This is a genomic window from Bradyrhizobium tropiciagri (genome assembly GCF_001189845.1).
GTDB lineage: Bacteria > Pseudomonadota > Alphaproteobacteria > Rhizobiales > Xanthobacteraceae > Bradyrhizobium > Bradyrhizobium tropiciagri.
In genome coordinates, this window is record NZ_LFLZ01000017.1 from 1 (window position 1) to 57,671 (window position 57,671).

Annotated in this window: 49 protein-coding genes, 2 tRNA genes and 1 pseudogene (1 of these 52 running past the window's edge); 26 read left to right on the plus strand and 26 right to left on the minus strand. The window is 60.9% G+C overall.

Translation table 11 applies throughout. The features are described from left to right. From AKN84_RS15750 to AKN84_RS15760, 3 genes are all read left to right on the plus strand, one after another. Positions 1–881, plus strand: an 881-nt coding sequence (locus AKN84_RS15750) for a biotin/lipoyl-containing protein (RefSeq protein WP_128970865.1), incomplete at its 5' end; no start/stop codon positions are given. 103 nt (positions 882–984) lie between these two features. After that, entirely contained in the window at positions 985–1,851 is an 867-nt protein-coding gene (locus AKN84_RS15755) for an isocitrate lyase/PEP mutase family protein (protein ID WP_050421612.1), read from the plus strand. Next, positions 1,848–2,147, plus strand: coding sequence for an acylphosphatase (locus AKN84_RS15760; RefSeq protein WP_050421613.1), 300 nt, complete (start codon positions 1,848–1,850; stop codon positions 2,145–2,147). The genes AKN84_RS15755 and AKN84_RS15760 overlap by 4 nt, the downstream gene beginning before the upstream one ends. Here AKN84_RS15760 and AKN84_RS15765 read toward each other — a convergent pair. Beyond that, entirely contained in the window at positions 2,144–2,956 is an 813-nt protein-coding gene (locus AKN84_RS15765) for a class I SAM-dependent methyltransferase (RefSeq protein WP_050421708.1), read from the minus strand. The two genes, AKN84_RS15760 and AKN84_RS15765, sit on opposite strands and share 4 nt — an antisense overlap. A 176-nt stretch (positions 2,957–3,132) precedes the next feature. Between AKN84_RS15765 and AKN84_RS15770 the strand changes: the two genes are divergently transcribed. From AKN84_RS15770 to AKN84_RS15785, 4 genes are read left to right on the plus strand one after another with little or no spacing between them, the layout of a single operon-like run. Continuing rightward, a complete protein-coding gene (locus AKN84_RS15770) occupies positions 3,133–3,690 on the plus strand; it encodes a GbsR/MarR family transcriptional regulator (protein WP_050421614.1) in 558 nt (185 codons plus the stop codon). A 26-nt stretch (positions 3,691–3,716) separates the two neighbouring features. Further along, a complete protein-coding gene (locus tag AKN84_RS15775; protein WP_050421615.1) occupies positions 3,717–4,382 on the plus strand; it encodes a DUF4166 domain-containing protein in 666 nt (221 codons plus the stop codon). Then, the gene (locus AKN84_RS15780) at positions 4,379–5,815 is read left to right on the plus strand and encodes a TIGR01777 family oxidoreductase (RefSeq protein WP_050421616.1); all 1,437 of its coding nucleotides are present in this window, start codon (positions 4,379–4,381) and stop codon (positions 5,813–5,815) included. Before AKN84_RS15775 ends, AKN84_RS15780 begins: the two co-directional genes overlap by 4 nt. A gap of 11 nt (positions 5,816–5,826) precedes the next feature. Continuing rightward, positions 5,827–6,252 carry a hypothetical protein gene (locus AKN84_RS15785; RefSeq protein WP_050421617.1) on the plus strand — a complete coding sequence of 142 codons (426 nt, stop codon included), beginning with the start codon at positions 5,827–5,829 and terminating at the stop codon, positions 6,250–6,252. Here the strand turns inward: AKN84_RS15785 and AKN84_RS15790 are convergent. Continuing rightward, the gene (locus AKN84_RS15790) at positions 6,249–7,106 is read right to left on the minus strand and encodes a LysR family transcriptional regulator (protein ID WP_128970882.1); all 858 of its coding nucleotides are present in this window, start codon (positions 7,104–7,106) and stop codon (positions 6,249–6,251) included. The genes AKN84_RS15785 and AKN84_RS15790 overlap by 4 nt on opposite strands. A gap of 112 nt (positions 7,107–7,218) precedes the next feature. Between AKN84_RS15790 and AKN84_RS15795 the strand changes: the two genes are divergently transcribed. Continuing rightward, a complete protein-coding gene (locus AKN84_RS15795; protein WP_050421618.1) occupies positions 7,219–7,644 on the plus strand; it encodes a tautomerase family protein in 426 nt (141 codons plus the stop codon). A 3-nt stretch (positions 7,645–7,647) separates the two neighbouring features. On the opposite strand, the gene lipB is transcribed toward AKN84_RS15795, so the two are convergent. After that, the gene (lipB, locus tag AKN84_RS15800) at positions 7,648–8,376 is read right to left on the minus strand and encodes a lipoyl(octanoyl) transferase LipB (RefSeq protein WP_050421619.1); all 729 of its coding nucleotides are present in this window, start codon (positions 8,374–8,376) and stop codon (positions 7,648–7,650) included. A gap of 60 nt (positions 8,377–8,436) precedes the next feature. On the opposite strand from lipB, the gene AKN84_RS15805 reads away from it, so the two are divergent. Continuing rightward, positions 8,437–8,682 carry a FliM/FliN family flagellar motor switch protein gene (locus tag AKN84_RS15805; protein ID WP_021080574.1) on the plus strand — a complete coding sequence of 82 codons (246 nt, stop codon included), beginning with the start codon at positions 8,437–8,439 and terminating at the stop codon, positions 8,680–8,682. 92 nt (positions 8,683–8,774) lie between these two features. Continuing rightward, positions 8,775–8,859, plus strand: a tRNA-Leu gene (locus AKN84_RS15810). Between the two features lie 23 nt (positions 8,860–8,882). Here the strand turns inward: AKN84_RS15810 and AKN84_RS15815 are convergent. Together AKN84_RS15815 and AKN84_RS15820 are read right to left on the minus strand one after the other, a co-directional pair. Continuing rightward, positions 8,883–10,337: a tyrosine-type recombinase/integrase gene (locus AKN84_RS15815; RefSeq protein ID WP_050421620.1), complete on the minus strand. Its 1,455-nt coding sequence runs from the start codon at positions 10,335–10,337 to the stop codon at positions 8,883–8,885. A 119-nt stretch (positions 10,338–10,456) separates the two neighbouring features. Continuing rightward, positions 10,457–10,678, minus strand: coding sequence for a hypothetical protein (locus AKN84_RS15820; protein ID WP_128970867.1), 222 nt, complete (start codon positions 10,676–10,678; stop codon positions 10,457–10,459). Between the two features lie 292 nt (positions 10,679–10,970). Here AKN84_RS15820 and AKN84_RS47375 point away from each other — a divergent pair. Continuing rightward, positions 10,971–11,039, plus strand: a tRNA-Glu gene (locus AKN84_RS47375). A gap of 393 nt (positions 11,040–11,432) precedes the next feature. Beyond that, positions 11,433–11,615, plus strand: coding sequence for a helix-turn-helix domain-containing protein (locus AKN84_RS50700; protein WP_430649909.1), 183 nt, complete (start codon positions 11,433–11,435; stop codon positions 11,613–11,615). A gap of 839 nt (positions 11,616–12,454) precedes the next feature. Here the strand turns inward: AKN84_RS50700 and AKN84_RS15825 are convergent. From AKN84_RS15825 to AKN84_RS15870, 10 genes and pseudogenes are all read right to left on the minus strand, one after another. Then, entirely contained in the window at positions 12,455–12,712 is a 258-nt protein-coding gene (locus AKN84_RS15825; protein WP_244485166.1) for an FAD-dependent oxidoreductase, read from the minus strand. 294 nt (positions 12,713–13,006) lie between these two features. After that, complete coding sequence (locus tag AKN84_RS15830) at positions 13,007–14,539, minus strand: CoA transferase (RefSeq protein WP_050421623.1); 1,533 nt, start codon at positions 14,537–14,539, stop codon at positions 13,007–13,009. A 50-nt stretch (positions 14,540–14,589) separates the two neighbouring features. Next, positions 14,590–15,564: a 3-hydroxyacyl-CoA dehydrogenase NAD-binding domain-containing protein gene (locus AKN84_RS15835; RefSeq protein ID WP_050421624.1), complete on the minus strand. Its 975-nt coding sequence runs from the start codon at positions 15,562–15,564 to the stop codon at positions 14,590–14,592. Between the two features lie 23 nt (positions 15,565–15,587). Next, positions 15,588–16,502, minus strand: coding sequence for a 3-hydroxyacyl-CoA dehydrogenase (locus AKN84_RS15840; RefSeq protein WP_050421625.1), 915 nt, complete (start codon positions 16,500–16,502; stop codon positions 15,588–15,590). Positions 16,503–17,129: 627 nt separating this feature from the next. After that, positions 17,130–17,258, minus strand: a pseudogene (locus AKN84_RS45525) (5-aminolevulinate synthase); the annotation flags it as partial. Between the two features lie 299 nt (positions 17,259–17,557). After that, a complete protein-coding gene (locus AKN84_RS15850) occupies positions 17,558–18,601 on the minus strand; it encodes a tetratricopeptide repeat protein (RefSeq protein ID WP_050421627.1) in 1,044 nt (347 codons plus the stop codon). Further along, the gene (locus AKN84_RS15855) at positions 18,598–19,722 is read right to left on the minus strand and encodes a DUF4331 family protein (protein ID WP_050421628.1); all 1,125 of its coding nucleotides are present in this window, start codon (positions 19,720–19,722) and stop codon (positions 18,598–18,600) included. The genes AKN84_RS15850 and AKN84_RS15855 overlap by 4 nt, the downstream gene beginning before the upstream one ends. A 228-nt stretch (positions 19,723–19,950) precedes the next feature. Continuing rightward, positions 19,951–20,466 carry a hypothetical protein gene (locus tag AKN84_RS15860; RefSeq protein WP_050421629.1) on the minus strand — a complete coding sequence of 172 codons (516 nt, stop codon included), beginning with the start codon at positions 20,464–20,466 and terminating at the stop codon, positions 19,951–19,953. A 102-nt stretch (positions 20,467–20,568) separates the two neighbouring features. Beyond that, complete coding sequence (locus AKN84_RS15865) at positions 20,569–20,892, minus strand: NIPSNAP family protein (RefSeq protein ID WP_050421630.1); 324 nt, start codon at positions 20,890–20,892, stop codon at positions 20,569–20,571. Between the two features lie 86 nt (positions 20,893–20,978). Next, entirely contained in the window at positions 20,979–22,358 is a 1,380-nt protein-coding gene (locus AKN84_RS15870) for a Dyp-type peroxidase (RefSeq protein ID WP_050421631.1), read from the minus strand. Positions 22,359–22,894: 536 nt separating this feature from the next. Between AKN84_RS15870 and AKN84_RS15875 the strand changes: the two genes are divergently transcribed. From AKN84_RS15875 to AKN84_RS15885, 3 genes are read left to right on the plus strand one after another with little or no spacing between them, the layout of a single operon-like run. Next, the gene (locus AKN84_RS15875; RefSeq protein WP_244485189.1) at positions 22,895–24,109 is read left to right on the plus strand and encodes a cytochrome c; all 1,215 of its coding nucleotides are present in this window, start codon (positions 22,895–22,897) and stop codon (positions 24,107–24,109) included. A 17-nt stretch (positions 24,110–24,126) separates the two neighbouring features. After that, positions 24,127–24,594, plus strand: coding sequence for a (2Fe-2S)-binding protein (locus AKN84_RS15880; protein WP_050421633.1), 468 nt, complete (start codon positions 24,127–24,129; stop codon positions 24,592–24,594). Then, on the plus strand, positions 24,587–26,842 hold the full coding sequence (locus AKN84_RS15885) for a xanthine dehydrogenase family protein molybdopterin-binding subunit (RefSeq protein WP_050421634.1): 2,256 nt from the start codon (positions 24,587–24,589) through the stop codon (positions 26,840–26,842). The genes AKN84_RS15880 and AKN84_RS15885 overlap by 8 nt, the downstream gene beginning before the upstream one ends. Before the next feature lie 803 nt (positions 26,843–27,645). Here AKN84_RS15885 and AKN84_RS45530 read toward each other — a convergent pair. The 9 genes from AKN84_RS45530 to AKN84_RS15930 form a co-directional block, all read right to left on the minus strand. Beyond that, positions 27,646–27,987: a hypothetical protein gene (locus tag AKN84_RS45530; protein WP_128970869.1), complete on the minus strand. Its 342-nt coding sequence runs from the start codon at positions 27,985–27,987 to the stop codon at positions 27,646–27,648. Beyond that, on the minus strand, positions 27,977–29,773 hold the full coding sequence (locus AKN84_RS15890; RefSeq protein ID WP_244485168.1) for an adenylate/guanylate cyclase domain-containing protein: 1,797 nt from the start codon (positions 29,771–29,773) through the stop codon (positions 27,977–27,979). Before AKN84_RS15890 ends, AKN84_RS45530 begins: the two co-directional genes overlap by 11 nt. Positions 29,774–29,793: 20 nt before the next feature. After that, positions 29,794–30,618, minus strand: a complete 825-nt coding sequence (locus tag AKN84_RS15895; RefSeq protein WP_050421635.1) for an alpha/beta fold hydrolase — start codon at positions 30,616–30,618, stop codon at positions 29,794–29,796. Positions 30,619–31,201: 583 nt separating this feature from the next. Beyond that, positions 31,202–31,600 (minus strand): cytochrome o ubiquinol oxidase subunit IV, encoded by a 399-nt coding sequence (gene cyoD / locus AKN84_RS15900; protein WP_050421636.1) that lies wholly within the window; start codon positions 31,598–31,600, stop codon positions 31,202–31,204. Next, the gene (locus tag AKN84_RS15905) at positions 31,597–32,211 is read right to left on the minus strand and encodes a cytochrome (ubi)quinol oxidase subunit III (protein WP_430649910.1); all 615 of its coding nucleotides are present in this window, start codon (positions 32,209–32,211) and stop codon (positions 31,597–31,599) included. The genes cyoD and AKN84_RS15905 overlap by 4 nt, the downstream gene beginning before the upstream one ends. Before the next feature lie 14 nt (positions 32,212–32,225). Beyond that, the gene (cyoB, locus tag AKN84_RS15910) at positions 32,226–34,214 is read right to left on the minus strand and encodes a cytochrome o ubiquinol oxidase subunit I (protein ID WP_050421638.1); all 1,989 of its coding nucleotides are present in this window, start codon (positions 34,212–34,214) and stop codon (positions 32,226–32,228) included. Continuing rightward, a complete protein-coding gene (cyoA, locus tag AKN84_RS15915) occupies positions 34,211–35,089 on the minus strand; it encodes a ubiquinol oxidase subunit II (RefSeq protein WP_050421639.1) in 879 nt (292 codons plus the stop codon). The genes cyoB and cyoA overlap by 4 nt, the downstream gene beginning before the upstream one ends. Before the next feature lies 1 nt (position 35,090). Further along, positions 35,091–36,176, minus strand: a complete 1,086-nt coding sequence (locus AKN84_RS15920) for a heme o synthase (protein ID WP_244485170.1) — start codon at positions 36,174–36,176, stop codon at positions 35,091–35,093. 612 nt (positions 36,177–36,788) lie between these two features. Beyond that, positions 36,789–37,604 (minus strand): 3-hydroxyacyl-CoA dehydrogenase, encoded by an 816-nt coding sequence (locus tag AKN84_RS15930; RefSeq protein WP_347337344.1) that lies wholly within the window; start codon positions 37,602–37,604, stop codon positions 36,789–36,791. Between the two features lie 370 nt (positions 37,605–37,974). Between AKN84_RS15930 and AKN84_RS15935 the strand changes: the two genes are divergently transcribed. Genes AKN84_RS15935 through AKN84_RS15945 form a run of 3 tightly spaced genes read left to right on the plus strand, consistent with a single transcriptional unit; the run spans position 37,975 to position 50,153 of the window. Next, positions 37,975–43,554: an AAA family ATPase gene (locus tag AKN84_RS15935; protein ID WP_050421642.1), complete on the plus strand. Its 5,580-nt coding sequence runs from the start codon at positions 37,975–37,977 to the stop codon at positions 43,552–43,554. After that, on the plus strand, positions 43,551–44,267 hold the full coding sequence (locus AKN84_RS15940; RefSeq protein ID WP_244485172.1) for a sensor histidine kinase: 717 nt from the start codon (positions 43,551–43,553) through the stop codon (positions 44,265–44,267). The genes AKN84_RS15935 and AKN84_RS15940 overlap by 4 nt, the downstream gene beginning before the upstream one ends. 3 nt (positions 44,268–44,270) lie before the next feature. Further along, positions 44,271–50,153 carry an AAA family ATPase gene (locus AKN84_RS15945; protein ID WP_050421644.1) on the plus strand — a complete coding sequence of 1,961 codons (5,883 nt, stop codon included), beginning with the start codon at positions 44,271–44,273 and terminating at the stop codon, positions 50,151–50,153. On the opposite strand, the gene AKN84_RS15950 is transcribed toward AKN84_RS15945, so the two are convergent. Beyond that, positions 50,148–50,525 (minus strand): response regulator transcription factor, encoded by a 378-nt coding sequence (locus AKN84_RS15950; protein ID WP_244485174.1) that lies wholly within the window; start codon positions 50,523–50,525, stop codon positions 50,148–50,150. The two genes, AKN84_RS15945 and AKN84_RS15950, sit on opposite strands and share 6 nt — an antisense overlap. Positions 50,526–50,764: 239 nt before the next feature. On the opposite strand from AKN84_RS15950, the gene AKN84_RS15955 reads away from it, so the two are divergent. From AKN84_RS15955 to AKN84_RS15980, 6 genes are all read left to right on the plus strand, one after another. Beyond that, the gene (locus tag AKN84_RS15955) at positions 50,765–51,391 is read left to right on the plus strand and encodes a response regulator transcription factor (RefSeq protein ID WP_050421645.1); all 627 of its coding nucleotides are present in this window, start codon (positions 50,765–50,767) and stop codon (positions 51,389–51,391) included. Positions 51,392–51,687: 296 nt separating this feature from the next. After that, positions 51,688–52,137 carry a winged helix-turn-helix domain-containing protein gene (locus AKN84_RS15960; RefSeq protein ID WP_128970870.1) on the plus strand — a complete coding sequence of 150 codons (450 nt, stop codon included), beginning with the start codon at positions 51,688–51,690 and terminating at the stop codon, positions 52,135–52,137. 33 nt (positions 52,138–52,170) lie between these two features. Beyond that, positions 52,171–54,105, plus strand: coding sequence for an FUSC family protein (locus AKN84_RS15965; RefSeq protein WP_050421647.1), 1,935 nt, complete (start codon positions 52,171–52,173; stop codon positions 54,103–54,105). Continuing rightward, positions 54,105–54,308 carry a DUF1656 domain-containing protein gene (locus AKN84_RS15970; RefSeq protein ID WP_050421648.1) on the plus strand — a complete coding sequence of 68 codons (204 nt, stop codon included), beginning with the start codon at positions 54,105–54,107 and terminating at the stop codon, positions 54,306–54,308. Before AKN84_RS15965 ends, AKN84_RS15970 begins: the two co-directional genes overlap by 1 nt. An 11-nt stretch (positions 54,309–54,319) precedes the next feature. Then, positions 54,320–55,504, plus strand: coding sequence for an HlyD family secretion protein (locus tag AKN84_RS15975; protein WP_128970871.1), 1,185 nt, complete (start codon positions 54,320–54,322; stop codon positions 55,502–55,504). Positions 55,505–56,026: 522 nt separating this feature from the next. Beyond that, positions 56,027–56,260, plus strand: a complete 234-nt coding sequence (locus AKN84_RS15980) for a DUF6894 family protein (protein ID WP_050421650.1) — start codon at positions 56,027–56,029, stop codon at positions 56,258–56,260. An 81-nt stretch (positions 56,261–56,341) separates the two neighbouring features. Here AKN84_RS15980 and AKN84_RS45535 read toward each other — a convergent pair whose 3' ends face one another. Further along, positions 56,342–56,503 (minus strand): type 2 periplasmic-binding domain-containing protein, encoded by a 162-nt coding sequence (locus AKN84_RS45535; RefSeq protein WP_193399658.1) that lies wholly within the window; start codon positions 56,501–56,503, stop codon positions 56,342–56,344. A 109-nt stretch (positions 56,504–56,612) separates the two neighbouring features. Between AKN84_RS45535 and AKN84_RS15990 the strand changes: the two genes are divergently transcribed. Together AKN84_RS15990 and AKN84_RS15995 are read left to right on the plus strand one after the other, a co-directional pair. Beyond that, entirely contained in the window at positions 56,613–57,299 is a 687-nt protein-coding gene (locus AKN84_RS15990) for a histidine kinase dimerization/phosphoacceptor domain -containing protein (protein ID WP_050421652.1), read from the plus strand. Between the two features lie 47 nt (positions 57,300–57,346). Further along, on the plus strand, positions 57,347–57,671 hold the 5' portion of the coding sequence (locus tag AKN84_RS15995) for a hypothetical protein (RefSeq protein ID WP_050421653.1). It continues 110 nt past the right edge of the window; 325 of the gene's 435 nt are visible here — the first part of the coding sequence; it begins with the start codon at positions 57,347–57,349; the stop codon falls past the right edge of the window.

Genomic DNA, 57,671 nt, shown 5'->3' on the forward strand with positions numbered 1-57,671 from the left:
AGGGCGGCGAGATCTCGATCCATTACGATCCGATGATCGCCAAGCTCGTCACCCATGCCCCGTCGCGCGCCGCGGCGATCGAGGCGCAGGCGACCGCGCTCGACGCCTTCTATGTCGACGGCATCAGGCACAACATTCCGTTCCTGTCGGCGCTGATGAACCATCCGCGCTGGCGCGAGGGCCGGCTGTCGACCGGCTTCATCGCCGAAGAATTCCCCAAGGGATTTTCCGCACGCGCACCTGAAGGCGAGATCGCGCGGCGGCTGGCGGCAGTCGGCGCCGCCATCGACCACGTGCTGGGCGAGCGCAAGCGGCAGATCTCCGGCCAGATGGGCGGCCGCGTCGTGCTGCGCGAGCGCCGCCGCGCGGTGTGGCTCGATCGCGCCGAGATCGCGCTCGATGTCGCGCGCGAGGCCGACGCCATCGCGGTGCGCTTCGTCGGCGACGACGGATTGCCCGGCAATCCGCACAATCTGATGTCGAGCTGGGTGCCGGGCGAGCCGGTCTGGCAGGGCACCATCGACGGCAATTTTGTCGCCGTGCAGGTGCGGGCGATCAACAACGGCTTCCGCCTCGCGCATCAGGGCTTTGAGGTCCCGGTCTATGTTTTCACCGAGACCGAGGCGACCTCGGCGCAGCTGATGCCGGTGGTCTCGGCCGCCGACACCGGCAAGAAGTTGCTGTGCCCGATGCCCGGCCTCGTGGTGTCGATCGCGGTGACCGAGGGCCAGGAGGTCAAGGCCGGCGAGACCTTGGCGGTCGTGGAAGCCATGAAGATGCAGAACGTGCTGCGCGCCGAGCGTGACGGCACGGTCAAGAAGATCCACGCCGCCGCCGGCGCTACGCTCGCGGTCGATGCGTTGATCCTGGAGTTCGCATAAACTCGTCATTGCGAGCGCAGCGAAGCAATCCATCTTGCGGCTGAGAAGGCATGGATTGCTTCGTCGCTGCGCTCCTCGCAATGTCGAATGAGGAGTCTCTGCCATGGCCTTCCGCAAACGCCGCGAAGCCCTGCGATTCATTCTCGATGGATCAGGCTGCGTTCGTCCGGGCTCGGTCTATGACGCGACCTCGATCCGGATTGCGGAAGATCTCGGCTTCGAGCTCGGCATGTTCGGCGGCTCGGTGGCCTCGCTCGCCGTGCTCGGCGATCCCGACATTGCGCTGATCACGCTGACTGAATTCGCCGAGCAGATACGCCGCATGTCGCGGGCATCGCCTCTGCCGGTGCTTGTCGACGCTGACCACGGCTACGGCAACGCGCTCAATGTCCGCCGCACCGTCCAGGAAGTGGAGGCCGCAGGTGCCGCCGGCCTCACCATCGAGGACACGCTGCTGCCGCAGGCGTTCGGCCAGGCCAAGACACAGCTGATCTCGCTCGAGGAGGGCGTCGGCAAGATGAAGGCCGCGCTCGACGGTCGCAACGATCCGTCGCTCGTGATCCTCGGCCGCACCGGCGCCGTCTCGATCACTGATCTTGACGATGCGATCTTACGCGCGCGGGCCTATCAGGCGGTCGGCGTCGATGGCCTGTTCTTCACCGGCATCAAGTCGCGCGGTGAGCTCGAGGCGATTTCGGCCGCGACCTCGCTGCCGATCGTGCTCGGCGGCGCGCCGGAGGAGATGACCGCGCTGGACTATCTGGCAAGCCAACGCGTCAGGATCGCGTTGCAGGGCCACGCGCCATTCGCGGCCGCAACCCAGGCGGTCTACGAGACGCTGAAGGCGCTGCGCGATGGCGCCTCGCCGAAGAACCTCAAGGGTATCGCTTCTTCCGAACTCACCAGCCGCGTGATGCGCGAGGCCGAGACCAAGGCGCGCAGCGGCGAATTTCTCGGCTTGAAGAAGTGAGCGGCGTGATCCGCCACGTCACGATCACTGGACGCGTCCAGGGCGTCGGCTATCGCGCTTGGGTTCACGAAAACGCCAACGCGCGCGGCCTCGAAGGCTGGGTCCGCAACCGCCGTGATGGCAGCGTCGAGGCCGTGTTCGCCGGCTCCGAAGACATCGTTGCCGACATGATCAAAGCGTGCGGCCGCGGACCGATCTCGGCGCGCGTCGGCAGCGTACAGGCAGACGCCGGCACATCAGACCTTTTGAATCTGCGCGGGGCAGGCGAGCGGTTCGCGTTTCTGCCGACGGTCTAAGCGGCCGAGATCACCAGCGCCTGAATCTTGCCGTCGAGAGGACCGTTGCCGAAGCGTTGCGCCAGCGCCTCAGCCACGCGCTGCGTTGCAGCCTCGAGCGTCGGTTGGCCCTGCGCCTCGATCTCGCCGCGCATCGGTGTGCCCTGGCAATAGGCGATGGCGACATCCTCTGGCGACGCGGCGGGACTGCGAAGGGTGACCGACTCGACGGCAATGTCGCGAAAGCCTGCAGCGGTCAGGTCGGCGCGAATGCGCGCCGGATCATGGTAACCGTGCGGCGTCCGCACCATGAATTGCGGCGTGTTGGTTGGAAACGCCTGGAACATCGTTTGCTGCATGACGTCGGCGAAGTCGTTCTCCTCGATCCTGTCCCAGACGTTGAAGAAGTACCGTCCGCCGGGCCTGATCACACGCCGCGCTTCGGCGTAACCCTTGACGCGGTCGGGGAAGAACATGGCGCCGAACTGGCAGGCGACAATGTCGAAGCTCGCTTCGGCAAACGGCAGTGACAGCGCGTCGGCCTGCTGCCATCGAATGTTTGGCTTGCCTGCGAGGCGCGTCTTCGCTTGCGCCAGCATCGGCTCGTTGAGATCGGTCGCGGTGATGTTTGTATCGGGCAATTCCGCAGCCAGGACTGACGTGACGGCCCCGGTGCCGGCTGCGATTTCCAGCAGGTCACGCGGCCGATGGCCCTTGATGCGCTGCGCGAGGTCACGGGCGTACGGCGCAAAGATCATTGGCACCATCAGCCGGTCGTAGAGTTGCGGGACCGATCCCGCGAATACCTTGTCGGAAAGGGGAGCCGTCATCACGCGTTCCTTTGCAAAAAGCGGATGGCCGTCGTGCGCCATCGCGGGCAGAAGCCGCGTCCGAAGTATGGACCAGGGATCCGCTCCGGCCAACGCCGCGAATTGGGCCTGGCGCCAATTCCCCGGCACCGGACGCGGCCCTTGACTTCTGCTCCGAACAGTCTGATATTTCTGTCATGACAGAAATAACCGCCAAGAGAAAACTTCCGGCCGTCGTCGAGCGCTTCATCCTGCATTGGGGCGACATGGGCGACGAGTGGGGCGTCAACCGCTCGGTCAGCCAGATCCACGGGCTGCTCTACCTCGCCGAAGCGCCGATGACCGCGGAAGACATCGCCGACACGCTCGGCATGGCGCGCTCCAACGTCTCCAACTCGATCAAGGAGCTGTTGTCCTGGGGATTGATCCGACGGGTGCCGATCCTCGGCGACCGCCGTGACCACTTCGAGGCCGAGACCGACATCTGGGAGGTCGCCGCCAAGATCGCGGCCGGACGCAAGGAGCGCGAGATCGATCCCGCGCTCGCGGCGCTGCGCGCCTGCGTCTCCGACGCGGCCGACGATCCGGCCATCAGCCCGCTCGCCAGCAAGCGGCTGAAGGAGATGCTGACATTCACCGAGCTGGTCGACCGCTGGTACACGCAGATGCTGAACGTGCCGCGGCCGCGCCTGGTCGCGCTGATCAAGCTCGGCGAGAAGATCGTGAGTTTTCTGCCCACAGGCAGAGCCAAATAGGGGCCACGGCGTAACGGGAGTGTGCGATGGCGTCAGCAAGGATATCCACCTTTAAGACAGCACCGGCTTCCGATACCAAACTGCTCGACGATCATCGCTTCCGCGCATTGCTGTCCGACGAGGATTGGGGCCGCCTGCCGGTTGCGATCTGGCGGCGCTTCTCGAAGCGGTTCGAGGACGGCAACACCGTCGTCTATGTCGGCGAGGTCGAGGAGGCCGCGAGCAGCCGCGCCGGCTGGTGGCTGGCACAGGCCGCATGGCTGATCGGCGGGCCGCTTCCGACCGGCAGCGAGACCGGCGTGCCGATGATCGTCACGGTCACCGAGGACGCCGCGAGTGGCGGCCAGATCTGGACCCGGATTTGCTCGCGGCGCGACGGCTTTCCGCAGGTGATCCATTCCGCGAAGCGTTTTGCCGGGCCGACTGGGCTTGAGGAATATGTCGGCTTCGGCGTCAGCATGGCGCTCAAGATCGCGGTCGAGCACGAGGCGCTGGTGTTTCGCAGCGTCGACTATTCGCTGCGGCTTGGTCCGTTCCGCCTGTCGCTGCCCGAATGGCTCACGCCCGGCGACCTCACCGTGACCCATTCCGATCTCGGCTGCGGCGATTTCCGCTTCACGCTGGAGATCATCCACCCCCGTTTAGGTCGGCTGATCCGTCAGTCTGCCGTGTTCAGGGAGACCTCGTCATGACGCCGCTGCTGTGGACCCTGGTCGCCATCCAGATCGCGATGGGCGCATTCGACACCTTCTATCACCACGAATTCACCGAGCGGCTGGCCTGGCGTCCGTCGCAGCGCCATGAGCTTCAGCTGCACAGCGTGCGGAACATGCTCTATGCGCTGTTGTTCCTCGTGCTCGGCTGGCTGGAGGTCCACGGTATTCTTGCGATCGCCATCTTGGCCGTGTTGGTGGTTGAGGTCGTCATCACGCTGATGGATTTCGTCGAGGAGGATCTGAGCCGAAAGCTGCCGCCGAGCGAGCGGATCAACCATACGCTGCTGGCGATCAACTACGGCGCCATCCTTGTGCTGCTGGTGCCGGTCCTGATCGGCTGGGCGATGCTGCCGACCGCTATCGTGCCGGCTTATGCGGGCCTCCTCAGCCTGTTCGCAACGGCGGCGGCGTTCGGCGCCGCACTGTTCGGCGCGCGCGACTTTGCCGCGGCGAGCCGCCTCGGACGGATGGCAAGCCGGCCCGCTTCGACGCTGGTCGAGAAATTGCCGCCGCGGCAGACCGTGCTGGTCACCGGCGCGACCGGCTTCATCGGCAGCCGTCTGGTCGCAAGCCTCACAGCATCAGGTCACCAGGTGATTGCGCTGATCCGCAATCCGGCGAAGACCGAGATGCTGCCGCCGCCGGTGACGCTGATCACCAGCCTCGACCAGTTGCCCGCCGAGACCAGGATCGACGCCATTGTCAATCTCGCCGGCGAGCCGATCGGCAACGGTCTGTGGACCGAGGCCAAGCGCCGCAGGATCATCGCCTCGCGCGTCGACATGACAGCTGATGTCGTCAAGCTGATCGCGCACCTCGAGCGCAAGCCGTCGGTACTCGTGAGCGGCTCCGCAACCGGCTGGTACGGGCTCTGGCAGGATCAGGTGCTGACGGAGTCGGCGAAGTCCCATGCCTGCTTCAGCCACGAACTGTGCGAGGCCTGGGAGAATGCGGCCAAGCCCGCCGCCGAGCATGGCGTGCGCGTCGCGTATTTGCGGATCGGTCTCGTGGTCGGCACCGATGGTGGCTTCATCACGCGGATGCTGACGCCGTTCGAGTTCGGTCTCGGCGGGCCGCTCGGCTCGGGCAAGCAGTGGATGTCGTGGATCGAGCGCGACGATCTGGTGCGCCTGATCGCGCATGTGATCGCAAGGCCCGAACTGTCCGGCCCTGTCAACGCGACCGCGCCGATCCCGGTCACCAACACGAAATTCACCGAGGAACTTGGACGCCGCTTGCACCGGCCAGCGATCTTCCGCGTGCCGGCCGCGCTGCTCCGTGCCATCGGCGGCGATTTCGCCGAGGAGCTGCTGCTTGGCGGCCAGCGTGTGCTGCCGAACAAGGCGCTGAGCAACGGTTTTGTCTTTCGCCACGAAACCCTGCGCAGCGCGTTCGAGGCGATCCTGTAGAGGAGGCGTATATGTCCAGCTCTTGTTGTCGTGCATTCGGTGGCTGGCTCGCGGGCTGCGGCGCCGCGACTGCGGTTCTCGCGAGCGTTATCCAGACCTTCCTGATGATTGCATCCGGTGGCGACATCGCGCGGCTCGCAGGAACCACCGTCGCCCTTCTGCCGTTCTCGTTCCTGACCTTCGTCGCTGTCTGTTTTCTAACCGCAATTCCGGCCCTGATAGTCATTTGGCTCGCCGAACTGCTTCATGCACAATCCGTCGTGTTCTTCGGCTGTGCCGGCGCCGCGGTCGGCGCATTGTGCATCAGCCTGCTGGCGCCGTCTGGCGCGATCTGGATGGCCGGCTTGGGGGAGCTGTTCGTCGTCGCCGGGTTCGTCGCGGGCGTGACCTACTGGGCCATTACGAGAGAGGATTTCGGTTACTCACGCTCACGCTAAGCCGCCGCGGCCACGCTCCGAAACGTCGCTGCCAGCGCCCGCAACGCCGCGAGCTTGGTCGGATCGCCGACCTTGGAATGCAGCATCACCTTTGATGCGCCGAGCCGCGGCAGCTTGTGCGTGGGGCCGATATCGATCAGTCCAGGTGGCGCGATGCGGCGGGCGAGGGGCGCGACCGCAAGCCCTGCGAGCGCCGCTGCGACCACCGCGGTGACGCCGCCGCCGACGAAGCTTTCGGTCCAGGCGATGCCGGTCTTGTCGAGCGCGCGAACGGCCAGTGCTCGCACGCCGCACGGCGGCGCGAGCGTTGCCAGCGGCAAGGCGTCGCCGCGCGGCCAGACGAAGCGTTTGGCGGCGAACCAGCCGAATTCATCCTCGGTCAGTTTCTCACCGCCACGCCGGCTGCCTTCCTGGCGCACGATCACCGCGTCGAGCTCGCCGGCATCGTAGGCATCGAGCATCTCGCGCGAGAAGCCGATGGTCACCGAGAGCGCAAGTTGCGAGGCCATCGCGTGCAGCCGTTCCAGCAGCGGCACCAGCTCGGGACCGGCGGCGTGATCGCTGATCCCGAGCGTGAGCTGCTGCCGCGCCGGTCGCTCGGCAGACAGTGCGCGATCATGCACCTCGATCAGCGCACGGGCGTGATGCAGGAAGGCGGCGCCGTCGGCGGTCAGCCGCACCGCGCGCGGCGAGCGCTCGACCAGCCGCTTGCCGAGCACCGTTTCGAGCCGCTGCAATTTCATGCTGATCGCCGCCTGCGTGGTGCCGAGCGCCTCGGCGGCGCGGGTGAAGCCCCGCAGCTCGGCGACGAGGAGGAAGGCCTGCACGGTGTCAATGTCGAGTGTTGTCATGATCAACATTCGTTATCATTGCTATCCATATAGATAAGCTACCAAGATGATGCGAAAAGGTCTAGCCAGACGAGGCGCGATTGACCTGCGCCAACCGAATTCAAGGAGACCGATCATGCCGCTCATCACCGTCACCTACGCGACCTCGCGCCAGTCGCCGTCGCTGAAGTCCGAGATCGCCGCCGCGGTGTCGGAGTTGACCGCAGGGATTCTGCACAAGGACCCCAAGGTCACCGCCGTTATCGTCAAGTCCGCCGATGCCGCCGACTGGTTCGCCGGCGGCAAGTCGCTTGCCGAGCAGGGGCTCGCAAGTTACTGGCTCGACGTCCATGTCAGCGAAGGCACCAACACCAAGGACGAGAAGGCGGCCTATCTCGCGGCGCTGTTCAAGCGGATGGGCGAACTGCTCGGGCCGCTCCACACCGAGAGCTACGCCCATGTCGACGAGGTGAAGGGCGATGCCTACGGCTTCGGCGGCCTGACCCAGGAGCGCCGCTACATCGCCGGCAAGCTCGAGGTCGCGCCGCAGAAGGCGGCGTGACCGTTACAGGGTCGCTTCCGGCAGGCGTGCTGCGGTGTCGCCGAACACCTCGGAAAAGGCCTGCCGGAGCGCGATGTCGACATCGGCCATCGTGACCGGCAGTCCGAGATCGACCAGCGAGGTGACGCCGTAGCGCGGATCGACCACGCCGCAGGGCACGATCGCCTGGAAGTGGGAGAGGTCGGGCTCGACATTGATCGCGATGCCGTGAAACGAGACCCAGCGGCGCAGGCGCACGCCGATCGCGGCGATCTTGTCCTCAAAGCCGGGGCCCTTGTCGGGGCGTTTCACCCAGACCCCGACGCGATCCTCGCGACGCTCGCCGCGGACGTTGAAGGCCGCCAGCGTGCGGATGATCCATTCCTCCAGCGAGGCAACATAGGCGCGCACATCCGGCCGGCGCCGCTTCAGGTCGAGCATCACATAGGCCACCCGCTGGCCCGGCCCGTGATAGGTGACCTGGCCGCCGCGGCCGCTCTGGAAGGTCGGAAAGCGGGGGGCGAGCAGGTCGTCGGACTTGCCGCTGGTGCCGGAGGTGTAGAGCGGCGGGTGCTCCAGCAGCCAGACCAGCTCAGGCGCCGATCCGTCGGCGATCGCCGCCACGCGGGCGTCCATCGCGGTGAGGGAATCGGGGTAGGGCACGGGGCCGTCCGAGATCCGCCATTCGACCGCTGCGCCGCCCGAAGGGCGCGCAAAGGTCGTCAAATCGAGGCTTTGGCGGTCGTTAACCATTAGCTAACCCTAACGTGGTCAGGTGAACCCACAATTTAGTTCCCGTCCGGCGGTTCAGAAGTGCCCACGCTCGATAAAGTCAGCGTCGATCTCATGGTGGTTCTCGGTACCACCACCATGCCGATTCACCAGGTCATGCGGCTCTCCCGCGGCGCCATCATCGAACTGGATGCCACCGAGGCCGACGAGGTCAAGATCCTCGCCAACAACCTGCCGGTGGCCAGCGGCGTCGTCCTGGTCGACCGCAACCGGATTGCGGTCGAGGTCAAGCAGATGCTGCCGAAATCTCCCGGGGTTCGCAGTTAATTCGCGCATTAATCGCCTTGTCCCTGCATCCGTGATTTGTTACATGGCCCCCTCGATGCGGCGGCGCCTTAGGGTTCCATCCGACATCCTTAGCGCTCGTGGCGGAATTGGTAGACGCGCTGCCTTGAGGTGGCAGTGGGTAACACCGTGGGGGTTCGAGTCCCTCCGAGCGCACCATAAACCCACATTTCATATTGAAATTATTGAGCTTTTTTCCGGATGTTACCCGGGAAAGTTACCACTCCGTTCTTGCGTGTTGTTCGCGTACCGTTCGCGTCCAGGCGACCGTCGCCTGACTGGCTCTGATCGAACGTGACGATCTTCTCCATGCCGCTGATTCCGAGCCTCTCCCGATTCGCCTGAGCGATGTAGTGGGCGGGCATTTTGGGGTCGGTCCAGCCGAACATGGCCATCATCTGGCTCTCGGTGCAGTCCGCATAGGCCGCCACTTCGGCGCGGGCCTTGCGCACGCCATGGCAGCTCTTCTTCGGCTCATTGACACCGGCCAGGACGGCATATTTCTTGAATTTGCCAGCCCACGCCTTCTTGTTCATCGGAAGGACCCGGCCGCGCACGAGCTTGCCGGTGAAAACCTCGGCGCCGATGATGTTGGCCGCGCGAGCAGCCCTCAGGCTCTCTGCGAATTCCGGATGGACGGGTACCGTCACGGTCGTATTGCCCCGACTTTTCTCGGTGGCAATCTGGACAGCCATCCTCCGCACGATCTGCCGCAGGTGGGGCGGCCCGAAACGGTGGGCATCTCCAAGCCGCAGGAACGTGTAGTGGAGGATGTCGAACATCAGCCGTGCTTCGGTACCGAGCGGCCACTTCGCCCGATACTGGGCCATGTCATCCTCGGTCCAGGGCAAAAAGCCGCCAGTCTCGCGGCTCGCTTTTGCCTTGCCGGACTTTAGCCCGATGGTCGGATCGTCGTCCTCGTCGAGATGCTTCTCGTCGATCATCCAGCGGACCATGCCCCGAAGCGCCGACAGCAAATTGCCCGCCTGCGATGGGGTGCGCGCCTTCATCTCCGCTTTGATGACCTTGCGCGTGAGCACCGCAAACGGCTTCTCGCCATTTTCCGGCAGGATTGACTCGATCAGTCCGGTGCGCTGAAGCCGGGTCGATTCCGCCAGGCCCTCATGACCGACACTCAGATCGCCAAGCCAGTGATCACTTTGCTTGTAACCGTTCCAGTACCAGCGCAACGTTCCAGGGCGAGCTGGTGTGTTCGATAGAGCAGGGCGCTCTTCGTTGCGCTGCTTCTGTGCGTTGATGTAGTCGCCCTCGTTGCCGTACAGCGCGATCTGGCCGGCAACCGCCGCATCGACCTCGTCGTCGAACTCCGATGTGCCGTATTCAGCCTTGATCCGGATCTTCGGCAGCTTGTTAAGCAATTGCACGTAGTACCGGACTTGACCACGTTGGCTGACGTCGACGTACAGATAGCGGCGTTCCGGCTGGTCCGGTGTCGCAATCCTTTTGACGCGACGCATGCGCAAAACTCCCCCCAACGCTGCAACGCCTGCTTCATAGGCGGCGTCGAAGGCTGTCGTTCCGTATTCCTCGCAAATCCCGATCCTGCGACCTTTGCGACTGACCTTCACATACCAGCGCAGGGAGCCGGACTCGGAATAGTTGAAGTAGAGGTACATCCGTCGATCCCCGGGCGCGCGGGGGTCGCGTCTTTCCGTCCCAAGCATTGGCGTCTCCGTGGACCAATGCTTGGAGTCTAGCGATGCAGTGACTCCGCATCAATTCTATAAGGAGCGTTTCACCCGCTTTCGGAGCGTTTCAGGTAACGCTGCAATGCCTCCGATGGTGTCCATGCCTCGTCGCTGCCGCTTGTCGGATCGATCGGCGCAGGGCTTGCCGTTAGCGTGATCTGAATAGTGCCCTCGGCATCAACCGTGACTGCGCTCGCGCCGGCTTCCTTGGCAGCGCGGATCGCGCGAGCGAGGTCCGCTTGCGTAACCTTTGCCGGGCGCCGCGGCATGACCTTTCTCCTATGCTTGATATTCATCCCATTCCAGCTGCGCGCTTTCCCGTCACGACACCGATCATTCCGAGTGCGACCACGGCGCGTTTAGCATTTGCCTCTGCATCAGTGACCGCGAAATCGAGGAGGAATGGACGGGAGCGAACGCCCCGTTGAGTCATTCAATCACAGTGCCCAGTAGTCACTCTACTGAAGCGAGGTAAAGCTTGGAGTATTGTGAGATAGTCGAAAGAGCCAAAAATCATCGTGAGCTAGCGAAGGCGAAGAAGAGGAGAGCGATCATCTTCTCTTGATCGACTTAGACAGGAGGGGCCCTCTCAAGGCTGAAACAGGGGTTCGATTCCCCTAGGGAGCGCCAGCAATCTCAGACACTTAGGTTGCTATCAGCCGCATTCGTTGGTTAAGACGCTGGTGGACAGCGGCGATCGCTTGCGGAATTTGCTGCCGCCATTTGCAGACTCATGAGCAGACTAACCTTGTCGCGAAGCCTCTCACTGCGGCTGAAGCATTCGCGAAAAAATTCCTCGTCGCACTTGGGTATCCAGAGATATTCAAACCGTCGCTGACGTGCGCTGTCGTACGCCAGCGCCCTCGGACGTGCGCATTGACGTTGCTCATTGCACAGCCAACTCTCGTGTCAAGCTTTGTGCGAATAGGAGGGCAGCACGTGAGATACAATCGACGAGAGAAAATTGGCGGACAACCTTCACAAGTCAGTCTATCCGATCCGAAAGCCGCAGAGCCGAGCACGATGCCATTCGCCCAACGGATCACCTGCACGATTGACGATGCATGCGAAGTGACCGGCTTGGGACGCACGAAGCTTTACGAGTTGATAGCAGCTCGGCGTATCGCCACGACAACGATCGGACGTCGGCGACTAGTAGTGGTGCGCTCGCTTCTGGCGCTCCTCGACACCAATATGTCGAACTAATGGACGTGCGACTTAGGGGAGCAACCCCACCTTGAACACGCTTTTCCTCAGGCGCTCATTTTGGTGACACGACCGGGCTCACTTAGCCGGTCGAGCTCGTCCGTCCGCTACTGCATCATCCGCACGCGCTCCTGCCAGAATTCGGCGGCATGGTTGTAGGCGCCTCAGATTTCATTCGCCTCCTGTTGCGCAAATTGACGTTCGGTCGCATTCCCTGGTCACTTGCCGCTTTCGTTCGGGAGCGTTGACGCGGTGCGGCGCTTGCTCGCTTCCTAAGCAAGGCATTCGGGGACCCCTTCGAGGACGCGGAGCAACGGTGCCACGCGGCCTGAAGAACTGGTGGCGGCCGGCGTACGCCTTCCGATCTAGGCCATTGGCCGAGCTGGTGACTTCCGACTGACGCGCGCCGCGGAATGACTCTGTAGCAGAACGCGCGTCGGATCGAGCGCACGCCAGCTGACAGCGTCCATCCAAGGGATGAGCGCAGGCCGCGGCTTGGGGCGAGCGCGTGCTCAGTCCGGCGTCGTCGGTGGTGGCTAGTCCCTCTGCCGTCTCCGGAACGGGCGTCCGTTAACAATCGGGTAGTCGAACGCGGTCGTCGACATCGCGGTGGATCTCCCGGTCAAGCATCCGGAAACACCGCGGGAGAAGCGCCGCGCGATGCGAGCTTCCGAGTGCCAACTAATTGATCATGGGTTTCCGTCCTTATGTAAGATGATCGCTCAAGAAAGCGCACGCGACAATCGGCTACCCGTGCTGATCGCTGACTGGATGCTGGCATCGGCGGTTTTGCGATGAAACCACCGTAGTGGCAGAGGGCGTCTACCGCTAAGTTCGTGTCATGCCGTGCCTTCGGGCGCAGCGATCTCCGCTGGTGAGAGGACCGCCGTCGGCACCTGGTAGAGCCGCGGCTGAAAGACATGGTGGTTGCGGTGGTCGATCAGGACGACATCGACATCTGCGTGCCGCAGCGGGCGTGCCGCGGCGATTAGGGCAAGGCCGGCGCCGATGATGACGGCACGCTTTCGTTCCCGGTGGGGAGCCTCAACAACGGCAGTTGCCTGGTCAGGTCGAGTCTCGTCCAACATCGCACTCATAGTGTACCTCATTTGCGTTCTTTGGCATGGGCGGCTTCAGAACGCCTCTGTCGGCAGCGACGCGCTCTACGCTCCATCGACTCGCATTTCGCTAGGGCAACCAGACGCACCAGAGAGCAGCCAATCTGCAATATGCGGGCCTATCCAGTTGCGTAGCCGCACCAGTCCGTTGTGGCTTCAACATGGTTCTGAACACCGCGAAGCACAGTGCTCCCATGACGAACGTGACCAAGGTCAAGACGTCCTTCATGGGAGGCTCCGATGCATGTCCTGCTTCGCGGGACCGCTATGGACTCAAAGGTTCAGCCATTCGGGTTTGCTGGAGCCGCGCGGCACGAGCACCGTCCTGAAGGATCCAGGAGTCTTCGAAAGGATACCTTGGTCGGTCATGCCCTGATATGTGCCCAGCGGGGTCTCCGCGGTGAACAGATCCGGAGCAATGTTCGCGTGCTCGTCGGAAGATCCGGCCATCGCCTTGGCGTACTCCTTGTCGAAGATGCCGAGCGACAGCAGCCACAGCACGGTCCTGGTCAGCGAAACGGTGACCCGGTAACTGCCGCCCTCGACAGCACGTCGGCGCAGTGCTGCGAGAACCCCGATTGTCCCCAGCCAGCCCACGACATTGTCGGCAATGGGGATGATAGGCGGCGATTTGGGATGTGCGAGCGAGCCTTCTGTGGTGAACACGCCCGTTACGGCTGCACCGATTTCGTCGAATCCGGGACGATTCTTCCACGGACCTTTGTTGCCGTGGAGCAGGACCTGAGCATGAATCAAGCCAGGCTTCTTGGCGCAGAGCGCTTCTGCATCGAGACCGTTTCGTTCGAGATAGCCCGGACGCCTGTTGGCAAAGAAGACGTCAGCGTCCTTCAGGAGCTCATCGAATTTCGCGCGACCTTCCTTGGAGTTGTCCAGGATGGTTTGACGCATCCCAACCTGGACGTCCAGGACAAACGCGTCGTGCTCGGGATCCTCCGGACGCCAGACGTTGAGAACATCGGCTCCATAGCAAGCTAGGTCTCTGCCGATACAGGCCCCGGCAATCACGTGGCCCATGCCGAAGGCGCGAATGCCGTCCAACGGGCTCTTTGCGTCCTTCTTGAAGGGGATTGGGTCGCTCTCCCCAATCTTCTCCACAGAGATCAATGGCATTCTGGAGAGCACCTCGGTGTACTGGGGCTCCCTGCGAAACTCCTCGAACGTGCGCACCTTAGCGAGGACGATCCCGGCCTCGGCTGCCGCGTCCTCCAGTTCATCGGCGCGCCATTGGAGGATGGCGTTGTTCAGGGACTCGGGGCTCGCGCTACACCGAAGGAAGTTCAGAGCCCTGGCTTCGCCTTTGGGATAAATGTTCAAAGCGATGACGTGGCGTCCGTCGCGCGTTTCACGAAACAAGGGCAGCTCGAAGAACGGGTTCGTGCCCTCAACGAAGAGCAACGGGGGGCGTCCATTGATGGTCTCCCACTTCAGATCGCAGAAGCCGGCGAACCGCCGCAGCGCCTTGCGGACATCCACCGCGATATCCTGTCCCTCGCCACTCCGGTCTCGCCATAAGGCGGAGATTGCCACCGCCTTGGCGGCCGAACCGACCGCGGCCAGGGTGCCAAACCGATGGGGGCTCGGTATGATCGGATCCCGGCCGTAGAAGCTGAGTTTGCCGCCGCTGTCCGCGGTCGCTAGTCCCACATCCTTCAGGACGTCATTGACCGCGCCGTGAAAGTCGAAATCCGAGTTGGTCACCGGATTGGCGAGCTTCGATACAATCGTCTCGGTGAGCCGATCCGGCTTGAGCTCTTCTGCAGCTTGGATGGTCGTCGCGATGTTCATGTCTAAATTCCTTCTCGTTTGGAGGAGTGTTAGTTGCTTGCGGCGCGTCGCTACTCAGCGGCGACTTCGCGCGGAACGGCCTTGTCCGACCGCTTGGTGCGCAGTTCGATGAGACCGAGCAGGATCTCGTCGCGTTCGGCCTCCAGCTCCGCGACGGAGCGCGATCCGACCTCCGCGTGGACGCTATCGATGAGCTTCTTTTGCACTTCTGGCGTCAGCACCGGTGAGCCGAGGGTCTTCCACCACGCCGTCATCGGACCAGAGAACTGCTGGAAGAAGTGCTCGATGCCGCCCGGACCGCCGCCGAGGTGATTGAGCGTCATGTTGCCCATCACGCCCCAGCGCAGGCCCGGTCCCCAGGAGAGAGCGGTGTCGACGTCGGCGGCGCTCACCACGCCCTCGGCGACGAGGTGGTAGACCTCGCGCGCCAATGCGGACTGCAGCCGGTTGGCGACATGGCCGGGCATCTCCTTGTTGACGCGCACCGTTTTCTGCCCGATCGACGTGTAAAATTCCGCCGCGCGCCGGATTGTCGCTTCCGAGGTCTTGGCTCCGCCGACGATCTCGACCAGCGGGATCAGGTGCGGGGGATTGAAAGGATGGCCGATCACGCAGCGCTCGGGATGCACTGCTGCTCCCTTCTGGATTTCGCTCATGGTCAGCCCGGACGAGCTCGATGCGATGATCGCATCGGGTGGCAGCAGTTCATCGAGCTGCCCGTAGAGTTTCTGCTTGAAATCAATCCGCTCGGGTCCGTTCTCCTGGACGAGGTCGACGCCGGCAACCGCTTGCGCGAGATCTGCCGTGAACGTAAGGTTCGACTGCGACGCTCCCGCTGACAGGCCTAATCGCTTGAGCGCGGGCCAGGCCGTCTCAACGAACTTCCGGAGCGAAGCCTCTGCGTTCGGCGCAATGTCGGTTGCGACCACTTGCAGTCCCTTGGCGAGAAACAGCGAGGTCCAGCTCGCACCGATGACGCCGGTGCCGATGATGGCAATGCGGCGAATGGGCTTATTCTTCGACATGATTTGATTCTCCTGCTCGATTTTCAGACTTCGGCGTAGGCAATGCCGGTGAGGTTGCCCTGGGCGCAGAGGAAGTTGCGCTCGTTCTTGCCGTCGAGATCGGCGGAATAGACCGAGCCGGCGAAGTCGGTGACGAACATCCGGTTGCCGGGAACATCGAGGGAGAGGCCGATGCCCTCCATCAAATGCGTAATCAGGATCTCCGGCTCTGCTTTCTTCTCGATCGGCGCGCGATTGACGGTGTTGCCGCGCGGAGGATCGCCGCGGTCGGTCCAGTAGAGGACACGGTTCGCCAGATCGAGCTCGAGGTCGATCGGTTCGGGCAGATGATCGAACAGCACCTCGATGTCGGTGCGGTTCGCCGGGGTCTCGCCTTTCGGGATTTCGATGTTGGCGCGGAAGATGCGGCCGAGGTTACCGTTGTCAGGACCCTTTTGCGTCCAGTAGATGTGCCGCCGTTTGGGATCGACGGTGATTCCGACGCACCACCGGGTTTGATCTTTCCGGTCCTTGTCGCCGCGGCCGGTCTCGACCAGCGTTTCGACCTGTGAGCCGTCGAGATTCGCACGCATCACGCGCATGCCCTCACGGTCGCACCAATAGAGCTTGCCGTTCTCCTTATCGAGGTGGAGCTGTTTCGGTGTGTAGGTGACGCCTTGTGGAACGATGACCTTCCGGTTCTTGCCGTCGAGGTCGGCGCGCTCGATCGAACCGTCGTCGAGGTTGGGGATACCCATGTTGGTCCAATAGATGTGACCAGCCTCGTGATCCACGGCGATGCCGTCGGGAAAGCGGCAATCGGTGACGATAGTCTTGCGGTGGGAGCCATCGGGATTCATCGAGTGGATGCGGTCCCCGCTTAGTTCGAGAACAAATAACTTGCCGGAGCTGGTGGCGCCCGATGAGGAATTCGATTTGGCTGTTTCAACTACCGTCATGGTCTTTCCTTCGGTGTCTGAGTTGCCGCGCTTCGCATTGCCTCGGCTCCTCTGTTTGACCCACGTGCGTCATCGTTGCGAGTAAAGGTCAGCGAATCGCGCCGAATTGCCGCTAACCAGAAGGCAAGGTTCCGCACATGCCGGATCAGGCAACATCAACGGGCGGCTGGTATTTCTCAGGCGATCGGGTATGATTTCTGCAGCCGCAGAGAGGCCGCGCACATCGCGCACGTAAAGCTTGGCTGGCCAAGCGCATTGTAGAAAAACCGCTGCGCGTAACCGGCCCACAAGCGTTCCTTGTCAGTGACGAACACCTGGCGAATCGGCATGCGGCTAATGGCGCGGACAATTGCCGGAGCTGGGAGAGACGCTGCCAAGCCAAACAGAACGTTTCGCCGCGATAGCGGAAAAGAAGATCGACTATCGGAGGTTAGGATCGGGATGCGGCCCTTTATGGTTCGCCGAGGGCTGGTACTACTTGGATTGCCATCGAAATGACCCCATCCCACGATTTGTGGAGAGCACCTTGCCGCAGCGGGTAGGTTGGTGGAGGTACCGGCCTTCGTCTTGATGTCCTGTTCGCAGGTGGGGCCTACCTTTGAATCGTTCAAGGGCTGGATCTGACCATTACTCGGCCGCCAGCGACTTCGTGCACAACGACAGGCCGAGCCCGTCCCAGACCTGAAGCAAGGCTTCGGCGAGCCCGTCGATCAGGTCGTCATCGTGATAGGGCGAGGGCGCGATGCGCAGTCGCTCGGGGAGGGAAGGATCGGCCGCCGCGCGCCACGGCCAAGGGACGGGGGAGGTCCGGCGCCGAGCAGTCGCGAAGCTGTCTGTCTTCGCGAAGTAACTGGTATCCGACACGCAACGTCGGCGCGAGTGAAGCAGTGCGAATCTCGCCAAATCGTAGCGAAGGCAAATGCATCGATCATGCTCGCTATCGGGCTCCAAAGTTGTGGTCGTTGATTTCTTCGATCCAAAGAACCCCCAAATCTTTCGAGGTCGGCAAGGACCGCGCATAGGCGTGCAGCTTGCTCGGCAGCGTCTCGCTTGCTCTAAGTTCCTCTGCCATCAGTAGCCTCAAGTGCCTGGGCAAGGAGCTCGTGGGCACGTGGTGTTTTGCGAATTCGCAAATTGAGCTCCGCGAGACGGAGTGCCCGCTGAGGGTCATCTCCCGCGCCCAGCCAGAATTCCGCCGCATGATCCGCGAACGCCGCTGGGTGATCTTTGATCAATGCGTCGTAACGGCTCGCTGCTAACCGGCGCCAGCCGAGGCACTCATCGTTCCGTCCCATTTCGCCAAGGATGCGCGCCAATTGCGCCGCGTAATCGGGATCATCGGCAGAGATCGCCAACGGATTTAGCCGGGCAATCGCGGCCTCAGGCTCACCCAGGGCAGCCTCGACCTCCGCCAAGTGTCCTTGCGCAGCAGCATAAGCCGGGACGCGATGTATCGCGGTCTCGAAGCAGGTGCGCGCCTGGTCCAGCCTCTCCAGCCTCATCCACATCACGCCTAGCTGGAAATCGAGCAACGCTATTGGAAACGGAGAGATACCGCGGTAGCTGCCGAGACTTTGGAGGTAGAGCCGCTCTGCCGTGACGGTCTCACCTCGCTCGGCCCAAAAGCCAGCCAAGGCCGCAACGTCCTGGAAGCGTCCGGTCCGATCGGCGGCATTCCCATATGTCAACAACGCTTCGTCGTAGCGGCCCAGCGCCAGCAGAACCGTGGCGCGCTCCTGCTTCGCGGCACCGTCGTCCGGCGAAAGACGTTCGGCTTGATCGAGGTCGTCAAGCGCTTCGGTGAAGCGATGGAATACCGAGCGAGTCCGTCCGCGCGTCACATAGGCCACTGAGTCAGTGGCTGCGACATCGACCAATCGATCGGCCAACTGCGCGGCCCGCTCATAATTGCTGATGCGTCCCAGGATGAGCCCTTGAAGCATGAGCAAGTCGATCAGGCTGGCCGCTTCCGCGAGGCTGTCACAGCCCTCGAGGCCTTCGATCTGGGCCTGCAGGTTGAGCACGGCGATGGATCCGCCCGTCAGCACGAGCGGCTCAAGGCGAAACTCCGGCGCGAATGTTTCCGACAAGTCCGTCATGCTGCGGCACCCTTTGGCACATTGCGTGGCGCGAGATACGGAAATGTCTTGGACGAAAACGCAATCGGCCCGTCGACGCCATCGTTGACGGGCGGGCCATTCCCACCGTTGACGTACAGCGTAAACACGTAATCCATGATGTCCTCGTTGAGCCATCGCCCGCCCGGCGTAGTATGCGGGCGGCCTGCGAGCATCGCACGCTCGATTTCGAAATAGCTGATCTCGGCGAACGGCTTGGAGGCATCGACGACCAGGAAATCCGCCAGGAGCAGTTTCGTCAAAGGATGGTTGGCGTGCTTATCGAACGGCCAATCGATCTTGCCATCGAGCCCGTCGTAGAACGCGAGATTCGCATTCATACGCACCCGGTAGGCATCGAAGTAATCGTGCTTCACGTCGAAGGCATCCTCGCTGTTGTAGAGATCGCGGATTTCGAGGTCTTTGTTGACCTGATCGAACATCTTCCAGCTCAAGGTTACATTCTTGATTTCAGGACGACCGACCCGCTCGATGCGAACCGGCCGCTTGCCGGCCGCGAGCGTTTCGCACACGATCGCAAACAGCGGACCGCCTTCCAGCACCATGGGCCATTCAATCTTGAGCACGATCGCGAGAATGTTGGTGCCAAAGAGAGTGTCGGACCCCTTTGGTTTGAACGACAGCTTGCCGGTCGCCGCCGTCTTTTCGATCATCCGCACGTCGAGAAAGAAGGGATCGGAGCGCTGGCCCGCGAATACCTGAACGCCCTCGCCGGCGCCGCCATTCTCGTCGTCGCAGACAAACGAGATCATGCCGCCACTCGGCGTGAGACACCGGCCGAGCTGGACTGGTCGTCCTGCGGTGGCTGGACCGCTCGGCACGTCGAACGTGCAGTCGAAGATGACCTCGCTTTTGCCCGCCGCGAATGCCGCCTCGCGGCCGGTCGCTGCTATGTCGATCGATCGTATTCGAAAGCGATAAATGACCGCATCGGAAAAGACCGCCGACGGTCCGGACTTGCCAAATACGTCCATGACCACGACGAGATGCCGTGGGTCCTTCGGATCTGGAAAAGCAAACACATCCGATATGTCGGCAGCCGGATCAGTGAGTGAACGAGGGCCTGAGAAGTGGTCGGACATGTCAATGATCCTTTGAACCAGGCTCGGAGCAGCAGCCTGCTCGGCGCCCTCGCGCGTCGCCCGGGCATGAAGCAGCAGTCATGAGAAACACGCGGCGGTCACACGACCAGCGTCGTGTTACGGGCCACGAAGACTTTGATATTCCTGGTCGCCGAGATGCCGACCGGTCACATCCTGCCGCAGCAGTGGCTCGTTGAACGCGACCGGGAGGCATCGGGACGGAGACCGTCAAGTTGCGGCGTCGAAAAGCTCGGCGACCGCTCCACTCAAGCGCTGCATCTTCGCCACATCCCTGACCGTGACATCCGGGTTGCGAACAAAGAATAGGTCGCATTCAAAAGCGAAGCTGAGGAGCTCCTCAACCGATTTGCGGTCGTTGGTACCCTTGAACCCGTCCCACACCCCCAGAAAGATCTGGTCGAGCCAGGGAGCCGCCTCGTTCAAGATGTCTGCGACATAGGGCTTGAAGTCGCCATCGAAGACGATGGTAAAGAGGATGCGGGTATCGTCGTCGATTAGCGTCACCCGAAAGTCGTGAACTGTGCCAACGCGCGTTTCCCAATAGGCGGCTTCAGCCTGGATTTGCGGCAGACGTTCGCGGAACAGTTTTGCTCCGCCGGGGGCAACCTTACCGATGCCGGAGATCTCCCCCTTTTTCCCGATGCGCTTGCCCGGCCCGTCTGGCTGACGGGTCATGTGCTGCGCCATTGCTGTACGTTCGTTCTCGATCACTTTCGTGGCCATGTGGGTCTCCTGATGGCTGGATTGCTGCTCAATTGGTTAAGTGTGCGCCGAAGTTGCGAGCAGGTGATGCTCCGGCGGTGTTCGCTCGAGCGATGACCGAACTCACCGTTTGATTGGTGCGAAACTCGCCGGCACCATCAGGCTGTTGCGCTGGTCGACCAGATAGCCGGCCTCGTCGGCAAGCTTCAGGTAATTCAGCCACTCGGGGTCGGCCATCATAGCGGCGCGTCGGCGGGCACGATCGGCCACATCCTCGAACGCCCAGAGATGCAACATCGTGTTGAGGTCGCCACTTTCCGCGTGCAAATACGCGAGTGGCGCCCCGAGATGATGAATTTGCGCCGCTAAGCCGTGCTTGGCGTAGAGATCAAGGTCCTGGGGGAGTTTTCCCGGTTTGACCCGATATGTGCGGACGTCGACAATCACGGCGATTCTCCTTAATCTTGGGTAGTTTCTAGCTTTGAGTTAGTTGGCGTCTTGCTGAAGATCGAGTGATGGGCTGGCTAAGCTTGCTAATGACTCGCGGTCTGCTCAGCATCCTCACCCAGGCCGGCGAGCCATCGCAGCGCGCGTAGCCCAGGCATGAAACAATATTCGCCGCCGCGGACGGCAACGAAGCGCGGCAACCCGTGCAAGCGACGTCGAACCGGTACCTTCGGGATCGTGAAAACTCCGTCGCCCTCGTTGTTGCCAATGAGGGGATCCTGCTCGGTCCCATGGCTGATGAAATTGCCATCAGCGACCCACTGTGACTGCACGAACTCGAATTGCTGCCGCTGGTGTGCGCCGATCAGGAGAAACACGCCGCCGCGCTCGGCGCCGTCATCTTCCAGAACTCCTTCCGGCAGCGGCGGTCCATAATTGGTGCCACGACGTATGAATCGGTGACTGTCGACGTCGACGATGTCGTCTTTCAGGGCATCGCGCGGATTGACACGGCGAACGTGTGCGCTGAACGGGCACTTCAGGCCCTTCCTGTCGTCAGCGTAGCTGAAATCGTTATTGCCCTTCGCATCGGCGCCGAGCGCAGGGTCGTCGCGATCGGGCGCTAGCACCAAGGGGGCACCGCTGCGCCATCTGCCGACCATTTTGGCGGCGAGCAGCTCTTCTTCCTCCGATGACGACGCCTGTTCGCGCAGGTATCTACGAAACGCTGCGACATCCATGTGGAACTTACGAAGGGCCACGAAAGTGCCGTTTTGCCGCAATTCTGCGGGGATCGGAGCTTGCGCCGTCTCGCCGAGTTGGTCCGGATAGCCCATGACGAACTCGCCCGCTTTTATCGGCGCGTCGCTCCCGCCATGCGCGGCCGGCGCGCTTCCCTCGATCTGGGGATTGTGCAATCCGTCCTTGAAGCCGAATGGATTGCGCCCTTCCGGCAATTCACCGAAAGGCATGCGATAGACGACCGATATCTGCGCTAGGTCGTGATGCGTCCTGCGCGCGAGCTCCAGGACCCGCTGCAGGTCCTGCTCGTTTTGCGCATAAATCGCCAAGGCGATGTGCGCGTCCGTCGTGCCGAACGGATATTCCCAATTCGCCGGTGCATTGCCACCGACGTCATGCAGGATCGCGGCGCGCGCCGCCATGCCCTGTTTAAATTCGATCGGGAAACTGTCCAGTGATGCCTGCGGCAACTCCAGCGCCTTGAGACCCTCGAAGGTGAATGCAATTCCCAACCAGCCGGCCAAGGATGGCACCCACCACTCGTCGGCGGGCGCGACGTGAGGGATCATTCGGCGCAACATCTCACGTCCCTGCGCCGCATCGTCGATGCGAAGGATCACATACTGCCCAAGGTAGGGGGATGGACGCGGCCGAAGCACAGTGGCCTGAATGTCGCTGACTTCGAGCGTAGGGACGTGAGTCGTTAGCGTGGTGGTATCCGCCATGGATATCTCGTGTGCGGCTGTTGAGCAGCCGCCACAATCTCAAAACACGGCCGTTTCACAAGTTAAGCATTCGGAATTTTGGCGAAGGCTATGGCACGCCCGCGTTGCTCTTGGCGCGGCTCCCGGACCGCGAAGGGCGCGCTTCGCAGTAATTTGGTGTTCGTCGGCATTCTTCATTCACGCGGACACCACCGATTGCAGTAGTCAAAGTCGTCGCCACAACGGTCCAGTCGGGTGATCCGATGAAACGAGTCATCACGCTTTTGTCCGCATTCAGCGCACCGGCAGAGGCACATGAATCATTCGTGTCACATGTACATCCGCACGGATTGAGCATGTTGCTGAGCGGCAGCGCTTTCATATGCATGCTGCTCGCGCTCATCGTTGCCTTGCTCGCCTATTTGCGATTCGTGCGCGTGCCCTAGGCGCGAGCATGGCTTTAGGAGGTTCTCGTGTTCAAGAAGTTGCTTGTCGCGACTGTCGCGGTCGGATGTCTCGGGGTTGCAGGATTTGGCACGTTGGCGTGGCAGCCGGCCATGGCCCCGATCGCGCCTCCTGCGACGGCAAGCTTTGCGCCGGAGTTGGTCGCCAAGGGTGAAGCCCTTGCAGGCGGAGGGTATTGCGCGGCCTGTCACACGCGGAAGGGTGGAGAGAGGTTCGCCGGCGGCTACGCCATGGAAACCCCTTTTGGCGCGATCTTTTCGACCAACATCACGCCCGATCCGGAGACCGGCATCGGCAATTGGTCGGAGGCAGCTTTCGCGCGTGCGATGCAGAAGGGCGTTTCACGCGACGGCTCACATCTTCTCCCAGTGTTCTCCTACGACCATTTCACCAAACTCTCCGATGATGACGTGCGTGCCCTCTACGCCTACTTCATGACCAGAACTCCAGTTCATGCCACGCGGCGGCCGAACGGCATTCCATTTCCGTTCAACATCCGCTACCTGCAGGCGGGATGGAAGCTACTGTTCTTCCGGCCTGGTCGCTTCGAACCTGACGTCACGAGGAGTGCGGAGTGGAATCGCGGCGCGTACCTCGCGCAGGGCTTGAGCCACTGCGGCGCCTGCCATACGCCCCGCAACCTGCTTGGTGCGGAGAAGTTCGGCAACGCTTATGGCGGCGCAGTGATCGACAACTGGGTCGCGCCGCCATTAACGGCCGGAAATGCCGCGCCGACGCCCTGGACACACGATGAGCTCTACGATTACCTGCGCACCGGCGCAAGCAAGCTGCATGGAACCGCCGCAGGGCCGATGTTCCCCGTCGTGCAAGGGTTGCGCGCGCTGCCCGACTCCGACATCCGTGCGCTCGCGACCTATTTCGCCGAACTCGACAAAGCTGCGGAGCGACTGCCATACGTCTCCGGCGCGGTGAGCCTTGCCATGTCCAGCACATTGGCCAAGGAGGGCGCGCCGATCGATCCCGACGCGCGGCTCTATATCACGGCTTGCGCGTCCTGCCATTACAACGCGACCAACGCGCCGCTCGCGACCCGGCCAGACCTGTCGCTCAACAGCGCCGTGCATCTTGCTGATCCAAGCAACCTGATCCAGGTCATCCTGCGCGGCATCGGCACCGAGGAAGGAATGCCCGGTGTCGTCATGCCTGCCTTCGGCGACGCCCTTAGCGATTCCGACGTTGCCCGCATCGCCGCGTACCTGCGGCGAACTCGCACGGACCTTCCGCCGTGGCCTGACCTCGCTGTGAAGATCGCCGCGATCCGGCGCCAGTACGAAGCAGCAAAGTAATCCATTGGAGATCGAACATGACGTCGTTTCACATCAATGGCCGCTTGGTGATCGTCGATGCAGAAGATGACGCACCCCTGTTGTGGGTCATTCGTGACGCGATCGGCCTGACCGGCACGAAGTTCGGCTGCGGCATCGGCATGTGCGGCGCCTGCACGGTTCATGTCGGCGGCCGACCGACGCGTTCTTGCGTAACGCCGCTCGTCAGCGTCGCCGGCGCCGAGATCACGACCATTGAGGGGCTTGAAGGAAAGCACCCGCTCCAAACCGCCTGGGCCGACCATCAGGTCCCCCAATGCGGCTACTGCCAATCGGGCCAGATCATGCAGGCTGCGTCACTCATCAGGGACTTTCCCGCACCAACCGATGAGGACATCGACGCCGTCATGGCCGGCAACTTGTGCCGTTGTATGGCCTACGTCCGCATCCGCAACGCCATCAAACAGGCTGCCGCCCAAGCCCGGAAGGTTGCCGCCGATGAGTAAGCTCAAGGGTCAACCCACTCTCTCGCGCCGCGCATTTCTAATCGGTTCGGCCGGGACCGCCATCGCGTTCGGCTTCGCGGGGACAGAAGCCACCGCCGACGAGTCGAGCCCGTTCGAACCTACAATTTGGTATAGCATCGATCGTAGCGGCATCGTGACCATTAACATCACACGCGCGGAGATGGGCCAGCACGTAGGCACCGCTCTGGCCCGCATCCTCGCTGACGAACTCGAAGTCGACTGGAGCAACGTTCGTATCCTGGCAGTCGATACCGATCCGAAGTGGGGCGTAATGATTACGGGTGGCAGCCGTTCGGTCTCGGACGGTTTCCCTCTTTACAGTCGCGTCGGTGCCGCGGGCCGGATTGCGCTCATCGAGGCGGGCGCCAAACTGCTGGGCGCCAGCCCTTCCAATTGCTTGGCGCGCCAGGGTGCCGTGTTCGCCGCAAATCAATCCATCTCTTACGGGGAGATTATCAGGCGCGGCGGGCCCGCGCGCAAATTCACACCGGACGAGCTGGCTGAGCTGCCCATTAAGGAAGCCTCGGAGCGGCGCCTTGTCGGAAAGAAGGCCGATGCCCTGGACATTCCAGCGAAGATCAATGGCACCGCGCGTTACGGCATCGATGCTTCCGCGCCGGACATGGTTTATGCGCGACCAAAGATTCCTCCGACTCGTAATGATTCGGTCGTCCGGTCGGTTGATGATTCCGCGGCCAAGCGGATCAAAGGATATCTCACCAGCCTCGTACTGGAGGACCCCTCCAATACGGTGCCCGGATGGGTGGTCGTCTGCGCGACATCGTATCCAGCGGCGATCCGCGCCGCCGACCTCGTGAAGGTCGATTGGACCACGGGCAGCGCTACGGAGGTCTCCGAGCAGGATATCCTCGACTACGGTGCGAAGCAGATCGCAGCATCAAGCGGCGGCGCGCTCGTGGTTGACGACCCAGGGGTCGATTCTGCCTTTCAAGCGGCCCGATCCGTTCTCGAGCGGACATACACTACCGGCAGCGTCCTGCATGCCCAGCTCGAGCCAGTGAACGCTCTCGCGTTTGAGAAGGATGGCCGCTTCGAGATCCACACTGGTAGTCAATGGCAAAGTCTGATCCTGCCAGTGCTCGCCAAAGCGCTGCAGCTACCGCAAGAGCGCATTATCATGCGCACTTATCCGATGGGCGGAGGGTTTGGCCGCAGGCTCGACAGTGACTATGCGGTTCCCGCGGCGCTGGCGGCCAAGGCGATCGGCAAGCCGGTAAAACTGGTCCTGACACGTCCCGACGACATGCGCTTCGACACGTTTCGCTCGCCATCGATTCAGACGTTGCGGCTGGCATTCGATGCCCGGGGAAAGGTGACCGCGATGGAGCATCACGCGTCAGCCGGCTGGCCAAGCGCCATAGTGGCGCCGGCCATCATGCACAAGACGCGCGACGGAACGCCATATGATCAGGATGCCATTGACGGCGCCGACCATTGGTACAGCGTGGGCGCGCAGCGCGTGCGCGCGCTCTCGAACACGCTCGCGAACACCAGCTTTCGCCCGGGCTATTTGCGCTCCGTCGGGCCCGGATGGACGAACTGGGCCGTTGAGACTTTCATGGATGAAGCAGCGCGGATGGCCCAAGTGGACCCTGTCATCTTCCGGGTCGGGCTGTTGGACGGCGCCGGCCGCAATGCAGGTGGGGCGCCCAACGCGATTGGAGGCGCAAAACGTCAGGCAGCAGTGCTGAAGCGAGCGGCGGAAAAAGCTGGGTGGGGTGCTGTTATGCCCAAGGATACGGGGCTGGGCGTTGCCACCACATTTGGCCAGGATCGGGCCATGCCCACATGGGTCGCTTGCGTCGCGCGGGTCCACGTCGACCGGCCCACTGGCGCCGTGACAGTGGAAAAGCTGACAATCGTTGTAGACGCAGGAACCATTGTCCATCCCGACGGCGCGCTCGCGCAAGTGGAAGGCGGTGCCCTCTGGGGCCTGAGCATTGCGCTCCATGAAGGAACCGAGTTCGTCAAAGGCCAGGTGAAGGACACCAATTTCGACAGCTATACGCCACTGCGCATTGGTGACGTGCCGGCCATCGATATCGAAATCATCGACAGCACTGAGGCTCCGGTCGGCCTCGGCGAGCCTGGTACCACTGTCGTCGCGCCCGCCATCGGCAATGCAGTTTTTGCCGCTACCGGGATCCGCTTGCGTCGCCTTCCAATCCGTCCGGCTGACGTGCTTGCGGCACTCAGAGCACGGTGACTGGCGTGGCGCCCGTACATTCCCGGCCAGACCGATCTTCGATGAGATTGAGGAGATCGACTGACAGCAATCAACGGAGCAGCAAATGACTATCCAAGCTAAACCTTGCTTAGGCTACTGGGCCGCGTACTACATGAACCGCGATGGAGGCTGGAGCGTGGCACGCGACGCGCGCGGTCACAGCATCCGGTGCGAGAGCGAGAAGCTAGCGCTTTCGGTCGCCCACTATCGCCGTCGTCGCCTCGAGCCATTGCGAAGGGGAAACGGCGACGCCCGCCTTTGGTCCAGACGCTGACTTCAGCCACTTCCTCGGCCAAGTCTGGGCGGAAGAGCTGCTCCCGATGGAATATCCGCCTCACCGGACAAGCGTGTCCGATCCGTGGATTTCGAATTCCGCTGTGATTTTGAAGGTATCCATGACCGCACACACAAGCCCCAGATTCAGACCTTCTGCTGGCGGCTCAATGATGGCAATTTGATCCGTGGGCGAAGCGAAAGATGCTACACCGTGGTGCCATACCATCATTTTCCGGAGGTTCGGGAAAACGCACATTTCCGAGGGACTTCTGCGCTAGGTGGCGGTGGCATGCCCCAGCGCATTAGGGTCATTTCGCGCTCGTCACAGGCATTTCAGAACATGTAGTACCACTGCCGTAGAATTCGCTTGGTCTAGCTGATCCCGATACCGGCCAGAAGCGCGGCGGTCCGTCGGCCGTAGCGCGCTCCTCGAGCTGCCGGCGATGCCATCTGCGAGGCACAGAAGCGGTGCTGCTCGAGGACCGACTTGGCCTCAATTGTTCCAACTAAGGTATTCCGCATGCGATCTGATCGCGGGTTGCGTCGGTCTCGTGCATGTAGCGCACCGCGTCCAGCGCGCCCACGCGTTCGGGCTGATTCCAAACGGCGCCTGGGAATCGACGTCGCCAACCGCACGCATTGATTTCATCATCAGGTCCGCCGATGAGCGAGAGACGGCATTGAATCTGATACGTTCCAACCCCCATTTCGAGCGACAGACAGCGGGGCAGCGTCTCGATGCCGGCTTTGGCCGACGGGCATTGGCTCGCATCAGCATTGCGCGTGTGGCTTGGACCAAACACTGCTCCCAGTCGCTTGCAAGCCTGCGAACTGCCGTCATTCGGCAAGCCCTGCCATCCGCAAGCCGGCTTTGAAGCGCGAGAGATGTTCGTGCCGACGTACAGGAAGAAGAATGTGGACGTTTGAAACCTGAAGTTCAGGGTCGAGCGCTCGCAGCTCCGTTACGGCGCGAGCGGCTGCTTCGCCGTCGCCTCTTAAAGCGTTGCTTGCGGCAGCGATCCTTAGGGCTGCGTGATAACGAGGTTGCAGCCGCCAAGCTCGTTCTGCCCAATCCGCAGCGTCATCATATTTCTCGGCAAGAAAATGCGCCAACGCAATGCCTCCGTAGAGCGCGAACAGCAACGGATCAAGAGGACTCATTCGCATAGCCTTTGCGAAATGATCGAGAGCCAGCTGTACATCCCCCTGATACGCGGCGACCCAGCCACGGCAACCCGACGCGCTCACTGAATTTGGATTGAGTATTAGGGCACGATCAATATGACTCGCGCCTGCTTCTAGATCACCACAGACGAACGCAAGGGCATACCCGCCCCAAGTGAGCGCGACTGAATCACCCCTGTCTAACTCCACTGCGCGATGGGCCAACCGGGCAGCTTCTGCCGGCCTAAAATCCCGGCGCGGAGCCCATGCGTTTGCCTTTCGCCAAACGTAACACCAAGCAGCCCCAGCGTAAGCTGTGGCAAAGCCTGGGTCCATCTCTGTTGCCCTATTAAACAGGGACAGTGCGCGCTCATTTCCATCGCGGGTCCACTCGTGAACATTTGCCAATCCGCGCAAATACAGATCATAAGCGCATAGATTTTCGACTGGTTTCCGCTGCGCGCGTGCGATCTCCGCTTGTTGCACACTTGGCGCGATACTTGCTGCAACGCGGCCGGTGACTGCATCTTGAAGGTCAAAAATATCTTCCAGTATGCCATCGAATCGATCGGCCCAGATATGTGCGCCGGTTGGCGCATCAATCAATTGGGCGGTGATGCGGAGTTTATTGCCTGCTTTCCGCACGCTGCCCTCTAGAACATAGCGAACGCCAAGCTCATGACCGACCCGTTTGACGTCAGCCGCTTTGCCTTTGTAGGTGAATGTCGAATTGCGTGCGATTACGAATAGCTCCCGAAACCGCGACAGCGCAGTTATGATCTCCTCCACTACGCCATCAGCAAAATACTCCTGCTCGGGATCACCACTCATGTTTTGGAACGGCAACACAGCAACTGAGGGCTTGTCCGGCAACGGCAGGGGAGATAGCGCGGACGCAGACGGGCGGTCGAGCTTCACTCGGTAGATGCGGACCGGCCTGGCTATATTCTTGAGTTGCTGCTCGCCCGCGTCGGCGAACACCGCGACAGTTTTGCCCTGAACGTGCCGATATGCATCTTCGGAGACACAGATGCCGCCGGGCTCAGCAATTCCTTCAAGCCGAGATGCAACATTCACGCCGTCGCCCAGGATGTCGTCACCCTCGATCAACACGTCGCCCAGGTTAATGCCGATGCGGAACAGCATACGCCGATACTCCGGCACACCCGTATTCCGCTCGGTCATGAGCCTTTGGACAGCGATCGCCGCCTCAACTGCAGCAACGATCGACGAGAACTCAACCAAAAAGCCGTCGCCCGTTGCCTTGAATACCCGACCGCCTCGACCAGCCAGAATTGGATCAACCGCCACGCGGTGCTCGCTCAGAGCCTTAGCCGTGCCGGCTTCATCCAAGCCCATCATCCGGCTGTATCCGGCAATATCGGCGGCCAGGATGGCGGCAAGCTTCCGGGACGGGTGCATGCCCTCTCCCGTGCGGGTCGATCGCGACGATGCTGGCACCTGCGGCATTTGAGCCTCATCCCGTCGGGTCAGCGCGGTGATATCGGATCTGAAACGGGAAGACCGGCCAGCGTGGCGCCGCCGCGACCAACTGCAGGTAGGTTATGACCTACGCTCTTAGAGACCGACGTGATGAAGTCCGAGATGATCTTCGCAACGGACTGCGGTCGCTCCGCCTGTGGCCAGTGTCCTGCGCCAGCTACCGGGATCCGCGAGGCGTTTGGAAAGCGCATCGAGACATTCATCGACATCGCTGCGGTGACAAGAGGATCCTTATCGCCTGTCGCAACCAACACCGGACCATTAAAGACGCTCGGCTTGCGCCCTTCAGCGACGCCCTCGTTCCACGCCCTTGCCAGCGCTACCATGACCTCGCGTTTGACATCGCGACCCAATCCAGTGAGGAATTCCAGCGTGCTCGGCTCGGGCGGCTGCCCCATCAATTGGCGCCGAGCATTGCGCTGAGCTTCGACGCCACCGTCCGTCGCACCGAACGCCCTCGTTATACCCAAAGGGCCACGTACGCCGCCCAGCGGCACAGGTGAGAGCAGCAAAAGTCCAGCGACGTTCTTGGGCCGGCGCGCGGCGGCCAGTTCGACAATCTGTGTTCCCATGCTGTGACCTACTAGAACGACCTGCATACTCATCCGATCGATCAGTGCGCCAAGATCGTCGGCATAGCGATGGAGAGTGAAGGGTCCTTCAGCTGCCCACTCTGATCCCATTCCAGCGAGGTCAATCGTTGTCCAGCCGGAGACGACCGCGGCGCCCAGGACATCCAAGACTGGGCGCCAGATTAGGCCGGAATCAAGAAAGCCGTGAACCAGTATGATGGCGGGCGCGCGATCGGACATCAGAGCGTCCCGCCAATGCGCGCGATGGAGAGAATGCTGATCGAGCCAGTAGCGCGCGGAAGTGCGCTCCCGATCAGAGAATTGTAGGCGTGGGGCGGGTCGCGCGTGGTGCCGTCAATTATCATCTCAAACTCCTCCTAAGCTTTCCGAGAATCGCTCTAGTCTCTCGCGGCTGACTTGGTCTTCCGCACTTTGCGCATACCGTGTCGCGCCAAACTGCGAATGGCCTCATGGGCTTTCGTTCAATGTCACAGTTGGTTTCGCTCAACGTGCCATCGTTGGCTTCTACTTGCCGCACATGTGCCGGGGTTGCGAGTATAGTGTCACGAAACGTGCCGAATCTTTGGGAAGCAGAAGGAAGGCCACGTGTGTCGGATCAGCCAAGATGAATGGACGGCTGGCAATTCTCGGCCGTTGGGACTCCGCGCGGCGAAATCTTGCACCGGAGGATGTGGCCGAGGATGTCGCATGCGAGCCCTAGCCTCCATCGCTGAGGCCCAGAGGTCAACGCAAGTCTTGGCTCGGGTAGTCATTTGCTGTTCCGTTGAGCGCTGCATCCGTCGCAAGGCGGATGTCCTGCTGGTCAGCGCTCTATTTGCAAATTCATCATTTCGGTATGCGGCATCATATTCTCATTCAGGTTGGCCATAATCACGAGCGAGCCCCCGAGAACCAGGAAGACGATGAGCACGCCAAAGGCGAGCGCCAGCACGTTATTGGTGCTGTCGGGGCCAGTCGTGATGTGAAGGAAGAACACCAGGTGGACGCCCATCTGCGCGATGGCGAGGACGGCGAGCCCTGCCGGCACGCCTGGCGCCCAGATTACCGAGGTGTTTGCCACCCAGAAAGACGTGACCGTCAGGATCACAGCCAGCAGCAAGCCGATCGTGTACACAAGAAAGCCGGAAGATGCGTTCTGCTCCGAGGCCGGGATCGCCGGCAGGTCTCCCGGTGCAACATGCCAATGTGTTTCGGTGGTCATGGAAGGACTCCCATCAGATAGACAACGGTGAAAATAAGAACCCAGATGATGTCGAGCGCGTGCCAGAACAGGGAGAAGCAGTGCAGGCGGCGCACCACGACGTCCTGAAAACCTCTCAGTGACAGCTGAACAATCATGAGAACCAACCATGCCAGTCCGACGGTCACGTGCAGCCCGTGACTTCCGACCAGCGTGAAGAACGCGGACAGAAATGCGCTACGTTCGGGCGCCGCTCCGAGCGCAATCATGCCCTGGAACTCGCGGAGCTCGAGTTTGAGAAATGCCGCTCCAAGGAGGAATGTCACCACGGCGCCAAGGAAGGTCGCGAGATATCGCCGCGAATTGATGGCCAGGGACATCATTCCACAGCTGTAGCTGGAGAGCAGGAGGAGCGCGGTCTCCATCGCGACGTTGCGCTGGTCAAACAACTGAACCGTGGTCAGGCCGCCCGCGCTCGCCTTTGCGAGCACGGCATAGCTCGCAAACAGCGCCGAGAACATCACGATGTCGCTCAGCAGGAAGATCCAGAACCCAAAGCCGGCGATGATCCGCTTGGGTGCGGGACCCGCCTCGCTGATATCGAGCGATTCGCCCTGGCGGACTGCATTCATTTCAACCGCGACGTTCATAGCGAAACCTCCACCGGGTGTGCGCGATCGAACAGGTCGACCTGATCTGCGGGAATCTCGACCTCGTCCTTCGTGCGGAACATGAAGGCGAGCAATGTCGCGGCCGCGCCGAGAACTCCGAAGCCCGCCATCCACCAGATGTGCCAGATCAGGGCGAAGCCGCTAACCACCGCGAAGAACGCGGTCGCGAAACCGACAGGGCTGTTCTTGGGCACTTCGATCGGCTGGTATGCGTGCTGCCGCACGGGCAACCTCTGCTTCGCAAGCACGCGCTGCTTGTGTGCCCAGAAGGCATCGAGCTCATGGACACGCGGCAGCACCGCAAAATTCCAGGCCGGGGGCGGTGATGCAGTAGACCATTCCAGGGTACGGCCGTTCCATGGATCGCCTGTCGTGTCACGGAGCTGCTCGCGGTGGCGAATAGACACCACGATCTGGACAATCTGACAGATGATTCCGGTCAGGATAACGAGAGCGCCGACCTCCGCGACCAAAAGCCAGGGCTGCCATGCGAGGACATCGTAGTGCTGCAGACGGCGGGGCATGCCCATCAGCCCCGTCACGTAGAGCGGCATGAACGCCAGGTGGAAGCCGATGAACCAGCACCAGAAGGCCGCCTTGCCCCAGCGCTCATCCAGCCTGAAGCCGAATGCCTTGGGAAACCAGTAATTGTAGCCGGCCATGCACCCGAACAGGACACCCGGGATAATGACGTGATGGAAATGGGCGACCAGGAAGACGCTGTTGTGGACCTGCCAATCGACCGCCGGCAACGCCAGCAGAACGCCCGTCAGGCCGCCGAACACGAACGACATCATGAAGCCGATCGTCCACAACACCGGCACGGTGAACCGGACGCGGCCGCCGTACATCGTGAACAGCCAATTGAAGACTTTGACGCCCGTCGGCACGCCGATGATCATGCTCGTGATGCCGAAGAAAGCGTTGACGCTCGCGCTGGCGCCCATCGTGAAGAAATGATGGAGCCAGACTGTGTAGGAGAGCACGCAGATCGTCATGGTCGCGAGTACCATCGAGCGATAGCCGAACAGCGACTTACCGGAGAAGGTGGCGGCCACCTCGGAAAAGATGCCGAATGCGGGCAGCACCAGGATGTAGACTTCGGGATGCCCCCAAACCCAAAACAGGTTCACATACATCATCGCGTTACCGCCGGCATCCACGGTGAAGAAGTGAAAGCCGAGGTAGCGATCGAGAAGGAGCATCGCGAACAGCGCGGTGAGCACCGGGAACGCCGCCACTATCAGCAAGTTCGATGCGAGCGCCGTCCAGCAGAAAACCGGCATGCGCATGTAACTCATGCCCGGTGCTCGCATCTTCAGGATCGTGGTGACGAAATTGACGCCGCTCAACAAGGTCCCAATGCCGGAGAGTTGCAACGACCAGAGATAGTAGTCGACGCCGACGCCGGGCGAGAATTGCAACTCGCTGAGCGGCGGATAAGCGAACCAACCGGTCTTTGCGAACTCGCCGACCGCAAGCGAGACGTTCGTCAGGAGTACGCCGGATGCGGTGAGCCAGAAGCTGATGGAATTCATGGTAGGAAATGCCACGTCGCGGACGCCGAGTTGCAGCGGGACGGCAAAATTCATCAGTCCGATCACAAGCGGCATGGCCACGAAGAAGATCATGATCGTGCCGTGCGCGGAGAATATCTGATCGAAATGCTCCGGCGGCAGGTATCCTTGCGCTCCGCCGGCTGCGACGGCCTGCTGCGTGCGCATCATGATTCCGTCCGCAAAGCCGCGCAGCAGCATGACCAGCGCCAAGACGATATACATGACGCCGATGCGCTTGTGATCGACGGAAGTGATCCACTCGCGCCAGAGATAGGGAACGTAACCCTTGAGCGTGACCCAAGAGAGGATGGAGACGATGGCAACCACCATGCCGCCGACCGTGCCCATGATGATCGGCTGATCGAGGGGAACAGCGCTCCAGTCCAGTTTGCCGAGTAGAGTCATTTTTCTGCCTTCATCGATGTGGGATAGCCTTGGCACAACGCATCGTCGGACTGCATGGATGACATCCGGATGCTGTCAAAGAGACCGGGCGCGACCGAGTGATAGGTGAACGGCGGCACGGCAGCGCTAGGCTTGGCGAGATCGGTATAGCCCTTCGAATCCAGCACCGGACCAGCGCTGCGGGTTGAAGCGATCCACTGCGCAAAGCGTTCGGGTGGCATCGCGTCGACGTTGAAGTGCATATCGGCGAAGCCGTCGCCGCTGAAATTGGCCGACAGGCCGCGATACGTTCCTGCGTAATCGGCTCGTAAGTTCAGCCGCGTCACCATTCCGGCCATGGTGTAGATCTGGCCGGCAAGCTGCGGCACGAAGAAGCTGTTCATCACGCCCGAGGATGTCAGTTCGAAGCTCACCGGCGTTCCGACCGGAATAGTCAAGTGATTAACGCTGGCGACTCCCAGTTCCGGATAGATGAACAGCCATTTCCAGTCGAGCGAGATGGCTTGAACCTTGATAGGCCTCGTAGAAGAGGCAATCGGTTTGGGCGGATCGAGATCATATGCGGCAATCCAAGCTACCGTGCCAGTGAGCAATACGGTCATCAGCGGGATCGACCAGATGAGCATCTCGACGCGGCCGGAATAGACGAAGTCCGGCCGGTAGCGTGCCCGCTCATTCGATGCGCGGAACCAGAAGGCAACGCCAAGCGTCGCGATGATTACCGGGATTACGATCGCAAGCATAATGCCGGTCGCGTTGATTAAAATCTGGCGTTCGGCAAGAGCGATCGGCCCTTTGGGATCGAGCACGCCTCCATCGCAGCCGCCGAGGATCATGGCACTGAGCAGGACCGCTGCAAGCAAACCGTATCGCATACTAGACCTCCCGTGTGCTGAGCTTGACAAGATGGCTTCCGCTGCGAGCGACGCAGGGCAGCGCATCGGAGTTGACCCATCCGATGTTGTGGTCAGCGCGCGGGCTAGGTGCCGACGAATTCAGACGGCCGCCGTGATCGATCAGAAGCGCCGCAAATAGCGCGAACAAATAGAAAATGGAAAACAGGAACAGCCTGTGGGCAGCGCGACGGTCGGCTCCAGTGCTCTTGTTCAGCTGGTGTGCGAACAGAAGGAAGGGCGCGCTGCAGACCGCGGCGATCACGCCATAGATCACGCCTGCAAAGCCGAGCACCCAAGGCAATTCGGAGGCGACAACGAGGAGGACGCTGTAGATCGCGATCTGCCGCGTTGTTGCGGCCCGTCCCGCAACAACCGGCAGCATGGGAACGCCGGCGCGGGCATAGTCGTCAGCGCGATTAAGCGCGAGAGCCCAGAAATGGGCCGGTGTCCAGAGAAAGATGATGAGGAAAAGCGCAAGCGGCTCGAGTGCAGTTTGTCCGGTTGCCGCGGCCCATCCAATCACGGGCGGCAGCGCGCCCGCCGCACCGCCGATAACGATGTTCTGGGATGTGCTCCGTTTCAACCACGCCGTGTACACGGCAACGTAGAATAGAATCGTGCAGGCCAGCAGGGCGGCTGCTGCGAGGTTCGTTGCCAAAGCGAGAGCTGTGACTGCGAAAACCCCAAGGACGAGGCCAAAGACAAGCGCCTCAACCTTCGAGACCTTGCCGCGGGGAATTGGCCGCATCGCCGTGCGAGCCATCACCGCGTCGATATCGGCGTCATACCACATGTTCAACGCACCGGCGGCTCCGGCGCCGGCTGCGATTGCGAGAATTGCAATGAAGCCATGGAGTGGATCGAGGCTGGTCGGCGCAACTATCAATCCGACGAACGCGGTGAAAAGCGCGAGCGCCATTACGCGCGGCTTCATCAATGTGACGAAGTGGGGTAGCCGCTTCAACACATTCGGCCGTGAGGCCAAGGAGCGACGGGGTAACGGAATCGCTGTGGTATTCATGGTAGTCGATTCCTCAAGCCAGAGAGTTGTCTGTGTGAAATCCACTATTTCGCCGGGCGATCTCGGCGGGAGAAAGCACCGCGGTCGGTGGCTGAAATATGCGGTAGTTGCGGTGGGCGATCAGGACGATATCGACATCCGTCTGCCGCAGCGTGCGTGCCGCGGCGTTTCCGGCAAAGCTGGCGCCACGATGACGACGCGCTTCCGCTCTCGGTGGGAAGCCTCGACGCCTGGGGGCGTTGTCAGGCTCAGTCTCTCCAAACATCAAACTCATAGGTGCACCTCGTTAGTGCTCATTGTCATTGACAGCTTCAGCGAGGTTCTCTCGGGAACGATGATCTCAGCGCTCTCGCCGTTCGGGTTCGCTACGGCATACCGGGTCACGAGAAAGCGTTAGTTTGCAGCGCGCTGGCTTGCCCGGTGTGGGGACTGCGCTTAGCGGATCTGGCTTCACCATGATCAGGAACATGGCGAAGCACAGGGCTCCCATGAGGAACGTGACCACGGTCAAGAAGTGTTTCATGGGTGGCTCCTGCGCATTTCCATCTGACGCCGCGGTGACCGCCTCTCAAATTCCAGCTCGCTCCACAAGACACGGCGCGACGCCATCAACTGCCGCGGCAGACTATTCAACCGGCACGAGCGTCGGGCTCTTGTTTAGAGTTCGGCGTAGACGATGCCGGTGAGGTTGCCCTGGGCGTAGAGGAAGTTGCGCTCGTTCTTGCCATCGAGATCGGCGGAATAAATCGAGCCGGCGAGGTCGGTGACGAACATCCGGTTGCGGGGCACGTCGAGGGCGATGCCGATGCCCTCCATCAAATGCGTGACCACAATCTCCGGGTCGGCCCTTGTGTCGATCGGCGCGCGATTGACGGTGTTGCCGCGCGGGGGGTCGCCGCGCTCGGTCCAGTAGAGAATGCGGTTCGTCAGATCAAGCTCGAGGTCGATTGGCTCCGGCAAGCGATCGAACAGCACCTCGATGTCGGATCGGTTCGTAGGGGTCTCGCCCGTCGGGATGTCGATGTTCGCGCGGGAGATGCGGCCCTGCTCGCCATTTTCGGGGCCCTTCTGCGTCCAGTAGATTTTCTTGAACTTCGGATCGATGGCGATGCCGATACACCAGCGGGTCTGATCGCGCGCATCCTTGTCGCCGCGACCGGTCTCGACCAGCGTTTCGACCTGCGAGCCGTCGAGATTCGCGCGCATCACGCGCATGCCCTCGCGGTCGCACCAATAGAGCTTGCCGTTCACCTTATCGACGTGGATCTGCTTCGGCGTGTGCGTAACGCCCTGCAGGACAATGACCTTTTGATTGGCGCCGTCGAGGTCGGCGCGCTCGATCGAGCCGTCGTTGAGAGGGGGGATACCCATGTTGGACCAATAGATGTGACCGGCCTCGGAATCCACGCCGATGCCGTCGGGAAAGCGGCAATTCGTGACGATGGTCTTGCGGTCGGAACCATCGGGGTTCATCGAGTGAATGCGGCCTCCGCTTAGTTCGAGAACGAAGAGTCGACCGGAGCGGGGGACGCCCGATGATGTCTTCGGCTTAGTTGCTTCAAGCGTCGTCATCGTCGTTCCTTCGATGTCGGTGTTGCGTGGTCGCAACTTGCCTTCGTTGGCCTATATTTGACGCAGAGCGGCTGCTGTCGGGAGTTAAGCATTGCGAATCGCGCCGAATTACTGGGAACGAGCGTGTGCCGGATCAAGCAAGATCGATGGACGGCTGGCATCTCTCAGCCATTGAGGTACAATTTCTGCAGGGCGGAGAGGCGCCGCATGGCGTACACTAACCGTGCTTGGTCCCATTCATCCCGGAAGGCCCGACCTCGGAGTTCGTTAGTTGTTGCAGCATTCACTGACCAGCGTTTACTCGGATGGCAGCTCTCAGATCCTCTGGGAAGACGGCGAGCGCGTCTTTCATCGCGGCTGGCGGCTCGACAATGTCGGTAAGCCGCACGCCGTGCTGCTCGTTGCCCCTGCCGCCGACCACCCGTCTCGTTTGATCCTCGATCACTTCAGTCACGAATACGAACTGAGGGACGAACTCGATAGTGCATGGGCAGTGCGGCCATTGGAGCTCGTGCGCGAAGCCAATCGAACCATGCTGGTGCTCGACGATGCGGACGGCGAGCCGCTCGAGATGTTGCTTGGCGCACCCATGGATATCGGGCGCTTCCTGCGCCTCGGCTGCACGATTGCTTCGGCTCTGGGTAAGCTTCACCAGCGCGGCCTCGTCCATAAAGATGTCAAGCCGAGCAACATGCTACTCAACGCGGCGACCGATGAGGTTCGGCTGACCGGGTTCGGCATTGCGTCGCGTTTCGCGCGCGAACGCCAGTCGCCTCAACCTCCCGAGACGATTGCCGGCACACTTGCCTACATGGCACCGGAACAGACCGGGCGGATGAATCGGTCGATCGATGCGCGAAGCGACCTCTACGCGCTTGGAGTCACCTTCTACCAAATGCTCACTGGTGTTTTGCCGTTCGCCGCTGCGGAGCCAATGGAATGGGTGCACTGCCATCTCGCCAGGCGGCCGGTGCCGCCTGCCGAGCGGCTGAAGGAAATTCCCGGCGCCATTTCAGCGATTGTCATGAAGCTGCTCGCGAAGAGAGCTGAGGACCGCTATCAGACCGCCGCCGGTCTCGAGCGCGATCTTCGACACTGCCTGATCGAATGGGAGGCACAGGGCCGGATCGACGATTTTACGCTGGGCGAACACGACACGCCCGACCGGCTTGTGATTCCCGAGAAGCTCTACGGCCGGCAGCGCGAGGTCGAGGCCGTGCTCGCCTCCTTCGATCGTGTCGTCAACGGCGGCCCCGCGGAATTGGTTCTGGTCTCGGGCTATTCCGGCGTGGGCAAATCCTCGGTGGTCAACGAGATCCAGCCGGTGCTAGTACCGCCGCGCGGCCTCTTCGTCTCCGGCAAATTCGATCAGCTTAAACGCGACATTCCCTACGCGACGCTGGCACAAGCCTTTCAGAGCCTGATCCGGCCGCTGCTCGGTAAGAGCGACGCTGACCTTGCGCCATGGCGCGATGCACTGCGGGAAGCGCTGGGACCGAACGCAGGACTGATGGTGGATCTTGTTCCTGAGCTGAGGCTCCTGATCGGAGAACCGCCGCCGGTCGTTGAGCTTCCGCCGCAAGACGCGCAGCGCCGCTTCCAGTTGGTGCTTCGGCAGTTGATTGGCGTCTTCGCTCGACCGGAACATCCCCTGGCGCTGTTCCTCGATGACTTGCAATGGCTCGACGCGGCGACGCTCGACCTTTTGGAGGACCTGTTGAGCCGGTCCGATCTCCGCAATCTCCTCCTCATCGGCGCCTTCCGCGATAACGAGGTCACCGCAGCGCATCCGCTCATGTGCAAGCTGGAGGCGATCCGCGCAACCGGAAGGGTGCAGGATATCAAGCTGGCGCCCCTGACAACCAAGAACGTCGGAAATCTCATCGCGGACTCGCTCCGCTGCGACGCCGAGCAGGCGGATCCGCTCGCTAGACTGGTGCACACGAAAACCGACGGCAATCCGTTCTTCGTCATCCAGTTTCTCCACGTGCTCGCCGACGAGGGGCTGCTGGCCTTCGATCACGAGCAGGGGCAATGGTCTTGGGACCTTGGTGGCATTCACGCCAAACGATACACCGACAACATCGTTGAGCTCCTGGCCGGGAGGCTGACGCAGCTATCGCTTGAGACGCAGGACGCCTTGCGGCAGCTCGCTTGCCTCGGCAACGTTGCCGATTTCAATATCCTTTCGATCGTTCTGGGAACGCCTGAGGAAAATGTGCACGCCGCTCTGGCGGACGCCATGCACCTGCAATTGATTGATCGTTCCGATCGCTCCTACAAGTTCGTTCACGATCGGATGCAGGAGGCGGCCTACGCGTTGATCCCGATAGGTTCGCGCGCCGAGGCGCATTTGACAATCGGACGGCTGCTCTTGGCAGAGGCCCCGCTGGAAACGCGCGATGAAGCGGTCTTTGAAATTGTAAACCAGCTCAACCGCGGCGCACCGCTGATCACCTCACCGGAGGAACGCGAGCGGCTTGCAGAGCTGAACCTGGCCGCCGGCAAACGCGCCAAGGCGTCGACGGCCTATGCCTCGGCGCTCACCTATCTCGTTGCTGGCGCGGCTCTGCTGCCGGAAGACGCATTGGAGCGCCAACACGAGCTCTCGTTTGCGCTGGAGCTGAATCGCGCCGAATGTGAGTTCCTGAGCGGCGCGCTGGCGGAAGCGGAGCAACGCTTAAAAGTACTGTCGCCACGTGCCGCAACAACGGTCGAGCGCGCCAGCATCGCCTGCCTGCTCGCGGAGCTGTACACGACTCTTGGTCAGAGCAGCCATGCTGTCGCGGTCGGCCTCGACTACCTCCGGCATCTGGGCATCGAGTGGTCGCCACACCCAGCGGAAGAGGAGGCGCGGTGCGAGTATCAGCGGATCTGGTTGCAGCTCGGCAGCCGATCGATTGAGGATCTAGTCGACTTGCCCTTGATGAGCGATACGGGATCCCTCGCGACACTTGAGGTCCTCACCAGGATCATAAACCCCGCATTCTTTACAGATGCGAATCTATATGCCTTGATCGCCTGCCGGGCAATCAATCTCAGCCTCGAGCGAGGCAACTGCGACGGCTCGTGCTTTGCTTATGCTGCGCTCGGCGTGGTCGCTGGCGCGCAGTTCCGCGATTATCAGGCCGCATCTCGCTTCGGCCGGCTCGGCTGCGATTTGGCCGAACAACGCGGCTTGAAGCGGTTCCAGGCCCGCGCTTTCATGCTTTTCGGGAACATGATTATGCCTTGGACAAACCATGTTCGGGCTGGCCGCGATCTCGTGCACCGCGCTTTCGAAGTCGCCAATCTGACCGGCGATCTCACTTGCGCTGCCTACTGCGGCAATCAATTGAACACGAACCTTCTCGCGGCGGGCGATCCGCTCCCCGAGGTGCAGCGCGAGGCCGAACATGGTCTCTCGTTCGCGCGAAAGGTGCAGTTTAGCTTCATCACTGACATCATCGGTACACAGCTCGCGCTGGTACGAACGCTTCGCGGGCTTACCCCGACATTCGGTTGCTTCGACGATGGGCACTTTGACGAACTTCAGATGGAGAGTCATTTGTCCAATAACTCGAATTTCGCCCTTGCCGAATGCTGGTATTGGTGCCGAAAGCTCCAGGCGCGCTTCCTTGCTGGGGACTATGGGGCCGCCGTAGAAGCCTCGGAGAAGGCGCAACAACTGTTGTGGACATCGGCGTCCCTCTTCGAAACCGCAGAGTATCATTTCTATGGCGCACTCTCGCAGGCGGCGGCTTGCAACACCGCAGCACCGGAGTCGCGCCGGCAGCATGTCCAGGCTTTGATCGCGCACCAACTTCAGCTCGAACTCTGGAAGCAGCACTGCCCGGAGAACTTCGAGAACCGCGCCGCGCTGGTCGGCGCTGAGATTGCCCGTATCGAGGGACGCGCGCTTGAGGCCATGGACCTTTACGAGCGCGCCATCGCCTCGGCACGCGCTAACGGCTTTGTCCACAACGAGGCGCTCGCCTACGAGCTGGCTGCTCGCTTCTACTTGACACGCGGCTTCGAGGAGATCGCGCACCTCTACCTAAAGAACGCGCGGGATGGTTATCTCCGATGGGGCGCCGACGGAAAGGTGCGGCAACTAGACCAGCTGCATCCGCGGCTGAGGCAGGACGAGCAGCGCACGACGGCCCCAGCGGGTACCATCGAAGCGCCTGTCGAGCAGCTCGATCTCGCGACCGTGATCAAGGTGTCGCAAGCGCTCTCTGGCGAGATCGTGCTGGAAAGACTCATTGACAAACTCTTGTGCGCAGCCCTCGAGCACGCCGGCGCCGAACGAGGCCTTCTGATAGTCCCGCGAGGTGATGAGCTGCAGGTACAGGCGGAAGCGGTCTCTAGTGGAGAGAACGTAACTGTGCATCTGCGGGACGAGGCCTACCGCACGGCGGCGCTGCCGGAGTCGTTGGTTCGCTATGGAACGCGCACCCATGAGACCGTGATTCTCGATGACGCTTCATCTCAGCACGCTTTTTCGGCCGATCCTTACATTATTAAGAGCCGTGTGCGTTCTGTTCTCAGTCTGCCGTTGATCAATCAGGGAAAGCTCACAGCGGTTCTCTACCTTGAGAACAACCTGACGCCAAACGTTTTCACGCCTGATCGCGTCACGGTATTGAAGGTGCTGGCCTCGCAGGCGGCGATCTCACTTGAAAATTCACGGCTCTATCGCGACCTAGCAGATCGCGAAGGAAAGATTCGAAGCCTGGTAGACGCAAACATCATTGGAATCGTCGTTGCTGATCTCGAAGGCCGGGTTCTCGAAGCCAATGACGCGTTCCTGCGTATTATGGGATTTGACCGTGATGACTTGCGTTCCGGCAAATTGAGCCGGACCCAATTGACTCCGCCGGAATGGAGCGACCGCACCGCGCGCGCCCGGGAAGAATTCGAGATGACTGGCACGGTGCAACCCTTCGAGAAGGAGTATTTTCGAAAGGATGGCAGCCGCGTGCCCGTGCTGGTCGGCTATGCGGCGTTCGACGAACAACGAGACCAAAACGTTGCATTCGTGCTCGATTTGACCGAGCGCAGGCGGGCGGAACAGGCGGTCCAGCTACGGACAACACTCGATTCCATCCCGGCGATGGCTTGGCGCGCCAGGGCCGACGGCTTCACCGAGTACATCAACAAACGTTGGTTGGACTACACGGGGATCTCGCTCGATCAAGCGCTGGGTTGGCAGTGGTTTGCGTTGATCCATCCCGACGACGCTCCGCGCCTGCGGGACACCTGGCTACAAGTAATAGCATCCAAAAAAGCTGGAGAAGCCGAAACCCGCCTGCGCGGCTCCGATGGATCGTATCGCTGGTTCCTCATTCGTGCTGAGCCTGTGCGCGACGAGGCGGGAGCGATGGTCGCTTGGTATGGCACCAGCACGGATATCCAGGACCTGAAGACAGCCGAAAGTGCCCTGCGACGGAGCGAGGCCGAGTTGGCCAACGTCAAGCACGTGCAACAAACCCTTGATTCAATTCCGGTCGTTGCCTGGCGCGCCAAAGCCGACGGCTTCGTTGAGTATCTCAACAAGCGGTGGCTCGACTACGCGGGGGTCTCCCTAGATCAAGCGCTAGGTTGGCAATGGGTTGCGTTGATCCATCCCGAAGACCGTCCGCGAGTGCATGATATCTGGCTGCGATGGCTTGCATCTGAAAAGCCGGGCGAAGTGGCAGCCCGCATGCGGCGCATGATGGATCGTATCGCTGGTTCCTGCTTCGCGTGGAGCCTTCGCGCGACGACACAGGAAGGACTGTTGCGTGGTATGGCACCAATACAGACATCGAGGATCGCACGCAGGCGTTGGCACGGTTGCGGGAGATGGAATCGGATTTCGCGCACATGAACCGCGTCAGCACGATGGGAGAATTGGCTGCTTCGCTCTCTCACGAAATCCTGCATCCGATCGCAACCGCCCGCAACAATGCTCGTACGGGGATGCGGCTCTTGGAATTGAATCCACCGAATCTGGGTGAGGTCAGGGAAGCGATCGCTTGTGTTGTCAGGGACGCAGACCGAGCCAGGGACATCGTCGTGCGAATGCGTGATCACGTCAGAAAAGCGCCACCGCGAAAGGAGCGCTTTGATCTCAATACGGCGATCAACGAAGTGCTCGTATTGGCGCAAAGCGTGACCCAGAGGAATGGCGTTTCGATCCAGACGCGGCTTGCGGATGGATTGCTTCCGGCTCTGGGAGATCGCATTCAGCTGCAACAGGTCTTGTTGAACCTGATTCTGAACGCGACTGAAGCAATGGGCTCGGTTGAGGAGGAGGGGCGCCAGCTGGTGATCAGCACCGAGCAGCACCAGGCAGGCGCCCTCGTGGCCGTACGCGATTTCGGACCTGGCATTGATCCGGCGCATCTAGATCGAGTGTTCGACGCGTTCTACACGACGAAGTCCAGTGGAACAGGCATGGGGCTTTCGATATGCCGCTCCATCATCAATGCTCATGGGGGCAAGCTATGGGCGGAAGCGAACGAGCCTCGCGGGGCTTTGTTTCAGTTCACCGTACCCGGAGCTAAAAGAGAGATCGCGAGCACGAATGCCGGAGGCTGATGGATGGTGCAGCATTCACTGAACAGCGTGTACTCGGATGGCAGCTCTCAGATCCTCTGGGGAGACGGGGAACGCGTCTTTCGTCGCGGCTGGCGCGTCGACTATGACGGTAAGCCGCGCGCCGTGCTGCTCGTTGCTCCTGCCGCCGACCACCCGTCTCGCTCGACCTTCGACCATTTCAGTCACGAATACGAACTGAGGGACGAACTCGATAGTACGTGGGCGGTGCGGCCATTGGAGCTCGTGCGCGAAGCCAATCGAACCATGCTGGTGCTCGACGATGCGGACGGCGAGCCGCTCGAGATGTTGCTTGGCGCGCCGATGGATATGGGGCGCTTCCTGGGCCTCGGCTGCACGATTGCCTCGGCTCTGGGTAAGCTTCACCAGCGCGGCCTCATCCATAAAGATGTCAAGCCGAGCAACATGCTGCTCAACGTGGCGACCGGCGAGGTCCGGCTGACCGGGTTCGGCATTGCGTCGCGTTTCGCGCGCGAACGCCAGTCGCCTAACCCTCCCGAGACGATCGCCGGCACGCTTGCCTACATGGCGCCGGAACAGACTGGGCGGATGAATCGGTCCATCGATTGTCGGAGCGACCTCTACGCGCTCGGCGTCACCTTTTATCAAATGCTCACCGGCGCTTTACCGTTTGTCGCTGCGGAGCCAATGGAATGGGTGCACTGCCATCTCGCCAGGCGGCCGGTGCCGCCGGCCGAGCGGCTGAAGGAAATTCCCGGCGCCATTTCAGCGATTGTGATGAAGCTGCTCGCGAAGAGAGCCGAGGACCGCTATCAGACCGCCGCCGGTCTCGAGCACGATCTTCGACACTGCCTGATCGAATGGCAGGCACAGGGCCGGATCGACGACTTTCCGCTGGGCGAACACGACACGCCCGACCGGCTCGTGATTCCCGAGAAGCTCTACGGACGGCGACGCGAGGTCGAGACCTTGCTCGCCTCCTTCGATCGTGTTGTCAACGGTGGCCCCCCGGAATTGGTCCTGGTCTCGGGCTATTCCGGCGTGGGCAAATCCTCGGTCGTCAACGAGATCCAGCCGGTGCTAGTACCGCCGCGCGGCCTGTTCGCCTCCGGCAAATTCGATCAGCTTAAACGCGACATTCCCTACGCGACGCTTGCACAAGCCTTTCAGAGCCTGATCCGATCGCTGCTCGGCAAAAGCGAAGCCGACCTCACAGCTTGGCGCGATGCCTTGCAGGACGCGCTGGGACCGAACGCAGGACTGATGGTGGATCTCGTTCCCGAGCTGAGGCTCCTCATCGGAGAACCGCCGCCGGTCGTTGAGCTTCCGCCGCAGGACGCGCAGCGGCGCTTCCAGTTGGTGTTTCGGCAGTTCATCGGCGTCTTCGCTCGACCGGAACATCCCCTGGCGCTGTTCCTCGATGACCTGCAATGGCTCGACGCGGCGACGCTCGACCTTCTGGAAGACCTGTTGAGCCGGTCCGATCTCCGCAATCTCCTCCTCATCGGCGCCTTCCGCGATAACGAAGTCACCTCAGCGCATCCGCTCATGTGCAAGCTGGAGGCGATCCGCGCAACCGGAAGGGTGCAGGATATCAAACTTGCTCCGCTGACAACCGAACACCTGGGGGAACTTGTCGCGGACTCGCTCCGCTGCGACGCGGAGCGGGCCGCCCCGCTTGCAAAGTTGGTGCACACGAAAACCGACGGCAATCCGTTCTTCGTGATCCAGTTTCTCCACGTGCTCGCCGATGAGGGGCTGCTGGCCTTCGATTGCGCGCGGGCATGCTGGTCCTGGGACCTTGGTGGCATTCGCGCCAAACGATACACCGACAACATCGTTGAGCTTCTGGCCGGGAGGCTGACGCAGCTATCGCTTGAGACGCAGGACGCATTACGGCATCTCGCTTGCCTCGGCAATGCCGCCGACGTCGCGATGCTTTCGATCGTTCTGGGAACCTCTGAGGAAGAGGTGCACGCAGCTCTGTGGGAAGCCCGGAGACAACAATTGATTGATCGTTTCGATCGCTTCTACAAGTTCGCTCACGATCGGATGCAGGAGGCCGCCTATGCGCTAATCCCGATAGGGTCGCGCGCCGGGGCACATTTGACAATTGGACGGCTGCTCGCGGCGCATATTCCATCAGAGAAGCGCGACGATGCAATATTCGAGATCGTTGGCCAGCTCAACCGCGGCGCGCCGCTAATCACTTCACAGGACGAACGCGAGCAGCTCGCAGGGCTGAATCTGGCCGCCGGCAAGCGCGCTAAGGCTTCGTCGGCCCATGCTTCCACGCTCAAATATTGTACCACAGGCGTGGCGCTGCTGACGGACGATTGCTGGGAGCGTCGGCATGAGCTCATCTTCACGTTAGAGTTGCTCCGGGCAGAATGCGAATTCCTGACCGGCGAGTTGGGCGATGCAAATGAACGCCTGGCTGCGCTTGCAACGCGTGCCGCCAATCCGGTTGAACGCGCGACCGTTGCGTGTTTGCGCATGGACGTGCACACGATGTTCGGCAGGAATATTGATGCGGTCGCCGTGGCCCTCGAATATTTCGGTCAACTGGGTATCGAATGGTCGCCGCATCCAACGGAAGAGGAGGCCCGATGCGAGTATGGGCGAATTTGGTCAAAGCTTGGCGAACGCTCGATCGAGGATCTGAGCAAACTTCCGTTGGTGAGTGACCCGGCATCTCTCGCAACATTCGATGTCTTGGTCAGGCTCGGGGCGCCGGCACGATTCACGGATATGAATCTCTATTCATTGGCGGCCTGCCGCGGCGTCAATCTCAGTCTGGAGCACGGCAACTGCGACGCTTCTTGCATCACCTACATCCGAGTTGGGATGCTCGCTGGCCCGTCGTTTGGTGATTACCAGACCGGGTATCGCTTTGCCCGGCTCGGCTACGAGCTGAGCGAAGGATGCAAATCGAAGCGCTTTCAGGCCACAGCATATCAGATCTTCGGTCTGGTTACACCTTGGACGAAACACGTGAAGACGGGCCGAGATCTGCTGCGACGCGCGGTCACGTCGGCCGATCAGATCGGCGATCTTACCATTGCGGCGTTCAGTTGGAGCCAACTGGTAACCCACATGGTGGCGGCGGGAGATCCGCTTGTTGACGTGCAACGGGAGGTCGAGGGCTGTCTCGCGTTTATGCAGAGGACGCGGATGGGCCATTGGCCTAATGTTGTCGCTGCCCAGCTTGCATTGGTCAGGATGTTGCGAGGGTTGACGCGAACGTTCGGTTCCCTGGACGGCGACGAATTCGACGAGAATCAAGTGGTACGCCTGCTATCCAGCAATCCAAATCTGACGCTTGCCGCCTGCTGGTATTGGATTCAGAAGCTGCAGGCGTGCTTTTTTGCCGGAGACTACGCCAATGCTGTTGAAGCATCATCCGAGGCACAACGGCTAGTGTGGACCGTGACGTCGTACGTCGAAAGCGCGGAATATCAATTCTATGCTGCGCTCTCCCATGCAGCACTTTACGACGCCGCGCCCGCCGAGCAACGGCAGCAGCATGTCGATGCACTGGCCGGTCATCACCAGCAGCTCCGCGTGTGGGAGGCCAATTGCCCGGAGAATTTCGAGAACCGCGCTGCCCTGGTCGGCGCGGAGATCGCCCGGATCGAAGGCCGCGTGCTTGATGCCGAGCAGTTGTATGAACAGGCCATCCGCTCGGCGCGAGACAACGGCTTTGTCCACAACGAGGCGCTCGCCTACGAGCTGGCCGCCCACTTCTACTTGGCGCGCGGCTTCCAGGAGATCGCGCATCTCTACCTAAAAAACGCGCGGGATGGCTATCTCCGATGGGGCGCCGACGGAAAGGTGCGGCAACTCGACCAACTCCATCCGCAGCTGAGGAGGGACAAGCGTGCGCCGGCTCCAGCGGGCACGATCGAAGCGCCCGTCGAAAATCTCGATCTCGGGACGATGATCGAAGTCTCGCAAGCGCTCTCTGGCGAGATCGTGCTGGAAAAGCTCATTGACAAACTCATGCGCGCGGCCCTCGAGCACGCCGGCGCCGAACGAGGTCTCTTGATTGTCCTGCAAGGTGATGAGTTGCGGCTACAAGCGGAAGCGGTCGCTAGTGGAGACAACGTAAAAGTGCATCTGCGGGACGGGTCCTGCAGCACGGCGGCGTTGCCGGAGTCTTTGGTTCGTTACGTAGCGCGCGCCCGCGAGACTGTGCTTCTCGACGATGCTTCAGCTCAGCATGCATTTTCTGGCGATCCTTATATTCTTCAGAGTCCTGTCCGTTCCATTCTCAGCATACCGCTGATCAATCAGGGAAAGCTCACGGCGGTTCTCTACCTTGAGAACAATCTGACGACGAACGTTTTCACACCTGACCGGATCGCGTTATTGAAGGTGCTTGCGTCGCAAGCGGCAATCTCGCTCGAAAATTCGCGGCTTTATCACGACGTCGCGGATCGAGAAGGGAAAATTCAGCACCTGGTCGACGCCAACATCATCGGCATATTCATTGCCCGCGAAGGCCGGATTCTGGAGGCCAATGACGCATTTCTACGCATCCTGGGATATGACCGTGAGGACCTGGCTTGGGGACGCGTGCGCTGGGCCGACCTCAGTCCCCCCGAATGGCGCGAGCGCGACCTGCTCACGCGGGCACTGCTGGATTCAACAGGGATCGCTCCGCCATTCGAGAAGGAGTATCTTCGGAAAGATGGAAGCCGCGTTCCGGTGCTTGTTGGCGCTACGCTTTTCAAACAAGGCGGGGGCGAGGGCGTCGCATTTGTCCTCGATCTGACCGAGCGAAAGCGGGCGGAGGAGGTGCTGCGTGACAGCGAGCGAAGTTTGCGGTCAGCAATTGACGGAATACCGGGTCTCGTTGGGTTCCTGGCCCCGAATGGTGAGGTCGAAGCCGTCAATCACCAAATCCTCGAGTATTGCGGACAGTCGCTGGAGGAGTTGAGGAATTGGGGAACAAACGGAACGGTACACCCCGACGATCTTCCCCATGTCGCCGAAGTGTTCACAAAATCGATCGCCTCAGGGATTCCGTACCACCTCGAACAACGCGTGCGACGCTTCGACGGGGAATATCGGTGGTTTGACAACCGCGGCGTGCCACTTCGCGATGCTTCTGGGCGTATTACCCGTTGGTATGTTCTCCTGACAGACATCGAGGATCGCACGCAGGCGTTGGCGCGATTGCGGGAGATGGAATCGGATTTCGCGCACATGAACCGCGTCAGCACGATGGGAGAATTGGCTGCTTCGCTGTCTCACGAAATCCTGCATCCGATCGCGACCGCTCGCAACAACGCTCGTGCGGGGATGCGCTTCTTGGAGATGAATCCTCCGAATCTAGGTGAAGTCAGGGAAGCGTTCGCTTGTGTTGTCAGGGACGCCGACCGAGCCAAGGACATCGTCGTACGAATGCGCGATCACGTCAGGAAAGCGCCACCGCGAAAAGAACGCTTTGATCTTAATGCGGCGATCAACGAAGTGCTTGTATTGGCGCAAAGCGTGACCTACAGGAATCGTGTTTCGGTCCAGACCCGGCTTGCGGATGGATTACTTCCGGTTCTGGGGGATCGCATTCAGCTGCAGCAAGTCTTGCTGAACCTGATTTTGAACGCGGCTGAAGCAATGGGCGCGATTGAGAAGAGGGCTAGAAGGCTGTTGATCAGCACTGAGCAGCACCAGGCAGGCGCCCTCGTGGCCGTACGCGATTCCGGGCCAGGCATTGATCCGGCCGATCTCGATAGAGTCTTCGACGCGTTCTACACCACGAAGTCTACCGGGACAGGCATGGGGCTGTCGATATGCCGCTCCATCATCCATGCTCATGGGGGCAAGCTATGGGCGGAAGCGAACGAACCTCGCGGCGCTGTGCTTCAGTTCACCTTGCCGGCAACCCAAGAGGACTCATGAATTGTCTTCGATCGGCGTATCGGGCTGCAGAGCCGAACGCAAGCAGCGTTCGAGATGGTTGTCGTCGAGTGGCTTGCTGAGGTAGTAAATAACGCCATTCTTCAGGGCCCGATCCCTGGCAACCTCATCGGGATACGCGGTAATGAGGATCGTCGGGATCGCGTGTCCTGCATCGAGCAAATGGCTGTGTAGCTCGAATCCGGTCATTCCGGGCATGTTAACGTCGGCGATCAAGCAGCTGGTTTCAGCCAAGAGATGCGATGCTAGGAAATCGGCTGCCGACGGAAACGCTTCGACAGTGTAGCCAAGCAGCATTACCAGCTTTCGCATTGACTCGCGAAAGGGCTGATCATCATCGACGATTGATATCAATCTACTATTCAACATCGCGGATTCCGGGCACTGCAGCATACTGGCGAGGCAACACCTCGCGCAGCATGGAACTGTCGCAGTGTCAGCGACAATCCCGAATAACGCAATGCCCGTAGCGCTAAGCGATAGCTCAGGTCTTCGCCGATTCGCCTAGGCAACAGTTACTGTTCATCCCGAAAGTTTGTAAGTAGAATAGCGCCATTGGGAAGAATGCAGTACTCTTTCGCAGGATACCAGGAATGGCCGACGCAAATCCCAGTGTCTTGGTCATCGATGACGATCCCGAGTTTCGCGATTCGGTCGCGCGGCTGTTGCGGACCATCGGCCTCGACGCCCGGCAATTTTCGTCTGTTCCCGAGTTTCTCAAGGCCGATCCGCCGGAGGGGCCTACTTGCCTCGTACTCGATGTGAGAATGCCGGGGCAAAGCGGTCTTGACCTTCAGCGCGAGCTCACCGCTGCAAACAGACAAGTGCCGATCATCTTCATCACAGCCCACGCCGACGTGCCGATGACGGTGCAAGCGATGAAGGGCGGTGCCTTAGAGTTCCTCACAAAGCCATTCCGTGATCAGGACCTACTTGACGCCGTTGAGGCCGGCCTCGCTCGTGATCGTGCCCGTCGAGAGCGTGAAGGGGCTTTGGCTGCGCTCAGGGAGCGCTTCGATACGCTTAGCTCCCGCGAGCGGGACATCATGCTCCATGTCGTGGCCGGGCGCCTGAACAAGCAGATTGCCAACGATATCGGTATAGCCGAATCCACGGTGAAGGTGCATCGTACCAACCTGATGCGAAAGATGAAGGCGCGTTCGCTTCCCGAGCTCAGCCGGATGGCAGACATGCTCAATGTGAGACTACAGCATACATAAAGTTCCTCGGTTTGCGGGCATGCTGCTGTGCATTCGCGCGCGAGGGCGCTGTCCATCCGCGCAAGCTTCCATTTTTCGAGTTTTGCTGCGCCGCTGATTCCCCTTACGCGCGTTTCCAAACATTGGTTTCAGAGCGAGGTTCGCGCGCTCGCCTCTAAGCGATCGCTTAGCGCAAGCGACCATAAGCGAACCTCGGAGTACTTCCCGCGTAATCGACCGCAGCGCCCCAAGCCGCCAAATTACGTCTCATAGGGCTGTTGTCGGCATACCGTCTGAACCAAGCACGCGAGGTTATAATGCACGCACTTACCGAACGCTGGGCGCACCCCGAATCGGAAGTTGACGTAGAAGATGCCGTTCAACGTCGGGAAATGGACAAGGGAGTTTTCGAGAAGCGAACCGAATCAGCCGATGCCCCGGCAGCCAAGGTCTCATTCGGACCGTTTTGTCTGCTGCCGACCCAATTTCTTCTTTTGGAGGGCGACAAGGCCGTGCCTCTCGGAAGCCGTGCCCTGGAGATCCTCATTGCTTTGCTTGAACGGCGCGGCGCGCTGGTCAGCAAGCAGGATTTGACCGCTCGCGTGTGGCCCAATCTATTTGTGGACCCCTCCAACCTCACGGTCCATATGTCTGCATTACGTCGTGCGCTGCGGGACGGCCAGAACGGGAATCGGTTCATCGTCAACATTCACGGACGTGGCTACTGCTTCGTCGCCTCAGTCGATGTGTCGGGGGACGAGAACTGAGCGCGAGTGGCGAAATATCGCCGAGGTAGCACCGTGGTCGCGACAACATCAGAGCAGCCGCTCACTGAAGCGAATATCCCGCTCAGCTCCTGGAGCTTCGCCATCCGCGTGTGGCTGGCTATGATGCTGGCCTTATTCGTCAGCTTTTGGCTGCAGCTCGAAGCCCCGGCCTCGGCGGCGGTTACTGTTGGAATTCTCGCCGAACCGACCCGTGGTCAGGCGTTGGACAAGGCAGGTTTTCGATTGCTGGGCACCATTGCGGGCGTGGCGGCATCGATCGCAATCACCGGGATATTCGCCCAGGCGAGGGATCTGATCCTCGCTGCATTTGCGGTGTGGATTGGCATCTGCGTCTTTGTGGCGAACCTTTTGGACGGCTATCGGGCCTATGCCGCAGTACTGTCCGGTTACACTGTCGCGCTCATTGCGACACAACAGATCGACAACCCGCAGCACGTGTTTGAATCAGGCGTAGCACGCGGCGCTGCGATCGCGGTCGGCGTCCTGTCGATGGCGGTCATAAATACGTTGATGGACACCCCCGACCGTCATCCACGACTCATGATGCAACTCGCAGCAATTCGTCGCCGCGTTCGGGAGTATGCGGGCGGTGCCGACGGCAACCGACCAGGCAGCTCGGCTACATTCCTGACGCTACTTCGGGAAATCGTGGTGCTCCGACCTGAGGCCGCGAGCGTAGCTCTCGAGACGAGCAGTGGTTTCGTCAGGAGCGTCGCCGCCCGCAGCGTGGCGGTCGGATTGGTCGCTGAATTGCAGGAAGCCCGGATGTTGAACAGCGGTCCTGTTGATGTCGCTAACACGGATCAGGCAGAAGCTGCGCTCGAACGAGCGGACGATTTCCCTCTGCCGGCGCTGCAGCTGCCGGGACCTTTAGCAGAACAGAAGCATCTACGTGACGATGAGGCCGAAGCGTCGGCATGGACAGCAAGAGAATGGCTGCGTCGGGACGAAGAGGTTTACCAGGATCTGTTAGCCCTGATGTCGGCGCGATGGCCACTGCGGTCTTGGCGTGCGCCCTTGTATCGATCCTACAGAATTGCAGCTGAAAGTGGGGTCCGCGCCGCTCTGTGGCTTGCAATTGCCTCAATTGTCTACGTTTGGGCTGGATGGCCTGCGGCGAGCGCCTCGCTGTCGTTTGTCGCGCTGATTATCGGATTAGGAGCCACAACACCGAGCCCGCGCAGCTTCACCGCCATCACGGTTGTTGGCTCACCGATCGCTGTTGCCCTGACCGGCATACTCGAGTTCATCATCCTCAACGGCGCCGACGCCTTTCCCGTGCTGGCGATCGCCATGGCTCCCTTCACGATCGGTGCAGCCATTCTCATGAAGTCACAAAACCCACTGTGGTCATCACTCGGCCGGGTGAATCTGCTTTTCTTACCGGTTATCCTGGCACCGAGTAATCCGCAGACCTACAATCCGCAGAGCTTCCTATTCACTTCTCTTTTTCTTGTCGCGGCAGCGGCGCTGGTGCTCGCGACACAAACGCTGATTCCTCCAGTCTCCGATGAGAAACGCAGGATGCGGCTGCTCGCGGAGGCTCGCAGCGAGCTGCATGAGCCGGGCCGCTTGAATGGAGAAGATCCGGAAGAGGCAACGTTCCGGGACGCTTCGCGAATCGCGCAATTTCTAGCCGCTGGAGGAGCGCAAGACCCTCGTGCCCTCGCAGAAATGCTCTCCTGCCTCGACCAATCGGCGATGGTCCGGCTTTGCGAGGCGAGGCTGATACGGCTCGCCGGTGGGCCACTTGCGGCACTCGCGGACAGAGCACGCGCGGCGATCGGCAAACGAGATACACTGACCCTGCGCACGATTGCTCAACAGTTGCGTGAACCGGCCCCACAGGTAGCGTCGATCGAGGCGGATGCTGCTGCGTGCCTAATCGTGACGAGCAAGATCCTCGATCGGGGCAACGGCGTCGAGTTCCCTGAGGAGGCAACTTGATGGCTCATACCTTTCCAGAGCTGATCATCGGAGGCGTTCTGGTGGCGCCGTTTGTGACGTATTTGATGACGGCTCTCGTCGTCGTCATCGTCCTGCGACCGCTTCTGCATTTCGTCGGCTTTGAGAAGATGTTCAGTAACGCCTCAGTTGCCGAACTGAGTCTATACGTGGCTATTCTGAGCTTATTGGTGCTGTTGTTCTAGAGGAGGTGGCCATGGAAGCGACTGTCCATGATGAGGCGGTTCAGCAAGACGAGACGAAGGCAGCCGTCACGGGCTCATCGCCGTGTGTCGGTCATGCATCGGCGCGCCAGGCCAGTGAACTCGATGACGTCGCGCGAGGAGCATCGGAAGGTGATCCAAACAACAAACCGATCGTTTCGTCGCCCAGCAAGTCCAAGGCATGGCGGCGAGGTGGCGCATGGCAAACCGGGCGATTTCTGCTGCGCAAGGTAGCTACAGCTGGGATCGCGGTCGTTGCGGTGCTGGTCGCGCTCGTGACCTGGGACCAGTACAACGCCGGGCCTTGGACACGGGACGGGCGGGTTCGGGTCCAAGTGGCGAGTGTGGCGCCGGAGATCTCTGGAAAAATAACGGAATTGCGAATCGTCGACAATCAATTCGTTCATAAGGGCGACATACTGTATGTCATCGATCCATTCGATTTTGATGTCGCGCTGCGCACGAACAACGCGGTCTTGCAGCAAAGAACGGCCGACCTGAGTGTGAAGGAATTGCAGTCCGAACGTCGACGACGCTTGTCGGATCTGGCGAGTAGTACCGAAGAGAAGCAGGTCTACGAGGGAAATGCACTGCAGGCAAAGGCCGCTGTGGATTCGGCCCAGCAGCAGGTGCGACAAGCGGAGATCAACCTGCGGCGGACTGAAGTGCGCAGTCCGGTGAACGGAATTGTCACCAACCTCCTGCTCCGAGAGGGCGACTACGCACATCAAGGCGCCACCAATGTTTCAATCATCGACACCGACAGCTACTGGGTTGACGGCTATTTCGAGGAAACCAAGCTGGCCCGTCTGTGTGTGGGCGACCGCGCCGAAGCAAAACTGATGGGCTACCCAGTGCCGATCACAGGTCACATCGCAACAGTGACGCGCGGCGTCAGCGTATCCAACGCAGCGGCTTCCACGCAGGGTTTGCCAAACGTCGATCCGGTCTACACTTGGGTACGATTGGCGCAGAGGGTGCCGGTCCGGATCGCGATAGACAACGTGCCGCCCGGCGTGCCGCTGGTGTCAGGCTTGACCGCAACGGTCACGATCAGGGACGGCGAGAGCGGAGCGCTCTTGCAAAGAGTGCGAGCTGAACTCGAGACGAGCTTCCTTGGACTGGTCGGCGAAAATCCGGCGCGGCCAGGCTGCATTCCTAGCCCTTCATCCCCGTAGCCGTCGTGACAAGTTCATTTGCGGAGTTCGATCATGAGGAAAAGAGCCGGTCTAATCGCGCTTGCTGCGATCAATGCATCTACTGGTCCCTCGCTTGCGGCCGTCAAACAAGGACATCCACACCTCTTGCGCGCGTTGGGCGACGGTGCAACGCCAACCGGCCGATGCTACCGACAAAGATAAAAAGCCGCCGCGCCTATGCCGCCTCATTCTATGTGTCGGTGATGTTACGGCAGATCGCTGCTAAGCGCGTCGACGGCGAGCGGGTGTTGGATGCATCGATTCCGTCATCAACGCTTTCAACGACGTGCTCGCGACGAAGTGGGGCGGTTCAGCCACATTTACTCCTCAACAAATTGTAATCCGGCGAGGTGCGCAGATGATCCTGTTTCCTCTCATGACGACCTGGATGTGGTTCCAAATCCTCAGCGTACCACCCCTTCTGTCTTTCGTACCGCCCCGTCGAGGAAACGGCAACGCTGAGAGCTTGCGGCCTCCGGTCCCACTAGAAGGAGGCCATACATGACCCGCATGTTTTTCCATTGCTCGAATACCAGGAGGGTGATCTTCGACTACCGCGGCACGATGGTGGACGGTCTTACCGACGCGCGCGATCATGCGACCCGTGTCGTGCAATCCTTCACCAACGAGCGTAGCCTCGCCGATTGGCGTGACTGGGTCTTGCACGTCAGCGATGATCAGGGCGATGAGTTCTTCGTTGTTCCGTTTACGTTCGTGCTCGGCAAGCCGAATTAAGGGTTCGATGTTCCGGGCGATGCTTGGGCCAAACCACACTCTCCACTTGGAAAAGCTGACGGCTGGAGCTCCGCGAAGACTTCAGCCTGACGCTGCAAAATCGAGGAAAGCACGGACCTTGATCGGCAGAAACCGCTTGGCCATGTACACGAGATCGACTGGCAGTGGTGCCGGCTGGAATTCATCGCGCAGCGTTGTGAGGGCTCCGCGCTCTACGACGAGATCGCAGCGGTCGCCAACCATGTCACCGTCCGTTTTGAAGCCAAAGGCCTCACCGCTCACGGCGCGGGACGTTGCCAACCTGCGTGAGCAGGTAGCGTACTGACCATAGGGAATAATCGCGGAGCGCGAGATGACAAAACACGTTGTGCAATTTCCAAATCTGGATGGGTTGTTACTTCTTCGTGAACTGAACCACAGAGTAGATAACGAGCTCACTTGCGCAATCTGCACGGTTTCAGCAAACGCAATCGAGTCGAACAACGCGGCGGTCAAAGCTGCGCTGCTCGGCGTCGTGGACCTGCTGCACCAATGGGCCGATGTTCATCGGGCATTGCGCATGCCGGATCAGGAGCGCTTCACCGATGTCGCGAAGTATCTCCAGCAGCTTTGCTTCACTGTGACAAAATATCGACTAGAACGCCTGGCGATACGTGTCTTGTTCTCAGGGGACGATTTGCTGCTTGAAGGTGAACGCTGTTGGAAAGTTGGGCTGATTGTGTCGACCAATGCGGCACGGCATGCGCAATTCGACGGTAGACATCCAGAATTGCGAGTGGAATTGCTGCTTGCAGGCAGCCTCGTGAGATGTAGGGTCTGCGACAATGGCTCGATGCCTGAACCAATCGGGCGCGGCGAAGGGCTAGCAATTATCGGCGAACTCGCCGGCAGTTTGGGGGGCCGCGTTCATACGTCCTACGCTGCCGAAGGATCCTCCTTCCTTCTCACGTTCCCATTGACTCATACCGAGCACCGAGCCGCCGCCGCAACTCATGTCGTTCTGTTCAAGCGGAAGAAGATGCGCCGCCCTCGTCGGTAGATCGTTTCTGGACCGGCGCGCTAGCGTAGAAAAGGAGCATACCGTAGGTGCTTGAGCATATCATCAAGTTCATGACGCTGGTGTCGGATATTGTTGGTGTGGTCGCCATCTATACCGCATTGCATACCAACAATCGGCGCTTGGGCGCGGACATTTATCTTCGCTATTCTGATCGGATCTCCGACTTGCGGCGTGCTCTTCCAATAACCGCCTTTGTTGAGCTTGGGGCCGCCGAGCCAAGACAAATGACGTCGGAGGAGCGCCGGACAGTTCATGAAATTATCTACTCAATCTTCGAACTGTATGAGCTTAAGTTGCGCGGCTTCCTTCCTCCGGCGATCTGGAGGATCAGGGAACCTGACATAGAGCGAC

Excerpts from the sequence above, each read along its gene's own strand:
- AKN84_RS15870 (WP_050421631.1), bottom strand. The coding sequence starts at position 22,358 with ATGGCGGATACCACCACGCTAACGACTCACGTCCCTACGCTCGAAGTC.
- AKN84_RS15785 (WP_050421617.1), top strand. The coding sequence starts at position 5,827 with ATGTCCAGCTCTTGTTGTCGTGCATTCGGTGGCTGGCTCGCGGGCTGC.
- AKN84_RS15835 (WP_050421624.1), bottom strand. The coding sequence starts at position 15,564 with ATGTCGAAGAATAAGCCCATTCGCCGCATTGCCATCATCGGCACCGGC.
- AKN84_RS15850 (WP_050421627.1), bottom strand. The coding sequence starts at position 18,601 with ATGACGGACTTGTCGGAAACATTCGCGCCGGAGTTTCGCCTTGAGCCG.
- lipB (WP_050421619.1), bottom strand. The coding sequence starts at position 8,376 with ATGGTTAACGACCGCCAAAGCCTCGATTTGACGACCTTTGCGCGCCCT.
- AKN84_RS15885 (WP_050421634.1), top strand. The coding sequence starts at position 24,587 with ATGAGTAAGCTCAAGGGTCAACCCACTCTCTCGCGCCGCGCATTTCTA.
- AKN84_RS50700 (WP_430649909.1), top strand. The coding sequence starts at position 11,433 with ATGCCATTCGCCCAACGGATCACCTGCACGATTGACGATGCATGCGAA.
- AKN84_RS15795 (WP_050421618.1), top strand. The coding sequence starts at position 7,219 with ATGCCGCTCATCACCGTCACCTACGCGACCTCGCGCCAGTCGCCGTCG.
- AKN84_RS15820 (WP_128970867.1), bottom strand. The coding sequence starts at position 10,678 with ATGCCGCGGCGCCCGGCAAAGGTTACGCAAGCGGACCTCGCTCGCGCG.
- AKN84_RS15830 (WP_050421623.1), bottom strand. The coding sequence starts at position 14,539 with ATGAACATCGCGACGACCATCCAAGCTGCAGAAGAGCTCAAGCCGGAT.
- AKN84_RS15770 (WP_050421614.1), top strand. The coding sequence starts at position 3,133 with ATGACAGAAATAACCGCCAAGAGAAAACTTCCGGCCGTCGTCGAGCGC.
- AKN84_RS15825 (WP_244485166.1), bottom strand. The coding sequence starts at position 12,712 with ATGAGTGCGATGTTGGACGAGACTCGACCTGACCAGGCAACTGCCGTT.
- AKN84_RS15755 (WP_050421612.1), top strand. The coding sequence starts at position 985 with ATGGCCTTCCGCAAACGCCGCGAAGCCCTGCGATTCATTCTCGATGGA.
- AKN84_RS15875 (WP_244485189.1), top strand. The coding sequence starts at position 22,895 with ATGGCCCCGATCGCGCCTCCTGCGACGGCAAGCTTTGCGCCGGAGTTG.
- AKN84_RS15905 (WP_430649910.1), bottom strand. The coding sequence starts at position 32,211 with ATGAATGCAGTCCGCCAGGGCGAATCGCTCGATATCAGCGAGGCGGGT.
- AKN84_RS15970 (WP_050421648.1), top strand. The coding sequence starts at position 54,105 with ATGGCTCATACCTTTCCAGAGCTGATCATCGGAGGCGTTCTGGTGGCG.
- AKN84_RS15840 (WP_050421625.1), bottom strand. The coding sequence starts at position 16,502 with ATGACGGTAGTTGAAACAGCCAAATCGAATTCCTCATCGGGCGCCACC.
- AKN84_RS15780 (WP_050421616.1), top strand. The coding sequence starts at position 4,379 with ATGACGCCGCTGCTGTGGACCCTGGTCGCCATCCAGATCGCGATGGGC.
- AKN84_RS15990 (WP_050421652.1), top strand. The coding sequence starts at position 56,613 with ATGACAAAACACGTTGTGCAATTTCCAAATCTGGATGGGTTGTTACTT.
- AKN84_RS45535 (WP_193399658.1), bottom strand. The coding sequence starts at position 56,503 with ATGGTTGGCGACCGCTGCGATCTCGTCGTAGAGCGCGGAGCCCTCACA.
- AKN84_RS15815 (WP_050421620.1), bottom strand. The coding sequence starts at position 10,337 with ATGTACCTCTACTTCAACTATTCCGAGTCCGGCTCCCTGCGCTGGTAT.
- cyoD (WP_050421636.1), bottom strand. The coding sequence starts at position 31,600 with ATGACCACCGAAACACATTGGCATGTTGCACCGGGAGACCTGCCGGCG.
- AKN84_RS15980 (WP_050421650.1), top strand. The coding sequence starts at position 56,027 with ATGACCCGCATGTTTTTCCATTGCTCGAATACCAGGAGGGTGATCTTC.
- cyoA (WP_050421639.1), bottom strand. The coding sequence starts at position 35,089 with ATGCGATACGGTTTGCTTGCAGCGGTCCTGCTCAGTGCCATGATCCTC.
- AKN84_RS15940 (WP_244485172.1), top strand. The coding sequence starts at position 43,551 with ATGAACCGCGTCAGCACGATGGGAGAATTGGCTGCTTCGCTCTCTCAC.
- AKN84_RS15955 (WP_050421645.1), top strand. The coding sequence starts at position 50,765 with ATGGCCGACGCAAATCCCAGTGTCTTGGTCATCGATGACGATCCCGAG.
- AKN84_RS15890 (WP_244485168.1), bottom strand. The coding sequence starts at position 29,773 with ATGCCGCAGGTGCCAGCATCGTCGCGATCGACCCGCACGGGAGAGGGC.
- cyoB (WP_050421638.1), bottom strand. The coding sequence starts at position 34,214 with ATGACTCTACTCGGCAAACTGGACTGGAGCGCTGTTCCCCTCGATCAG.
- AKN84_RS15895 (WP_050421635.1), bottom strand. The coding sequence starts at position 30,618 with ATGTCCGATCGCGCGCCCGCCATCATACTGGTTCACGGCTTTCTTGAT.
- AKN84_RS15930 (WP_347337344.1), bottom strand. The coding sequence starts at position 37,604 with ATGAACCCCGATGGTTCCGACCGCAAGACCATCGTCACGAATTGCCGC.
- AKN84_RS15860 (WP_050421629.1), bottom strand. The coding sequence starts at position 20,466 with ATGGCCACGAAAGTGATCGAGAACGAACGTACAGCAATGGCGCAGCAC.
- AKN84_RS15775 (WP_050421615.1), top strand. The coding sequence starts at position 3,717 with ATGGCGTCAGCAAGGATATCCACCTTTAAGACAGCACCGGCTTCCGAT.
- AKN84_RS15945 (WP_050421644.1), top strand. The coding sequence starts at position 44,271 with ATGGTGCAGCATTCACTGAACAGCGTGTACTCGGATGGCAGCTCTCAG.
- AKN84_RS15975 (WP_128970871.1), top strand. The coding sequence starts at position 54,320 with ATGGAAGCGACTGTCCATGATGAGGCGGTTCAGCAAGACGAGACGAAG.
- AKN84_RS15880 (WP_050421633.1), top strand. The coding sequence starts at position 24,127 with ATGACGTCGTTTCACATCAATGGCCGCTTGGTGATCGTCGATGCAGAA.
- AKN84_RS15960 (WP_128970870.1), top strand. The coding sequence starts at position 51,688 with ATGCACGCACTTACCGAACGCTGGGCGCACCCCGAATCGGAAGTTGAC.
- AKN84_RS15765 (WP_050421708.1), bottom strand. The coding sequence starts at position 2,956 with ATGACGGCTCCCCTTTCCGACAAGGTATTCGCGGGATCGGTCCCGCAA.
- AKN84_RS15855 (WP_050421628.1), bottom strand. The coding sequence starts at position 19,722 with ATGTCCGACCACTTCTCAGGCCCTCGTTCACTCACTGATCCGGCTGCC.